This window comes from Pseudomonas sp. TE3899, assembly GCF_056279105.1.
The window spans coordinates 6,127,672-6,185,342 of record NZ_JBWBQR010000001.1 but is presented as its reverse complement, the minus strand read 5'-3'; the positions used below and the strand labels follow the sequence as shown (position 1 = coordinate 6,185,342).

Annotated in this window: 51 protein-coding genes, 3 pseudogenes and 1 riboswitch (2 of these 55 only partly in view); of the genes and pseudogenes, 24 read left to right on the top strand and 30 right to left on the bottom strand. The window is 59.9% G+C overall.

All coding sequences use genetic code 11. From position 1 onward, the window contains the following. Positions 1-6, top strand: partial view of a BON domain-containing protein gene (locus ACZ89E_RS28195; protein ID WP_123410152.1) — the final stretch only. 573 nt of this gene lie to the left of the window's left edge; only the last 6 of its 579 coding nucleotides appear in the window; its start codon lies off the left edge, out of view; its stop codon occupies positions 4-6. 151 nt (positions 7-157) lie between these two features. Here the strand turns inward: ACZ89E_RS28195 and ACZ89E_RS28190 are convergent, their stop codons facing one another. The 7 genes from ACZ89E_RS28190 to rplM form a co-directional block, all read right to left on the bottom strand. After that, on the bottom strand, positions 158-571 hold the full coding sequence (locus tag ACZ89E_RS28190; RefSeq protein ID WP_054045578.1) for a ClpXP protease specificity-enhancing factor: 414 nt from the start codon (positions 569-571) through the stop codon (positions 158-160). A 16-nt stretch (positions 572-587) separates the two neighbouring features. Further along, a complete protein-coding gene (locus tag ACZ89E_RS28185) occupies positions 588-1,205 on the bottom strand; it encodes a glutathione S-transferase N-terminal domain-containing protein (protein ID WP_047303097.1) in 618 nt (205 codons plus the stop codon). 150 nt (positions 1,206-1,355) lie between these two features. Then, positions 1,356-2,135 carry a cytochrome c1 gene (locus ACZ89E_RS28180; protein ID WP_149661099.1) on the bottom strand — a complete coding sequence of 260 codons (780 nt, stop codon included), beginning with the start codon at positions 2,133-2,135 and terminating at the stop codon, positions 1,356-1,358. Further along, positions 2,135-3,346 (bottom strand): cytochrome b, encoded by a 1,212-nt coding sequence (locus tag ACZ89E_RS28175; protein ID WP_149661100.1) that lies wholly within the window; start codon positions 3,344-3,346, stop codon positions 2,135-2,137. Before ACZ89E_RS28175 ends, ACZ89E_RS28180 begins: the two co-directional genes overlap by 1 nt. After that, the gene (gene petA, locus ACZ89E_RS28170; RefSeq protein WP_054045584.1) at positions 3,346-3,939 is read right to left on the bottom strand and encodes a ubiquinol-cytochrome c reductase iron-sulfur subunit; all 594 of its coding nucleotides are present in this window, start codon (positions 3,937-3,939) and stop codon (positions 3,346-3,348) included. The genes ACZ89E_RS28175 and petA overlap by 1 nt, the downstream gene beginning before the upstream one ends. A 267-nt stretch (positions 3,940-4,206) precedes the next feature. Further along, entirely contained in the window at positions 4,207-4,599 is a 393-nt protein-coding gene (gene rpsI / locus ACZ89E_RS28165) for a 30S ribosomal protein S9 (RefSeq protein ID WP_003216038.1), read from the bottom strand. Between the two features lie 14 nt (positions 4,600-4,613). Continuing rightward, positions 4,614-5,042, bottom strand: coding sequence for a 50S ribosomal protein L13 (gene rplM, locus ACZ89E_RS28160; protein ID WP_092278175.1), 429 nt, complete (start codon positions 5,040-5,042; stop codon positions 4,614-4,616). Positions 5,043-5,290: 248 nt separating this feature from the next. On the opposite strand from rplM, the gene ACZ89E_RS28155 reads away from it, so the two are divergent. Continuing rightward, positions 5,291-6,331, top strand: a complete 1,041-nt coding sequence (locus ACZ89E_RS28155) for an NADP(H)-dependent aldo-keto reductase (protein ID WP_476256815.1) — start codon at positions 5,291-5,293, stop codon at positions 6,329-6,331. 129 nt (positions 6,332-6,460) lie between these two features. Here the strand turns inward: ACZ89E_RS28155 and ACZ89E_RS28150 are convergent, their stop codons facing one another. After that, positions 6,461-7,597: an acyl-CoA dehydrogenase family protein gene (locus ACZ89E_RS28150; protein ID WP_054613556.1), complete on the bottom strand. Its 1,137-nt coding sequence runs from the start codon at positions 7,595-7,597 to the stop codon at positions 6,461-6,463. Positions 7,598-7,841: 244 nt separating this feature from the next. Here ACZ89E_RS28150 and ACZ89E_RS28145 point away from each other — a divergent pair, with 244 nt between their 5' ends. Continuing rightward, positions 7,842-8,738 (top strand): GlxA family transcriptional regulator, encoded by an 897-nt coding sequence (locus tag ACZ89E_RS28145; protein ID WP_177332697.1) that lies wholly within the window; start codon positions 7,842-7,844, stop codon positions 8,736-8,738. 185 nt (positions 8,739-8,923) lie between these two features. Here ACZ89E_RS28145 and zapE read toward each other — a convergent pair whose 3' ends face one another. From zapE to ACZ89E_RS28130, 3 genes and pseudogenes are all read right to left on the bottom strand, one after another. After that, complete coding sequence (gene zapE / locus ACZ89E_RS28140; RefSeq protein WP_123410144.1) at positions 8,924-10,018, bottom strand: cell division protein ZapE; 1,095 nt, start codon at positions 10,016-10,018, stop codon at positions 8,924-8,926. A gap of 91 nt (positions 10,019-10,109) precedes the next feature. After that, positions 10,110-11,465, bottom strand: a complete 1,356-nt coding sequence (locus ACZ89E_RS28135) for a tryptophan--tRNA ligase (RefSeq protein ID WP_476256814.1) — start codon at positions 11,463-11,465, stop codon at positions 10,110-10,112. A 24-nt stretch (positions 11,466-11,489) separates the two neighbouring features. Further along, positions 11,490-12,121: pseudogene (locus ACZ89E_RS28130) on the bottom strand (alpha/beta hydrolase). A gap of 144 nt (positions 12,122-12,265) precedes the next feature. Here ACZ89E_RS28130 and ACZ89E_RS28125 point away from each other — a divergent pair. Continuing rightward, positions 12,266-12,700 (top strand): Z-ring associated ZapG family protein, encoded by a 435-nt coding sequence (locus tag ACZ89E_RS28125; RefSeq protein ID WP_123410141.1) that lies wholly within the window; start codon positions 12,266-12,268, stop codon positions 12,698-12,700. Between the two features lie 84 nt (positions 12,701-12,784). On the opposite strand, the gene ACZ89E_RS28120 is transcribed toward ACZ89E_RS28125, so the two are convergent. Together ACZ89E_RS28120 and ACZ89E_RS28115 are read right to left on the bottom strand one after the other, a co-directional pair. Beyond that, complete coding sequence (locus tag ACZ89E_RS28120; protein WP_149661105.1) at positions 12,785-13,510, bottom strand: YiaD family glycine zipper/OmpA-like lipoprotein; 726 nt, start codon at positions 13,508-13,510, stop codon at positions 12,785-12,787. A gap of 101 nt (positions 13,511-13,611) precedes the next feature. Continuing rightward, complete coding sequence (locus tag ACZ89E_RS28115; protein WP_149661106.1) at positions 13,612-14,256, bottom strand: MBL fold metallo-hydrolase; 645 nt, start codon at positions 14,254-14,256, stop codon at positions 13,612-13,614. A 210-nt stretch (positions 14,257-14,466) separates the two neighbouring features. Between ACZ89E_RS28115 and ACZ89E_RS28110 the strand changes: the two genes are divergently transcribed. Beyond that, positions 14,467-21,696: a matrixin family metalloprotease gene (locus ACZ89E_RS28110; protein WP_476256813.1), complete on the top strand. Its 7,230-nt coding sequence runs from the start codon at positions 14,467-14,469 to the stop codon at positions 21,694-21,696. An 80-nt stretch (positions 21,697-21,776) separates the two neighbouring features. Here ACZ89E_RS28110 and ACZ89E_RS28105 read toward each other — a convergent pair. From ACZ89E_RS28105 to ACZ89E_RS28085, 5 genes and pseudogenes are all read right to left on the bottom strand, one after another. Beyond that, positions 21,777-24,516 (bottom strand): annotated as a pseudogene (locus ACZ89E_RS28105) (winged helix-turn-helix domain-containing protein). Positions 24,517-24,802: 286 nt separating this feature from the next. Next, complete coding sequence (locus ACZ89E_RS28100) at positions 24,803-26,167, bottom strand: DUF1329 domain-containing protein (RefSeq protein WP_149661109.1); 1,365 nt, start codon at positions 26,165-26,167, stop codon at positions 24,803-24,805. A 28-nt stretch (positions 26,168-26,195) separates the two neighbouring features. Next, positions 26,196-28,085 (bottom strand): DUF1302 domain-containing protein, encoded by a 1,890-nt coding sequence (locus ACZ89E_RS28095; protein WP_476256812.1) that lies wholly within the window; start codon positions 28,083-28,085, stop codon positions 26,196-26,198. Between the two features lie 346 nt (positions 28,086-28,431). Further along, on the bottom strand, positions 28,432-30,114 hold the full coding sequence (locus ACZ89E_RS28090; protein ID WP_463258448.1) for a fatty acid--CoA ligase: 1,683 nt from the start codon (positions 30,112-30,114) through the stop codon (positions 28,432-28,434). 147 nt (positions 30,115-30,261) lie between these two features. Beyond that, positions 30,262-30,891: a LysE family translocator gene (locus tag ACZ89E_RS28085; RefSeq protein WP_463258449.1), complete on the bottom strand. Its 630-nt coding sequence runs from the start codon at positions 30,889-30,891 to the stop codon at positions 30,262-30,264. A gap of 253 nt (positions 30,892-31,144) precedes the next feature. Here ACZ89E_RS28085 and ACZ89E_RS28080 point away from each other — a divergent pair, with 253 nt between their 5' ends. The 3 genes from ACZ89E_RS28080 (at position 31,145) to ACZ89E_RS28070 (ending at position 33,979) form a co-directional block, all read left to right on the top strand. Beyond that, positions 31,145-32,110 (top strand): 2-hydroxyacid dehydrogenase, encoded by a 966-nt coding sequence (locus ACZ89E_RS28080; protein ID WP_476256811.1) that lies wholly within the window; start codon positions 31,145-31,147, stop codon positions 32,108-32,110. A gap of 33 nt (positions 32,111-32,143) precedes the next feature. After that, complete coding sequence (locus ACZ89E_RS28075) at positions 32,144-33,142, top strand: methyltransferase (RefSeq protein ID WP_463258451.1); 999 nt, start codon at positions 32,144-32,146, stop codon at positions 33,140-33,142. A gap of 40 nt (positions 33,143-33,182) precedes the next feature. Further along, positions 33,183-33,306: riboswitch (yybP-ykoY riboswitch) on the top strand. An 88-nt stretch (positions 33,307-33,394) separates the two neighbouring features. Next, entirely contained in the window at positions 33,395-33,979 is a 585-nt protein-coding gene (locus tag ACZ89E_RS28070) for a TMEM165/GDT1 family protein (RefSeq protein WP_463258452.1), read from the top strand. Positions 33,980-34,203: 224 nt separating this feature from the next. Here ACZ89E_RS28070 and ACZ89E_RS28065 read toward each other — a convergent pair whose 3' ends face one another. Further along, positions 34,204-35,022, bottom strand: a complete 819-nt coding sequence (locus ACZ89E_RS28065) for a M48 family metallopeptidase (RefSeq protein WP_133840282.1) — start codon at positions 35,020-35,022, stop codon at positions 34,204-34,206. Positions 35,023-35,236: 214 nt separating this feature from the next. Here ACZ89E_RS28065 and ACZ89E_RS28060 point away from each other — a divergent pair. Next, a pseudogene (locus ACZ89E_RS28060) lies at positions 35,237-36,574 on the top strand (methyl-accepting chemotaxis protein); the annotation flags it as partial. Between the two features lie 12 nt (positions 36,575-36,586). Next, entirely contained in the window at positions 36,587-37,429 is an 843-nt protein-coding gene (locus ACZ89E_RS28055; protein ID WP_429531233.1) for a methyl-accepting chemotaxis protein, read from the top strand. A gap of 45 nt (positions 37,430-37,474) precedes the next feature. On the opposite strand, the gene ACZ89E_RS28050 is transcribed toward ACZ89E_RS28055, so the two are convergent. Genes ACZ89E_RS28050 through ACZ89E_RS28040 form a run of 3 tightly spaced genes read right to left on the bottom strand, consistent with a single transcriptional unit; the run spans position 37,475 to position 38,589 of the window. Further along, the gene (locus ACZ89E_RS28050; protein WP_133840280.1) at positions 37,475-38,098 is read right to left on the bottom strand and encodes an SOS response-associated peptidase; all 624 of its coding nucleotides are present in this window, start codon (positions 38,096-38,098) and stop codon (positions 37,475-37,477) included. 35 nt (positions 38,099-38,133) lie between these two features. Next, complete coding sequence (locus ACZ89E_RS28045; RefSeq protein WP_149661117.1) at positions 38,134-38,394, bottom strand: putative signal transducing protein; 261 nt, start codon at positions 38,392-38,394, stop codon at positions 38,134-38,136. 12 nt (positions 38,395-38,406) lie between these two features. Beyond that, the gene (locus ACZ89E_RS28040) at positions 38,407-38,589 is read right to left on the bottom strand and encodes a CPXCG motif-containing cysteine-rich protein (protein WP_008153387.1); all 183 of its coding nucleotides are present in this window, start codon (positions 38,587-38,589) and stop codon (positions 38,407-38,409) included. A gap of 142 nt (positions 38,590-38,731) precedes the next feature. On the opposite strand from ACZ89E_RS28040, the gene ACZ89E_RS28035 reads away from it, so the two are divergent. Further along, positions 38,732-39,895 (top strand): 1-acyl-sn-glycerol-3-phosphate acyltransferase, encoded by a 1,164-nt coding sequence (locus ACZ89E_RS28035; protein ID WP_178129239.1) that lies wholly within the window; start codon positions 38,732-38,734, stop codon positions 39,893-39,895. A gap of 209 nt (positions 39,896-40,104) precedes the next feature. Here the strand turns inward: ACZ89E_RS28035 and ACZ89E_RS28030 are convergent, their stop codons facing one another. After that, positions 40,105-40,389, bottom strand: a complete 285-nt coding sequence (locus ACZ89E_RS28030) for a hypothetical protein (protein WP_149661120.1) — start codon at positions 40,387-40,389, stop codon at positions 40,105-40,107. Between the two features lie 174 nt (positions 40,390-40,563). On the opposite strand from ACZ89E_RS28030, the gene ACZ89E_RS28025 reads away from it, so the two are divergent. After that, a complete protein-coding gene (locus tag ACZ89E_RS28025) occupies positions 40,564-40,770 on the top strand; it encodes a hypothetical protein (protein WP_476256810.1) in 207 nt (68 codons plus the stop codon). A gap of 210 nt (positions 40,771-40,980) precedes the next feature. Here the strand turns inward: ACZ89E_RS28025 and ACZ89E_RS28020 are convergent, their stop codons facing one another. Beyond that, positions 40,981-41,565 (bottom strand): YajG family lipoprotein, encoded by a 585-nt coding sequence (locus ACZ89E_RS28020; protein ID WP_123410123.1) that lies wholly within the window; start codon positions 41,563-41,565, stop codon positions 40,981-40,983. A gap of 205 nt (positions 41,566-41,770) precedes the next feature. Between ACZ89E_RS28020 and ACZ89E_RS28015 the strand changes: the two genes are divergently transcribed. Beyond that, positions 41,771-42,004: a hypothetical protein gene (locus ACZ89E_RS28015; protein WP_054045638.1), complete on the top strand. Its 234-nt coding sequence runs from the start codon at positions 41,771-41,773 to the stop codon at positions 42,002-42,004. Positions 42,005-42,740: 736 nt separating this feature from the next. Then, on the top strand, positions 42,741-44,249 hold the full coding sequence (gene mqo, locus ACZ89E_RS28010; protein WP_476256809.1) for a malate dehydrogenase (quinone): 1,509 nt from the start codon (positions 42,741-42,743) through the stop codon (positions 44,247-44,249). Positions 44,250-44,398: 149 nt separating this feature from the next. On the opposite strand, the gene ACZ89E_RS28005 is transcribed toward mqo, so the two are convergent. The 4 genes from ACZ89E_RS28005 to ACZ89E_RS27990 form a co-directional block, all read right to left on the bottom strand. Next, on the bottom strand, positions 44,399-44,686 hold the full coding sequence (locus tag ACZ89E_RS28005) for a PA4642 family protein (protein ID WP_092278109.1): 288 nt from the start codon (positions 44,684-44,686) through the stop codon (positions 44,399-44,401). A 63-nt stretch (positions 44,687-44,749) separates the two neighbouring features. After that, positions 44,750-45,235, bottom strand: coding sequence for a hypothetical protein (locus ACZ89E_RS28000; RefSeq protein ID WP_149661123.1), 486 nt, complete (start codon positions 45,233-45,235; stop codon positions 44,750-44,752). Between the two features lie 173 nt (positions 45,236-45,408). After that, complete coding sequence (locus ACZ89E_RS27995; protein WP_149661124.1) at positions 45,409-45,882, bottom strand: WbuC family cupin fold metalloprotein; 474 nt, start codon at positions 45,880-45,882, stop codon at positions 45,409-45,411. Positions 45,883-45,885: 3 nt separating this feature from the next. Continuing rightward, positions 45,886-46,443: a hypoxanthine-guanine phosphoribosyltransferase gene (locus ACZ89E_RS27990; RefSeq protein ID WP_123509212.1), complete on the bottom strand. Its 558-nt coding sequence runs from the start codon at positions 46,441-46,443 to the stop codon at positions 45,886-45,888. A 164-nt stretch (positions 46,444-46,607) separates the two neighbouring features. On the opposite strand from ACZ89E_RS27990, the gene upp reads away from it, so the two are divergent. Both upp and ACZ89E_RS27980 read left to right on the top strand, forming a co-directional pair. Beyond that, positions 46,608-47,246, top strand: a complete 639-nt coding sequence (gene upp / locus ACZ89E_RS27985) for a uracil phosphoribosyltransferase (RefSeq protein ID WP_123410117.1) — start codon at positions 46,608-46,610, stop codon at positions 47,244-47,246. Between the two features lie 2 nt (positions 47,247-47,248). Continuing rightward, positions 47,249-48,523, top strand: a complete 1,275-nt coding sequence (locus tag ACZ89E_RS27980; RefSeq protein ID WP_133840270.1) for a uracil-xanthine permease family protein — start codon at positions 47,249-47,251, stop codon at positions 48,521-48,523. Positions 48,524-48,701: 178 nt separating this feature from the next. On the opposite strand, the gene hemH is transcribed toward ACZ89E_RS27980, so the two are convergent. Further along, on the bottom strand, positions 48,702-49,727 hold the full coding sequence (hemH, locus tag ACZ89E_RS27975) for a ferrochelatase (RefSeq protein WP_476256808.1): 1,026 nt from the start codon (positions 49,725-49,727) through the stop codon (positions 48,702-48,704). Positions 49,728-49,740: 13 nt separating this feature from the next. Beyond that, positions 49,741-50,643 (bottom strand): TIGR01777 family oxidoreductase, encoded by a 903-nt coding sequence (locus tag ACZ89E_RS27970; protein ID WP_149661126.1) that lies wholly within the window; start codon positions 50,641-50,643, stop codon positions 49,741-49,743. Positions 50,644-50,839: 196 nt separating this feature from the next. Here ACZ89E_RS27970 and ACZ89E_RS27965 point away from each other — a divergent pair, with 196 nt between their 5' ends. The 8 genes from ACZ89E_RS27965 to ACZ89E_RS27930 all read left to right on the top strand — a co-directional run. After that, positions 50,840-51,826: an NAD(P)/FAD-dependent oxidoreductase gene (locus ACZ89E_RS27965; RefSeq protein WP_149661127.1), complete on the top strand. Its 987-nt coding sequence runs from the start codon at positions 50,840-50,842 to the stop codon at positions 51,824-51,826. After that, positions 51,823-52,038: a TIGR02450 family Trp-rich protein gene (locus ACZ89E_RS27960; protein ID WP_149661128.1), complete on the top strand. Its 216-nt coding sequence runs from the start codon at positions 51,823-51,825 to the stop codon at positions 52,036-52,038. The genes ACZ89E_RS27965 and ACZ89E_RS27960 overlap by 4 nt, the downstream gene beginning before the upstream one ends. A 214-nt stretch (positions 52,039-52,252) precedes the next feature. Then, complete coding sequence (locus ACZ89E_RS27955; protein WP_476256807.1) at positions 52,253-53,212, top strand: YbgA family protein; 960 nt, start codon at positions 52,253-52,255, stop codon at positions 53,210-53,212. After that, positions 53,213-54,154 (top strand): MerR family transcriptional regulator, encoded by a 942-nt coding sequence (locus ACZ89E_RS27950; RefSeq protein ID WP_149661130.1) that lies wholly within the window; start codon positions 53,213-53,215, stop codon positions 54,152-54,154. It begins immediately after the preceding gene. A 21-nt stretch (positions 54,155-54,175) separates the two neighbouring features. Next, positions 54,176-55,621, top strand: a complete 1,446-nt coding sequence (gene phrB / locus ACZ89E_RS27945) for a deoxyribodipyrimidine photo-lyase (RefSeq protein WP_476256806.1) — start codon at positions 54,176-54,178, stop codon at positions 55,619-55,621. Then, positions 55,614-56,036, top strand: coding sequence for a nuclear transport factor 2 family protein (locus ACZ89E_RS27940; RefSeq protein WP_149661132.1), 423 nt, complete (start codon positions 55,614-55,616; stop codon positions 56,034-56,036). Before phrB ends, ACZ89E_RS27940 begins: the two co-directional genes overlap by 8 nt. Then, a complete protein-coding gene (locus tag ACZ89E_RS27935; protein WP_463258459.1) occupies positions 56,033-56,815 on the top strand; it encodes an SDR family NAD(P)-dependent oxidoreductase in 783 nt (260 codons plus the stop codon). Before ACZ89E_RS27940 ends, ACZ89E_RS27935 begins: the two co-directional genes overlap by 4 nt. Then, on the top strand, positions 56,812-57,671 hold the 5' portion of the coding sequence (locus ACZ89E_RS27930; protein ID WP_149661134.1) for an NAD(P)/FAD-dependent oxidoreductase. Its footprint extends 388 nt past the window's final position; only the first 860 of its 1,248 coding nucleotides appear in the window; its start codon is at positions 56,812-56,814; its stop codon lies off the right edge, out of view. The genes ACZ89E_RS27935 and ACZ89E_RS27930 overlap by 4 nt, the downstream gene beginning before the upstream one ends.

Sequence of the window (57,671 nt, the reverse complement as noted above, 5' to 3'; positions counted from 1 at the left end):
GACTGATACCCACACCTGCCGACGATGGCGCTCGTGAGACCGCCATCGCCCGTAGGAGCAAAGCTTGCTCGCGATGGCGTACTTGAGATCGCCATCGCGAGCAAGCTCTGCTCCTACACGTAATAAAAAAGGCGATCCTTTCGGATCGCCTTTTTTATTACTTCACCACCTTCAAACTCGGTCGACCGCTGGGACGCGGCGGCTCGTTGTCGGGTGGCGGGACATCATCATCCGGCTCGATCTCTTCATCGTCTTCCATAGGCGATTCCAGATCGAACACCATGCCTTGGCCGTTTTCCCGGGCGTAAATGCCCAGGATCGAAGCGATAGGCACGAACAGGGTGTGTGGCACGCCACCGAAGCGCCCCTCGAAGCTGACCGCTTCGTTGTCCATGTGCAAATGACGCACGGCTGCCGGCGATACGTTCAGGACTATCTGACCGTCACTGGCGAAACCTTGAGGCACCTGCACCGACGGATATTCGGAATTGACCAGCATGTGCGGGGTGCAATCGTTATCAACAATCCACTCGTAGAGCGCGCGGACCAGATAAGGTCGACTGGAGTTCATAGCGGCTCCTTAAGCCTTAGCGCATATCGCGTTCGACACCAGACAGACTCGCCTGGAAAGCCTCACGCGCGAAAGAGCGCTCCATGTAATCAAGCAGCGGCTTGGCAGGCCGCGGCAGTTCAATACCCAAAATCGGCAATCGCCAGAGTATTGGCAATAGGCAGCAATCCACCAGACTTTGTTCCTCGCTGAGGAAAAACGGCTTGTCGGCGAACAACGGCGACACGCCAGTCAGGCTTTCGCGCAGCTCTTTACGAGCGACGACGCGGGCGGCTTCCTTGGACTTGGGATCCAGGATCAGATCCACCAGCCCACACCAGTCACGCTGAATACGATGAATCAGCAGACGGCTGTTTGCACGCGCCACAGGATAAACCGGCAGTAAAGGCGGGTGCGGGTAACGCTCATCCAGATATTCCATCACCACGGTCGACTCCCACAACGCCAGGTCACGATCGACCAGGGTGGGCAAGCTGCCGTAAGGGTTCACTTCGATCAGTTTAGGCGGCTGGCGACCAGCTTCCACATAAATGATCTCGGCGCTGACACCCTTCTCTGCAAGTACGATGCGTACTCGGTGGGAATAGTGGTCGGCGGGGTCGGAGTAACAGGCCAACCGATTGGTCACGCCCATGGCGGTCCTCCTCGCTTGTTGAAATTATCGGAAGCGGAAAAACGCGCGCGCCCAGAGGACGCCTCCCGTAACGCCTGGCTCGCCAGACTCGTTACACCTTCAGAGACGCCCCTGGGCGCGCGCGATCAACAGCAATTGCTTACAGCTTTATCAATGGACGTCTTTCCAGTATTCACGCTTGAGCAAGTAAGCGAATACGAAGAAGAACGCCAAGTAGAGCAATACATAGGTACCGATGCGCTGATGTTGCAGCTTTACCGGGTTAGCCGAGTAAGCGAGGAAGGTTACCAGATTCTTGACCTTCTCATCGAACTGCTCTTCATTCAGCGCACCGCTCTTCGGCACGATGGTCAACTGATCGCACGCTTCATGAGTCAGCGGCGTACCGGTCAGCGGATCATACTGCTTCTTGCCGTCCTCGACGATTTGAACCTGTTTGCAGCCGACCACCTGACGACCTTGCAGGCCGACCAGGACGTTAGGCATGCCGACGTTCGGGAACACCTTGTTGTTCACGCCCCAGGGACGCGCAGGGTCTTCATAGAACGAACGCAGGTAACCGTAGAGCCAGTCAGTGCCACGAACGCGAGCCACCAGGGTCAGGTCCGGCGGCGCAGCACCGAACCAGGTCTTGGCATCTGCCGGCTGCATGCCGATGCTCATGTGGTCGCCAATCTTGGCGCCGGTGAACACCAGGTTTTTCAGCATCAGATCGTGAGGAATCCCCAGGTCGTCGGCAACGCGCTCATAGCGCTGGAACTTGGCACTGTGGCAACCCATGCAATAGTTGGCAAACGTACGTGCGCCGTCCTGCATGGCCGCTTTATCGGAGACGTCGATATCGACCTTTTCCAGTTCAGGACCGTGTTCGGCCGCGAAGGAAAACACCGGCAAGGCCGCAAGAATCAATACAGCAAATAGCTTTTTCATCAGCCAGTCACCCTTTCCGGAACCGGTTTGGTCTTCTCGAGCCTGGTGTAGAACGGCATCAGAATGAAGTAGGCGAAGTACAGGAAGGTGCAAATCTGCGACACCAGTGTCCGCTCAGGGGTTGGGGCCAATACGCCCAGCACGCCGAGAATCACGAAGCAGATGCAGAACACCCAAAGCCAGATCTTGCTCAGCCAGCCCTTGTAGCGCATTGACTTGACCGGACTGCGGTCGAGCCAAGGCAGGACGAACAGCATGGCAATCGAAGCACCCATGGCGATAACACCCATGAGCTTGTCCGGAATGGCCCGCAAGATGGCGTAGAACGGCGTGAAGTACCAGACCGGAGCGATGTGCTCTGGGGTCTTGAAGGCGTTCGCCACTTCAAAGTTCGGTTTCTCGAGGAAGTAACCGCCCATTTCAGGGAAGAAGAACACGATCGAGCAGAAGATGAACAGGAACACCACCACGCCGACGATATCTTTCACGGTGTAGTACGGATGGAAGGCAATGCCGTCCAGCGGTACGCCGTTTTCGTCTTTGAATTTCTTGATGTCCACGCCGTCCGGGTTGTTCGACCCGACTTCGTGCAGCGCCAGGACGTGCAACACCACCAGGCCGAGAATCACGATCGGCAGCGCCACAACGTGCAAGGCGAAGAAGCGGTTCAGGGTGATACCGGAAATCAGGTAGTCACCACGGATCCACTGGGTCAGGTCGTTGCCGATGACCGGGATCGCACCGAACAGCGAGATGATCACCTGGGCACCCCAGTAGGACATCTGACCCCACGGCAGCAGGTAACCCATGAAGGCTTCCGCCATCAGCGCCAGGTAGATCAGCATGCCGAAGACCCACACCAGCTCACGAGGCTTCTGGTACGAACCGTAGAGCAAGCCACGGAACATGTGCAGATAGACCACGATGAAGAACGCCGAAGCGCCGGTGGAGTGCAGCAGACGCAGGATCGAGCCGTACTCGACGTCGCGCATGATGTATTCGACGGACGCAAACGCTTCTTCCGCCGACGGGGTGTAGCTCATGGTCAGCCAGACACCGGTGACGATCTGGTTGACCAGAACGAGCAGCGCGAGGGAACCAAAGAAATAGAAGAAGTTGAAGTTCTTCGGGGCGTAGTACTTGCTGAGATGGTCTTCCCACATTTTGGTCGCGGGAAAGCGCGCATCAACCCAATCCATGAACTTGCTCATCACGCTTTCTCCGTATCGACGCCGATGACAATGATCTCATCGGTCTCATAGGAATGCGGGGGAACTGGCAGGTTCAAAGGCGCAGGTTGCGACTTGTAGACGCGGCCAGCCAGATCGTAGTGGGAACCGTGGCAAGGGCAGAAATAACCACCTACCCAGTCCTTGCCCAGATCAGCAGGTGCCACTTCAGGACGGAAGGTCGGCGAGCAACCCAGGTGTGTGCAGATACCGATCAGCAGCAGGACCTCTGGCTTGATCGAACGCGTTTCTGGATCGACGTAGGTCGGTTGTGTCGAGTTCTTGGAGGTCGGGTCAGACAGCTGGCCCTCGATCTTTTTCAGATTCCCCAGGATTTCCGCGGTTCGGCGGACAATGAATACTGGCTGGCCGCGCCACTCAGCAATCATCTGCTGGCCTGGCTCGATTTTGCTGACATTCACTTTCACCGGTGCACCTGCGGCTTTCGCCTTGGCACTGGGAAACCATGACCCCACGAACGGGACCGCAGCCCCCACCGCTCCTGCAGCACCCACCACGGATGTGGCTGCTACCAAGAAGCGACGCCGGCCTGCATTCACGCCGTCATTGCTCATTCAGTCCTCTCCCATCAGCTTTGTGGCCTGTTAAATCAGGCATCTACTAAGTTAAATCTATGTACTTATAAAAATTTTGCCGAATGGTAATGAAAAGCCCCAATTCTGACAAGGTAATTACCCAAGGGCTCCACTGCCAAGCCTTGCAGTATAGGGGCTCTACGGCTGTGGCAAGTTGTCACAGCGCAATTCTTTGAGAAATCGCACGCACAAAAAAACGCCCAGCTCCGTGAGGAGATGGGCGTTCTTTTTGAACGTGGAAGCGAATTAACGCTTCGAGTACTGCGGACGCTTACGCGCTTTACGCAGACCAACTTTCTTACGTTCAACTTCGCGAGCATCGCGAGTAACGAAGCCAGCTTTGCGCAGAGCGCCACGCAGGGTTTCGTCGTACTGCATCAGTGCGCGAGTGATACCGTGGCGGATTGCGCCAGCTTGACCACTTACACCACCACCGATCACGGTGACGTAGATGTCGAATTTCTCGACAGTCTCAGTCAGTTCCAGCGGCTGACGAACTACCATGCGGGCAGTTTCGCGACCGAAGAAATTTTCCAGGGTGCGGTTGTTGATGGAGATGTTACCAGTACCCGGACGCAGGAAAACGCGTGCGGTTGCGGTCTTGCGACGGCCAGTGCCGTAATTTTGAGTCGCCGACATAATGAACTATTCCGTTAAAACTTCAGTTCTTGGGGCTGCTGAGCAGCATGAGGGTGAGCAGCGCCCGCATAGACTTTCAGCTTGCGATACATGTCGCGACCCAGTGGGCCCTTCGGCAGCATACCTTTAACCGCGATCTCGATCGGGGATTCAGGCTTCTTGGCGATCAGTTTTTCGAAACTGATCGACTTGATGCCACCCGGGAAACCGGAGTGGGAGTAGTAGATTTTGTCGGTGGTTTTAGCACCGGTTACACGAACCTGCTCGGCATTGATAACGACGATGTAATCGCCGGTGTCAACGTGAGGAGTGTACTCAGCTTTATGCTTGCCACGCAGACGGCTCGCGATTTCGGTAGCCAGACGACCCAGGGTCTGACCAGCGGCGTCGACGACAAACCAGTCGCGCACAACTGTTTCTGGTTTTGCAGTAAAAGTTGTCATTCTTTAATAGCCTCAGGGGCCGCCCTGTAAATTAGACGGCGGATCTTACTGAATAGTGCGTGCTTTGACAAGTCAAAGGCAGCCGGATACAGACGCTATCGGGGGCTCGGGTCGGCGCGTCCGTTCAACGGCAAGATCTCTTCCGCAGGCGGCGCATCACTTCCACTGCATAAAGAGGTGGGCAATTATGCAGATTGCGAAAAAATATTCAACCTGCTTTTATGATTGTTTTGCCCAAGGAGCACCCGATGGATTATCGACAGCTAGGCCGAACCGATCTGAACGTGAGTGCAATCTGCCTCGGAACCATGACCTGGGGCGAGCAAAACAGCGAGGCTGAAGCCTTCGCCCAGATTGAACGGGCCAAGAGCGCCGGGATCAATTTCATCGATACCGCCGAAATGTACCCGGTGCCTCCCAAGGCCGACACCTACGCCACCACCGAGCGCTACATCGGCAATTACTTCAAGAGTCGCGGCGATCGTGCCGACTGGATCCTGGCCAGCAAGATCGCCGGCCCGGGCAACACCATCGACTACATCCGCGACAAAAACCTGCGCCACAACCGCCAGCACATCACCGAAGCCGTGGACGCCAGCCTCAAGCGCCTGCAGACCGACTACATCGATCTCTACCAACTGCACTGGCCGGAGCGCAGCACCAATTTCTTCGGTCAGTTGGGCTACAAGCACAAGATCGAAGCCAACCTGACGCCGCTGGAAGACACCCTCGAAGCACTCGACGAACAGGTCAAGGCCGGCAAGATCCGCCACATCGGCCTGTCCAATGAAACCCCGTGGGGCACCATGCGTTTCCTGGCCTTGGCCGAAGCCCGTGGCTGGCCGCGCGCCGTGTCGATCCAGAACCCGTACAACCTGCTGAACCGCAGCTTCGAAGTCGGCCTGGCGGAAATCGCCATTCGCGAACAGTGCGGCCTGCTGGCCTATTCGCCGCTGGCGTTCGGGTTCCTGTCAGGCAAGTACGAAGGTGGCGCCCGTCCGCCAAAAGGCCGCCTGAGCCTCTACAGCCGCTTCAGCCGCTATTTCAACCCACAGTCGGAAGCAGCGTGCAGCCGTTACGTGGCCCTGGCCCGTGAACACGGCCTGGACCCGGCGCAAATGGCATTGGCTTTCGTAAACCAGCAGCCGTTCGTGACCAGCAACATCATCGGGGCGACGTCGCTTGAGCAGTTGGACAGCAACATCGCCAGTTTCGAGCTGAAGCTTTCCGACGAAGTGCTGGCGGGGATCGAGGCGATTCACAAGGATCACCCGAATCCTGCGCCGTAACCAACAGTGATCGTTCCCACGCTCCTGCGTGGGAATGCATCTCGTGACGCTCTGCGTCACATTCAACAGCTGAACGCGGAGCGTCCCCGGCGGCATTCCCACGCAGAGCGTGGGAACGATCACGCGGCATTACAGCGACCGCGCAATAATCTCCTTCATGATCTCGTTGGTGCCGGCATAGATCCGCTGCACCCGCGCATCCGCCCACGCCCGGGCCACCGGGTATTCCCACATGAACCCGTAGCCGCCATGCAACTGCACGCACTCGTCGAGCACCTTGCATTGCAGGTCGGTGCCCCAGTATTTCGCCATCGCTGCCGTCGGCACGTCCAGCTTGCCTTGCAGGTGCAGTTCCAGGCATTTGTCGACGAACACCCGGCCAATCTGAATCTCGGTGGCCATCTCCGCCAGTTTGAAGCGAGTGTTCTGAAAATCGGCAATCGCCTTGCCGAACGCCTTGCGTTCGCGGGTGTAGTCCAGTGTCCATTGCAGCGCTGCCTCGGCCGAAGCGAGTCCGCCGACAGCCACGGTGAGACGCTCTTGCGGCAATTCCTGCATCAAGTAAGCGAAGCCCATCCCGGCCTGTCCCAAGAGGTTTTCCTTCGGCACGCGTACATCCTGGAAGAACAATTCCGACGTGTCCTGAGCCTTCATTCCGACTTTTTCCAGGCGCTTGCCCTTGGCGAAGCCCGGCGTATTGGCTTCCACCAGAAACAGACTGGTGCCCTTCGCGCCCGCTTTCGGATCGGTCTTGGCGACGACAATCACCAGGTCCGCCAGAAAGCCGTTGGTGATGAAGGTTTTCGAGCCGTTGATCACGTATTCGTCACCGTCCAGCACGGCGGTGGTTTTCACCCCTTGCAGGTCGGAGCCGGCACCCGGCTCGGTCATGGCGATGGCCGTGACCATTTCGCCCGACACCAGTTTTGGCAGGTATTTGTGCTTCAGTGCTTCGCTGCCGTAATGCAGGATGTACGGCGCGACGATGTCTGAATGCAGCGAGAAACCGATCCCTGTGAGGCCGAGGCGGCCGACCTCTTCGATCACCACCGCGCTGTAGAGAAAGTCCGCACCCAACCCGCCATATTCTTCCGGCAGGTGCGAACAGAGCATCCCCGCCTCCCCCGCCTTGTTCCACAGCTGGCGGTCGATGTAGCCCTGTTTTTCCCATTGCCCATGGAACGGCACGGCCTCTTTTTCGAGGAACGTTCGCACGCTGTCGCGAAAAAGTTCGTGCTCGGAACTGAACAAGGTTCTGGGGATCATGGGGCACCTGTCGTTATTGTTGGAAGAAGTTGACCTTCAGAGCCTAAGCCGCGCTTGCGATACAGGACACTGGACACATCAGACAAAAAATAAGACGATCCAGCCGTCTGGTGACCACTTTCCCCTATAAGAATAAAGTTGAATTATGTCTAACCAAGTCTCCACGCCACTGCGGCGCGTCAGCATCCTGGCTATCGACCGGGTTTTCGCTTCCACCCTTATGCAAGCCAAGGATTTCTTCCACCTGGCCAGCCTGCGCTACGGCAAACAACTGGGCCACGGCCTGACACCGGCGTTCGAAACGCGCCTGGTCAGCCCCGACGGCAAACCGGTGAACAGCTTCAGCGATGTGATCATGCCGGTGGACGGCGGCCTGGAAAACGCTGACATCATCATCCTCCCGGCCTTCTGGGACGATTTCGAAACACTGTGCAAACGTTATCCTCAGGTACTGCCGTGGCTGCGCGAACAACACGCCCGTGGCGCCGTGCTGTGCGGCGAAGCCACCGGGGTGTTCTGGCTGGCGGAAGCCGGGCTGCTCAATGGCAAGGAAGCGACCACCTACTGGCGTTTTTTCAACGCGTTTGCCGAGCGCTATCCGCAGGTTCAACTCAATCAGGACAAGCACCTGACCGACGCGGACAACCTGTATTGCGCCGGCGGTACGACCTCGGCGTGCGATCTCTACATTTACCTGATCGAACGCTTCTGCGGCGCCAACGTGGCCCAGGCCGTGGCCCGGGACATTCTCTACGAAGTGCAGCGCAGTTATGCGCCGGGGCGCATCGGTTTTGGCGGGCAGAAGTTGCATCAGGACGTGATCATCCTGCAGATCCAGCACTGGCTCGAAGAACACTTCGCCGACAAATTCCGCTTCGAAGACGTTGCCCGCGAACACGGCATGAGCATCCGCAACTTCATGCGCCGCTTCCAGACCGCCACCGGCGACAAGCCGCTGCATTACCTGCAACGCCTGCGCATCGAAACCGCCAAGGGCCTGCTGTCCGGCAGCCGCAAGAGCATCAAGACCATCAGTTATGAGGTCGGCTACGACGATGCGAGCTTCTTTGCGCGGCTGTTCCGCCAGCACACCGAATTGTCGCCGAACCAGTATCGGCAGCAATTTCAGCAAGCCGCATAAGCGTCCCGACCGATCGTTCCCACGCTCTGCGTGGGAATGCCGCCATGGACGCTCTGCGTGCGCTTCGGAATGTGACGCGGAGCGTCACGGGATGCATTCCCCCCGCAGAGCGTGGGAACGATCAGCATCGGCCCGCATAAAAAAGGGCCTGCAATGCAGGCCCTTTTTTTATTTTCCGAAACGTCCTACGGCTTATGCGCCCGGGACAGGAATTCGTGGGACTGCATCTCCAACAGACGACTCAGCGTGCGCTGGAACTCAAAGTTCAAGCGACCGCCGGTGTACAGGTCTTTAAGTTCGACTTCTGCAGAAATGATCAGCTTCACGTTACGGTCGTAGAACTCGTCGACCATGTTGATAAAGCGTCGGGCGATGTCGTCGGTGGTGACGCTCATCTGCTCGACACCGCTGAGCAGCACGGCGTGGAAGATCTTGCCCAGTTCGATGTAATCGTTCTGGCTGCGCGGGCCGTCGCACAGTTCGCGGAAGTCGAACCAGGCCACGTCATCGCAGGTGCGCAAGGCACGGATTTCGCGGTTTTCGATCATCAGCACATCGTTTTCGGTGGCCGCGGTGCATTCCGGCGTCAAGGCTCGAAAGCTCTTGCGCAAGCTTTCCTGGGACGCTTCGTCCAGCGGGAAGTGGAACAATTCCGCTTGTTCGAGGTGGCGCAGACGGTAATCGACGCCGCTGTCGACGTTGACGATGTCGGTGTTCTGCTTGATCAGTGCAATCGCCGGCAGGAAGCGCGCACGTTGCAGGCCGTCCTTGTACAGGCCGTCCGGCACGATGTTCGACGTCGCGACCAGAGTCACGCCGTTCTTGAACAGCTCTTCCATCAGCGTGCCGAGGATCATCGCGTCGGTGATGTCCGAGACGAAGAATTCATCGAAACAGATCACCCGGGCTTCGTCGGAGAAACGCTTGGCGATGATGGTCAGCGGGTTTTTCTCGCCACCGAGGGTCTTCATCTCTTCGTGCACGCGCTTCATGAAGCGGTGGAAGTGAGTGCGGACCTTTTCCTTGAACGGCAGGGCTTCGAAGAAGGTGTCGACCAGGTAGGTCTTGCCACGACCCACGCCGCCCCAGAAGTACAGGCCCTTGACCGGTGCCTGGTCTTTCTTGCCAAACAGTTTGCCGAACAGGCCCGGCTTGCTCTGCGAGGCCGCGACCAGGTCGTCGTACAGGCGCTGCAAATGACGCACCGCAGTTTCCTGGGCGGCGTCATGGAAGAATTCCGGGCGTTTCAGATCAGCTTGGTATCGTTCTAGGGGCGTCATAATTCGTTAGCAAGGCAACAAAAACGGGCCGCCACTGTAGCGACGGCCCGTCAGAATGGCAATCAGCCCTTGGTCGGGCCGAGCCGCTGATTTATTCCTGAACCGGCGTCAACGCCACGCGCAGGGCGTCGATGGCAACGTCGCGAGCGGCGCTGTCGGCGAAGGCCGGGCTGTCGCCGACGCACTCGCCTTCCAGCCAGACGCTGAAGCTCAGGTCTTCGCTGCGCACGTCCAGCGGTTGGCCGGCTTGCAGCTGCTTGGTCACCTGACCAGCGGTTTTACCGTCGGCGAAGTTGCGTGACAGCAGCAATTGCTCGCCATCGGCCGCGAGCAGACGGAAGCGGAAGCTGCCGTCGTCTTCACGAAAACTGACGAAACGCGCGGCTTTCGCGGCTTTTTTCTTGGTGGTCGCTGCAACTTGAGTCTGGGCGACAAAAGAACGCAGGCCGACCGCTTCGCGCAGTTCGTGGAGGAACGGCGTCGCCACCGAACGGGCCTTCTTGGCGCCGATCTGCAGCATGTCTTCGAGGTCTGCCGGACGTTCGATCAACTGGTGATAGCGCTCGCGGGACTCGCCCAGTTCGCTGTCCAGCAGTTGGAACAGACGATTCTTCGCCTCGCCCCAGCCCAGGCCCTGCAACAACTCGCGGCGGAACTCGTCGGACTGCGCCGGGGTGGCGAAGGCCTGGAACAAGGTGAACAGGTGCGAGTTGTCTGGATCTTTCGCTTCGCCCGGCGCGCGGGAGTCGGTGACGATCCGCGAAATCGCGTCCTTCATTTCCTTGGCGCTGCTGAACAACGGAATGGTGTTGTCGTAGCTCTTCGACATCTTGCGACCGTCGAGGCCTGGCAGCGTGGCGACGCTTTCTTCGATCAGCGCCTCGGGCATGGTGAAGAACTCTTTGCCCTGACCGAACAAATGGTTGAAGCGCTGGCCGATGTCACGGGCCATTTCCACGTGCTGGATCTGGTCACGACCGACCGGCACCTTGTGGGCGTTGAACATCAGAATGTCGGCAGCCATCAGCACCGGGTAGCTGTACAAGCCCATGGTGATGCCGGCGTCCGGGTCTTCGCCGGTCTCGACGTTCTTGTCCACCGAGGCCTTGTAGGCGTGGGCGCGATTGAGCAGGCCCTTGGCGGCGACGCAGGTCAGCAGCCAGGTCAGCTCGGGGATTTCCGGGATGTCGGACTGGCGATAGAAGGTCACGCGGTCCACATCCAGGCCACCGGCCAGCCAGGTCGCAGCGATTTCCAGACGCGAGCGCTGAATGCGCAGCGGGTCATCGCATTTGATCAGGGCGTGATAGTCGGCCAGGAAATAGAACGAATCGGCATTGCTGTCACGGCTGGCCAGGATCGCCGGGCGGATGGCGCCGGCGTAATTGCCCAGGTGCGGCGTGCCGGTGGTGGTGATGCCAGTGAGGATACGGGTACGAGTCGTCATGGGTAATCGCTTGTCAGACTGCAATCAATTCGAAAGACGCGGCAGGATCAGATCCTTGAGATCGGTCAGCTTGCCATGAAAAAAGTGTCCGCATTCTGCCACTTTCAGCAGCTCATGGGGGCGATCGAGTTTGTCGGACCATTCGTAAACAAGCTGCGGATCGATGACTTCATCGGTTTCCGGCTGGATCAGGGTCAGCTCGCCTTGCTGCGGCAGTTGATCCTGATCGCCCAGACGCATCACCGCCGGCGCGACCATGAACAGGTGCTTGAGCTGCTCACCCTTGGCTTCCAGACGTCCGCCGAGACTTGCTGCAACAAAACCGCCGAAGGAGAATCCGAACAGCGTCAGCGGCAACTCGGGGTGTTTGACTCGCAGCCATTCGGCCACTGCCTGGGCGTCGTCGACTTCGCCGCGGTGCCCATATCGTGGGTACCGGCGCTGGCGCCGACGCCACGGTAGTTGAAACGTAAAGTAATCAAACCGGCGTCACGCGCAGTGCGCTGCAAGGTCGAGACGACTTTGTTGAGCATGGTGCCGCCCTGCACCGGGTTCGGATGACAGATCAGCGCCAGGCCGCGGGGCTGCTCGCTCTCCAGGTAAAGGGCTTCCAGTTGGCCGACCGGGCCATCAATCACTACAGGGGTTTCGCGCATAAGCAAGGAAGGAACTCCGTGACCTCGAATCGGGTCGACTCGTCTAGCAAATTGTCTGTGCCAATCTATTGCGAGTGAATCGCGGTATACAGCGCAGGTTCGAGCCGTTAACGTAAAGCAAAGCCGTTTATAGAGGAAGGACTCGTGGAACACTCGCTCTTAGTTTGGTTGTTGCCGACTCTTGCCCTGGTTGTGGGTGTCGCCGTTGGTTTCCTGATCGCTCGCCTGGTGCCGAATGCCGCTCCCAGCAGCACGCAACGTCAGCTGGATGACATTCAGGAACGTTTCGACAGTTATCAGAACGAGGTGGTTACTCACTTCAACAGCACGGCCTCGCTGGTCAAGAAACTGACTGCCAGCTATCAGGACGTGCAGGATCATCTCGCCGAGGGTGCCAACCGCCTGGCCCTGGACGAGCAGACTCGCCAACGCCTGCTGGCCGCCCTGCACGCTGACGCAGCCGTGGCACCACGGGAACGCCTGACGCCGCCGCGCAATCAGGAGCCGCCTCGCGACTACGCGCCCAAAGCCCCGAACGCGCCGGGCATGCTCGATGAGCATTACGGCCTGAAGAAGTAATCAGGTTTCGCGCACTACAAAAAAGCCCGCCCGATCTGTTGAGGATCGGGCGGGCTTTTTTACGCCTGGGGTTCAGTCAGGCTATTACTGGTACTGCTGAACAGGCTGCCCCTGCTGCTGATACTGCTGGCCCGGAATTGCCTTCAGGTTGACCTCGACCCGACGGTTCTGCGCCCGGCCATTGACGTCACCGTTGCTGGCAATCGGGTTATCCGGCCCGGCACCGCGTGCCGACAGGTTGGCCCCGCTCACACCTTGGGAGGTCAGGTAAGTCGCCACGCTCTGGGCGCGACGCTGGGACAGGTCCATGTTGTGCTGGCGAGCACCCGTGCTGTCGGTGTAGCCGACGATCTCGATCTGGTTCTGGCTGAATTCCTTGAGCGAGCCCGCCAGGTTGTTCAACGGCTGGTAGAAGCTTGAAGCGATGTTCGCCGAATCAGTGGCGAAGGTGATGTTACCCGGCATGATCAGCTTGATCTGATCGCCCTGGCGCTGCACCTCAACCCCGGTATTGGCCATGCTGGCCCGCAGCTTTTTCTCCTGCTGGTCGGCGTAGTAACCGTAACCGGCGGCGGAAGCCCCCACGACCGCAGCGCCAATCAACGCGCCTTTACCACGGTTATCGTGACCGATGGCGGCACCGGCCAACGCACCAGCCAAGGCGCCGAGGCCACCGTACTTGGCGGTTTTGCTCATGCCCTGGGAGCCGCTGTCGGCCTGCCCCTGGTTGTCATAAGGATTAGGTGAAGCGCAGCCGGACAACAGGGCCACAGCCGTTGCGACAATAATCAAACGCTGCTTGGTGAACATGAAGAGCTCCTACTTTTGCATTCTGTGGTGCAACGGGCCCAGGCATCGGCCTATGCGGGCGTTGGATCATTGGCGCGAGTAAAAATTCCACTGGTTACAATTCAGGCACGCACAAAAGGGTTCTCGCGCATCTCATCGCCCAGGCGCGTGTCCGGACCATGCCCGGTGACAACGATAGCTTCCTCGTCGAGGGTATACAGCCGTTGCTTGATCGAACGCACGATGGTCGCCTGATCGCCACCCCACAAATCCGTGCGCCCTACCCCGCGCTTGAACAACGTGTCACCGGCAATCAGCAGCTTAGCTTCTGAAAACCAAAAGCTCATGGAACCTGGCGTATGCCCCGGCGTATGAAGCGCCACACCGCAACCGCAGGCCAGTTCTTCGTCATCGGCCAGCCAGCGATCCGGCGCTGGTACTGGCGTGTAAGGCACGCCGAACATCTGGCATTGCATTTCCAGGTTGTCCCAGAGGAATTGATCTTCTTTGTGCAGGTGCAGGGTGGCGCCGGTTTTCTCTTTCAACTGACCGGAGGCCAGGAAGTGATCGAGGTGCGCGTGGGTGTGGATGATGCTGACCACCTTCAGGCCCAGTGCGTCGAGTCGGGCCAGGATCAACTCGTGATTGCCGCCGGGATCGACGACGATGGCTTTTTTAGTGATCGGGTCGCCGATGATGGTGCAGTTGCACTGGAGAGGGCCGACGGGGAACGTTTCGCGGATCAACATGGAACGAGGAACAGTCATGGAAATGAATGGCCTTTAGTGGACGGAAGGCGGTGCAGCGTGCTTCAGGATTCTACGCCACTCGCCGATACAGTTCGCCAGGCCAGTTATTTGACGCCAGCCATCAAAAAATAGTGGCCTATTGATGTCAAATGTACCCGCTCTGGTGCAAAATCATACTTTTGTAGCGGTCGCATCCAGGAAGGACCGCAGCGCGCTCAGGAATTCCGCATGCCTACTCCAACTGGTTCTACCCCAAGTTCGTATTCTTCGCTGACCGGCGTTAAAACCCTGGACAGCCTGCTGGCCGGGACTTATTGGCTCGGTTCCAACGGGACGACGAATCTGACCTATAGCTTCATGGCGGCCAGCACGTCGTATTTCGCTTTCAACTACAGCCCTGAAAATGAATACAAGGCGATGTACGACCTGTCGCTGGACCAAAAGGGCGGGATCATCAGAGCGCTGAGCACCTGGAGTGCTGTCGCCAACATCAATTTTACACAGACCACCGACAACATTTCGAACGTCGGTGACTTGCGTTTCGGTGGCTACGCGGACATGAAGGATCAGGCGGCTGCCTGGGCCTATACGCCATCGAGCGGGCCCAACGGCGGCGATGTCTGGATCGGCGATCCAGCCGGTGAGTTCTCGATCAACGGTTCGTACGATTTCATGACCTATATCCATGAGATCGGGCATGCCATCGGCCTCAAGCACCCGTTCTCGGCCAGCACGTTGAACACGACGATTCTTGACCCTGCGCTGGACGATGTCCGCTACACGGTCATGAGCTACAACAACAACTACTCGTATGAACCTACGACCCCCATGTTGCTGGATATCCTCGCGATACAGAAATTGTATGGCGCCAACACGCAATGGCACGCCGGCGACAATGTGTATAGCTGGCAGTCCTACGACAAAATTTTCGAAACCATCTGGGACTCAGGTGGTACCGACACAATCGACGCCAGTAACCAACTGATTTCGGTTAACCTCGACTTGAACGAGGGCGCGTTCAGTTCAATCGGCGTCTCTTTCGAGCAGTACACGAGCGGCACCACGCACGCGTTCAACAGCGGCCTAGCGATTGCCTATGGCACCAAGATCGAAAACGCCATCGGCTCGACATTCAACGACGTCTTGAAAGGCAATGCCCTGAATAACGTCCTGGATGGTCGTGAAGGCGTGGATACCATGTACGGCGGCGCAGGTAACGACACCTACTACGTCGACAATCGTGATGACGTCGTCGTCGAAACCGGCACGTCCGCCACGGAACTCGACTCGGTTTTTTCCACCGTCACCTACAACCTCGTCAGCAGCGCCAACGTCGAAAATCTCACGCTGCTCACCAATGCCAACATCAATGCATATGGCAACGCCTCGAACAACGTCATCACCGGTAATGCCGGCAACAACATTCTCGACGGCGATACGGGCGCCGACACCCTGATTGGCGGCGCGGGCAATGACACTTACGTCGTCGACAACCTGGGCGATGTCATCAGCGAAACCAGCAGCCTGACCACCGAGATCGACACGGTCAGAGCGTCGCTGAGCTGGACCCTCGTCGCCAACCTGGAAAACCTCGAGCTGACCGGCACCGGCACTATCAACGCGACCGGTAACAGCCAGGACAACGTCCTGACCGGTAATAACGCCGACAACATTCTCAACGGCATGGGCGGCCTGGACACCCTGATCGGTGGCGCAGGTGACGACTCCTACATCATCGACCAGGCGGGTGAACTGGATCTGGTGAAGGAAATTTCCAGTCAGGGCTTCGATACACTCGTCCTCACCTATGACGTGGCCAGCAACACCCTCATTGATTTGAACGGCAGCACGCTGGGCAACTTCGAAAACGTCACCCTCAACGGTGCAGGCGCCTTCGATGTGCAGGGCAACAATCAGGACAACATCCTGATCGGCAATGTCTTCGCCAACAACCTTAGGGGTGGCGCTGGCAATGATGTGCTGGACGGCGGTGCGGGTGCCGACACTCTGAGCGGAGGCACCGGTAACGATATCTATTTCATCAGCGGCCTCGACGACACCGTCGTCGAACTGGCGAACGAAGGTCGCGACGAGGTTCGCACAGCCGTCAGCTACAACCTCGGTGCCAATATCGAAGACGGCTCGCTGCTGGGCACTGCCAGTCTCGCTCTCAACGGCAATGAGCTTAACAACGTCCTGACCGGCAATGCGGGCAACAACACCCTCGATGGCGGCATCGGCGCCGACACCCTGGATGGCGGCGCCGGCAACGACAACTACTACGTCGACAACGTCGGTGATGTGGTCATCGAACGGGGCACTTCGGCCTCGGAAATCGACGCCGTCGCCTCAACGATTGACTACACCCTGGGCGCCAACCTCGAATACCTGACCCTGCTGGGTTCCGCCAACCTCAGCGGCACCGGCAACGCCTCGAACAACGTCATCATTGGTAATGCCGGCAACAACATCCTTGATGGCGGCATTGGCGGCGACTACCTGGCGGGCGGCACGGGCAACGATACCTACATCATCGACAACGTTGGCGATGTCATCAGCGAAACCAGCACCCTGGCCAGCGAAATCGACACCGTGCGCGCCTCGATCAACTACACCCTCGGCGCCAACCTGGAAAACCTCACTCTTACCGGTGCGGGCAACCTCTACGCCACCGGCAACGCCCTGGACAACGTGCTGACCGGCAACAGTGGCAACAACGTTCTCGACGGCGGCACGGGTGCCGACACCCTGGACGGCGGCGCCGGCAACGACAGTTATTACGTCGACAACGTCGGGGACGTGGTCATCGAAACCGGCACTTCGGCCTCGGAAATCGATGCCGTCGCCACCACGGTTGATTACACCCTGGGTGCCAACCTCGAGTACCTGACCCTGCTCGGCTCGGCCAACCTCAACGGCAGTGGCAACACCTCGAACAATGTGATCATCGGTAATGCCGGCAACAACATCCTCGATGGCGGCATTGGCGGCGACTACCTGGCGGGCGGCACGGGCAACGACACCTACATCATCGATAACGTCGGCGACGTGATCAGCGAAACCAGTACCCTGGCCAGCGAAATCGACACCGTGCGCGCCTCGGTCAACTACACGCTTGGCGCCAACCTGGAAAACATCACGCTGACGGGCACCGACGACATCTATGCCATCGGTAACGCCCAGAACAACGTGATGATCGGCAACGACGGCGACAATGAGCTCAACGGTCGCTCCGGCCTGGACACCATGATTGGCGGCAAAGGCAACGATATCTATAACATCGACCAGTCAGGGGAGCTGACGCTTGTCCAGGAAAACGCCAATGAGGGGATCGACACGCTCAATATCGTCTACGACAAGTACTTTCGCATCGACTCCATTGACCTGCGCGGCAATCTGCAGAACGTCGAAAATATTCGGCTGCTAGGCAGCGGTTCGTTCGACCTGACAGGCAACAGCCTGAACAACGTCCTGACGGGTAATGCCGATAACAACGTAATTGACGGCGGTGCGGGTGCCGACACCATGGAAGGCGGCGGCGGGAACGACACCTATGTCGTCGACAACGTCGGTGACGTCATCATCGAACGAGGCATTTCGGCCTCGGAAATCGATACTGTCAACAGCACGGTCAGCTACACCCTGAGCGCCAATATCGAGAACTTGAACCTCGGAAACTTCGGCAACCTCAACGGAACAGGCAACGCCCAGGACAACCGCATTATTGGCAACTCCTTCGACAATATTCTGGACGGCGGCGCTGGCGCCGACTACTTGGAGGGCGGCTGGGGCAATGACACCTACATCGTCGATAACGTCAGCGATGTCATCAACGAAATGCAAGGGGGATTCGATGTCGACAGCGTACTCGCCTCGGTCAACTACGCCCTGGGTGCCAACCTGGATAACCTCACGCTGACGGGCACCGCCAACCTCTACGCCATCGGCAATACCCAGAACAATGTGCTGACCGGCAACGACGGCGACAACGAGCTCAACGGTCGCGCCGGCCTGGACACCATGATCGGCGGCAAGGGCAACGACATCTATGACGTCGACCAGAAAGGTGAATTGGCCCTGATCCGAGAGAACGCCAACGAAGGCACGGACACCGTGTACGTGGTCTACGACGCCACGGCGCAGGACAACGCCATCAATCTGGGCCTGGGCAACCTGCAGAATGTCGAGAACGTTCAATTGCTGGGCACCGGGGCGTTTAGCGTCACCGGCAACAGTCTGAACAACACCTTGATCGGCAATGCCGACAGCAACACCCTTGATGGCGGCCTCGGCGCCGACACCCTGGACGGCGGTGCCGGCAACGACAACTACTACGTCGACAACGTCGGGGACGTGGTCATCGAACGGGGCACCTCGACCTCGGAAATCGATGCCGTCGCCAGCACGATCGACTTCACCCTGGGCGCTAACCTCGAGTACCTGACCCTGCTGGGTTCGGCCAACCTCAACGGCACCGGCAACGCCTCGAACAACATCATCATCGGCAATGCCGGCAACAACATTCTTGATGGTGGTATTGGCGGCGACTACCTGGCGGGCGGTGCAGGCAACGATACCTACATCATCGACAACGTTGGCGACGTGATCAGCGAAACCAGCACCCTGGCCAGCGAAATCGACACCGTGCGCGCCTCGGTCAACTACGCACTCGGGGCCAACCTGGAAAACATCACGCTGACGGGCAACGACAACATTTATGCAATCGGCAACGCCCAGAACAATGTGATGATCGGCAACGACGGCGACAACGAGCTCAACGGTCGCGCCGGCCTGGACACCATGATCGGCGGCAAGGGCAACGACATCTACGACGTCGACCAACCCGGTGAAATGGCCCTGATCCAGGAAAACGCCAACGAAGGCAAGGACACTCTCTACGTTGTCTACTACGCCACGACGCAGGACCATGCCATCAATCTGGGGCAGAGCAATCTGCAGAATGTCGAGGACGTTCGATTACTGGGCACCGGCGAATTTTCCGTTACCGGCAATAGCCTGAACAACACCTTGATCGGCAATGGCGACAGCAACACGCTGGATGGCGGCATCGGCGCCGACACCATGGACGGCGGCGCCGGCAACGACAACTACTTCGTCGACAACGTCGGTGACGTGATCATCGAACGTGGCACCTCGGCATCGGAAATCGACGCTGTCAGCACGACTGTCGACTACACCCTGAGCGCCAATATTGAATACCTGACCCTGCTGGGCTCGGCCAACCTCAACGGCACCGGCAACGCCTCAAACAACATCATCATCGGCAATGCCGGCAACAACATCCTCGATGGCGGTGCTGGCGGCGATTACCTGGCGGGCGAAGCGGGCAACGATACCTATATCGTCGATAACGTCGGCGATTTCGTTAATGAAACCAGCACCCTGGTCAACGAAATCGACACCGTGCGCGCCTCGGTCAGCTATACCCTCGGCGCCAACCTGGAAAACCTCACTCTCACCGGCAGCGATAACCTCTACGCCACCGGCAACGCCCTGAACAACGTGCTGATCGGCAACGATGGCAACAACATTCTCGACGGCTTCATCGGCGCCGATACGATGGACGGCGGCGCTGGCAACGACAGTTACTACGTCGACAACGCCGATGACGTGATCATCGAAAACGGCACTTCGGCCTCGGAAATCGATGCCGTCGCCACCACGGTTGATTACACCCTGGGCGCCAACCTCGAATACCTGACCCTGCTGGGTTCGGCCAACCTCAACGGCACCGGCAACGCCTCGAACAACGTGATCATCGGCAATGCCGGCAACAACGTCCTCGATGGCGGCATAGGTGGCGATTACCTGGCGGGCGGTACCGGCAACGACACCTACATCGTCGACAACGTCGGCGACGTGATCAGCGAAACCAGCACCCTGGCCAGCGAAATCGACACCGTGCGCGCCTCGGTCAACTACGCACTCGGGGCCAACCTGGAAAACATCACGCTGACGGGCAACGACAACATTTATGCCATCGGCAACGCCCAGAACAATGTGATGATCGGCAACGACGGCGACAACGAGCTCAACGGTCGCGTCGGCCTGGACACCATGATCGGCGGCAAGGGCAACGACATCTATGACGTCGACCAGAAAGGTGAATTGGCCCTGATCCGAGAGAACGCCAACGAAGGCACGGACACCGTGTACGTGGTCTACAACGCCACGGCGCAGGACAATGCCATCAATCTGGGCCTGAGCAATCTGCAGAATGTCGAGAACGTTCAATTGCTCGGCACCGGGGCGTTTAGCGTCACCGGCAACAGTCTGAACAACACCTTGATCGGCAATGCCGACAGCAACACGCTGGATGGCGGCCTCGGTGCGGATACCCTGGACGGCGGCGCCGGCAACGACAACTACTACGTCGACAACGTCGGTGACGTGATCATCGAAAATGGCACCTCGACTTCGGAAATCGATGCCGTCGCCAGCACGATCGACTTCACCCTGGGCACCAACCTCGAATACCTCACTCTGCTGGGCTCGGCCAACCTCAACGGCACCGGCAACGCCTCGAGCAACATCATCATCGGCAATGCTGGCAACAACATCCTCGATGGCGGGATTGGCGGTGACTACCTCGCGGGCGGTGCAGGCAACGATACCTACATCATCGACAACGTTGGCGACGTGATCAGCGAAACCAGTACCCTGGCCAGCGAAATCGACACCGTGCGCGCCTCGGTCAACTACGCACTCGGGGCCAACCTGGAAAACATCACGCTGACGGGCAACGACAACATTTATGCCATCGGCAATGCCCAGAACAACGTGATGATCGGCAACGAAGGCGACAACGAGCTCAACGGTCGCGCCGGCCTGGACACCATGATCGGCGGCAAGGGCAACGACATCTATGACGTCGATCAGCTCGGTGAAATGGCCCTGATCCAGGAAAACGCCAACGAAGGCAAGGACACCGTGTACGTGGTCTACAGCGCCACGGCGCAGGACCATGTCATCGATCTTGGCCTGGGCAATCTGCAGAATGTCGAGGACGTTCTGTTGCTGGGCAGCGGCGCGTTTAGCGTCACCGGCAACAGCCTGAGCAACACCCTGACCGGCAATGCGGACAGCAACACTCTGAACGGCGGCGCCGGTACGGATTCGCTGACAGGTGGAGCTGGTGCGGACACGTTCGTGTTCAGCACTGTCGCTGACATGGGTAACGGCAGCAATCGTGATGTCATCACTGACTTCAACACCCTGCAAGGCGACAAGATCGACCTGACGCAGTTCGATGCCAATCTGCAGCTCAACGGCTTCAATGGCTTCACCTTCATTGGCGGCGGTGACTTCAGTGGTGCCGGACAGCTACGTTTCGTCGACCATATCCTTTCCGGTAATGTCAGCGGCAACGCGGGTGCCGACTTCGAAATCCAGCTGGTCGGTGTAAACACCTTCAGCGCCAACGATTTGGTGGCGTGACGGATTCATCCGCCTGAACAAACAAAAACGCCCCGACTGGTTCGGGGCATTTTTGTTTTGTTAGCAAGGCACTTGCGCCGCTAAACCAGTAATCCCAATTCCTTCGCCCGAGCGACCGCTTGCGTTCGCCGCTCCACCCCGAGCTTGCTGTTGATATGGCTGGCGTGGGTCTTCACGGTATGCAGCGAGATAAACAGCTGATCACTGATTTCCTGGTTCGAACAACCTAGGGCAATCAGCCGCAGCACTGCCAACTCACGGGTGCTGAGGTTTTCCGCACCTGGGGATAACTCCAATGCCGGACGGGAGGAGACGGGGGGCATTTTTTCCATAAGGTTTTGCGATGCAGCGCTCGGGGCACCGAGTTGAAGCTGTCCACGCAACCAATCCGGATGCTCGGCCAACAACCCGTCGAACGGTTGCAGCACACCACCGGCTGCGGCTTCCAGTGCCTGGGCCAACGCCTTGCGGGCTTCGGGCTCGCGCCCGCCCGCCAGCAGCAACGTAATTTTCTGCGTCAGCGCCATCACGCTGAGCATCTGTCGACCCGATTGTTGCCCATGCTCCAGCAGCGCATTCAATCGCCCTTCCGCCAGCATCGGCTGGCCTTTGATCACGTCCAGCAAGGCTTGCTGCAATTCGATGTGCAGGGGCAGTTGCGGATGGAATTCCGGGGGGGCAGCGGGCGCGTTCGCCGTTGTAGGTCTGGCCCAGGCGGGCGAGCCAGGCTTCGGCCAGGTCAGTGCGGCCCTGGGCCAGCCAGAGTTCGCATTTGACCAGGGTGATCATCGCCAGGTAGTAGATCGGCGGGACGTCCCAGATGTGCATCAGCCGTTCGGCTTCGGCCAGTTCGGCGAAGGCCTTGGCGAACTCGCCGCTGTTGCCCTCGAGCCGGGCGATCACACAGTGGCCGATCAACACGCTGATGTCGCGGCAGGCCCGGGCTTCGCCCAGACCGGCCTGCAAACGCAGTCGGGCGGCCTGAGGTTGCGAGCGCAGGGCCAGCAGAAAGCCTTCGTACAAGATCAGACGGGCGCGTACCGCATAGAGCCGTTGCGGCGACAAACCGTGCAGCCGTTGCAGACCCTGGCGGACCTCATCCAGCGAGCGCAGGATCTCCCCGCGCGCCTGCAACACCCGGGCGCGGTCGTAATGGGCCAAGGCCTCGAACAATGGATTGCCGACCCGTTGCGCCAACTCCAGGGACTCGCGATTCAAACCCCGGGCGCGCCACAGGTCGCCATCGGCAATGGCCAGGTTGGACAAGGTCGAGAGGCACATCAGGCGCTGGCCATAGCGCTTGGCCGGCAGGCTCTCCAGCGCTTCGGTGCAATAGAGCAGCGTCAGTTCACGATTGCCGCGCCCCCGGGCGATGATCCCGCTCAGGGCCAGCCATTGCGCCAGCATGGACTTCTGGGCTGTGGCCGACGGGGCTGGCAGGAAGCGACTCAGGTGATTGGCCAGTTCCTCGGCGGCATCCAGTTGGCACGCCAGCCCCAGCGCCCAACTGTAGAGCACGATCAACCGAGGCGTGCTGATCAGCAGGCTGTCGGGCAAGTCCATTTTCCAGCGCAACAGCATGCCGACGTTTTGCTCGGCCAGCAGTTGTTCTTCCGACAGGTTTTGCACCAGGTTCGCCGCGACATCCAGATGCCCGGCACGCAAGGCCTGCTCCACCGCTTCATCGAGCAAGCCCTGGGCGTTGAACCAGCGGCAGGCGCGCAAATGCAGGCTCGCGGCCGGCACCAAAGCCTGGGTCTTGGGCCGCGTGCGCAGCAAGTCGGAAAACAGGTGGTGATAGCGATACCAGTGACCATGCTCATCCAGCGGCACCAGAAACACTTGATGGGCCAACAGGAAACCCAGGATTTCAGCGCTGTCATGGGCCTCGCGCACCGCGTCGCACAGCTCGCTGCAAAAACGCTCCTGGGGCGCTGTGTCATAGAGGAAGGCCTGCACCTCGGCCGGCAAACAGTCGATGACTTCTTCCAGCAGGTAATCGCGGATCAGCCCTTCCCCGCCATGCAGCGACTGCGGTAACGCGCCATCGCTGCCCGCTTCGGAGGCCGCCAGCAACCAGAAACGCAGGCCCGCCACCCAGCCTTCACTGCGCTGGATCAGGTTTTCCAGGGCTTCGCCGCGCAACGAACTGCTGTGGCGATCGAGCAGGGTCAGGGCTTCGTCGTGGGTCAGGCGCAGGTCTTGCTCATGCAGTTCGAGCAATTGCCGCGACAGGCGCAGCCGCGCCAGGTGCCAGTCCGGGCGCTGGCGGCTGGTGACCATGACCAGCAGGCCATCGGGCAGGTGATTGAGGAAGAATTGCAGACAGCGATCGAGTACCGGGCCCTGGGCCAGGTGATAGTCATCCAGCACCAGCAACAGGGGCGTGATCGGCGACAGGTGCACGGCCAGCTCATCGAGCAAACCGTCCAGCCACTCCTCGAACGCAAAGGGTTGATGGCGCTGGCGCATTTTCAGCAGCCCGAGCGCCTTGCTGCCCAACTGCGGAAAGTAATCCTGGAGGCCTTCGAGCAGGCGCTCGAGGAAACGTCCAGGATCGTTGTCCCGCGGGCTCAGCCCCAGCCACAGGCTTTGCCAGTGCGCCGGCAAGCCCTGACAGAACTCCACCGCCAACGAACTCTTGCCAAACCCGGCCGGGGCACTGACCAACAACAATCGACCACCGAGCCCGGCACTCAGGCGCTCGCACAAGCGCGGCCGCAGCACATGGCCATCCGGCAGCGGCGGTCGGAAGAAACGCCCGTCCAGTGCCGCGACGGCAACGCTTGCAGGACCCGGAAGTGGGGACAGATCAGTCATGGCCGGCTCTTGTTTGAAATGCTGTTGGCGGCGTTACAGATGTCCGCAGACTAGCGGTAAACGAAGAGGTATTGAAGGTAGCTGCTACAAATGGCTACAAAAAGACCGTAGGAACGAGGCTTGCCCGCGAATGGATTGACGCGGTTGTATCGGGAATCATGCGGTGTTGGTACGAACGCCATCGCGAGCAAGCTTTGCTCCTACGGGGGCGTGGTGGGTCAGGCAAAAAAAACGCCCCGAACCAGTCGGGGCGTTTTTCGAGGATGCGGCCTCTGTCTACAGCGTGTTAGCGAACACCATCCTGACGCAGTGCAGCCGGGGTGAAATCGCTGGTGGTGGCGGTGAAGCCGAAGTCATACGCCGACTTCTCTTCGTTCTTCATGCCCAGGGCCAGGTAGCGACCCGATTGCAGGTCATACAGGGTTTCCAGGGCGTACCACGGCACTTGCTTGTCGTAGTAGTTCTCGGCGTGGGCTTCTGCCACGCGCCACAGCTGATTGCGACCGTCGTAATGGTCGATCACCGCAGCCTGCCAGGTGTCTTCGTCGATGTAGAAGTCACGTTTGGCATAGATGTGGCGCTGACCTTCTTTCAGGGTCGCCACCACATGCCAGACCCGGCGCAGCTCGTAACGAGCCAGGTCCTGGTTGATGTGGCCGGCCTTGATGATGTCGGTGTATTTCAGCTTCGGATCGTCGAGCTTGTAGCTGTCGGAGGCGATGTACATCTCTTTCTTGCCTTCGAGTTTCCAGTCGTAGCGATCCGGCGCACCGTTGTACATGTCCAGGTTGTCGGAGGTACGCAGGCCATCGGCGGCGGTACCCGGCCCGTCATAGGACACTTGCGGGGCGCGCCGCACACGACGCTGACCGGCGTTGTAGACCCACGCCGAACGCGGTTCCTTCACCTGGTCGAGGGTTTCGTGCACCAGCAGCACACCACCGGCCAGACGTGCCGGCGCAGTCACTTTCTGCTTGAAGTAGAACAGGATGTTGCCTGGGTTTTTCGGGTCGTAGTCCTTCATCTTGTCGCGGAACACGAACTGGTCCTGGAAGTACACCAGGCTGAACGAGCCGTTCGGTTGCGGCGTGGCCTGGGTCACCAGACGGGTCACGCTGCCGCCGCGATAGCGGGTGATGTGGTTCCAGATGACTTCGACGCCGCTTTTTGGAATCGGGAACGGCACGGCGGTTTCGAAGTTTTCCAGGCCATTGCCGCCGGACACCAGGTTGGTGTTGGTGGCGTTTTTCTTGATGGCGGCGAACACGTCATCCGGCACGGTAGCGCCGCGATGGGACGGGTAGACCGGCATCTTGAAGGTTTCCGGGTAGCGCTTGAACATCGCGTACTGGCCCGGGGCAAGCTTCTCTTTGTATTGGTCGACGTTCTGCGCAGTGATGGTGAACAGCGGTTTTTCACTGGCGTACGGGTCGGACAGGAAGCCCTTGCTGTCAACGCTGCCGGCATTCTTTGCCAGGGGTTTCCAGGCTGGAATGGAACCGTCGGCATTACCCGCCATTTCGGCGCCCATCGGCGTCAGGCTCTTGCCCAGTTTGTCCGCTTCCGCGGCAGGCACCGCGGCCATGACACTTGTCGCCAGCAGCGAAAGCCCCAGAACACCGGCGTGGAACAGACTCTTTGTTATTTTCATAGGTGTGTTCGTCCTGAAAAAGCAGTGCTTAGAAGTTCACGCCGAAGCTGAGCGCGACGAAGTCACGGTCATCCACGGTGGTGTACTTGCCATCAAAGAAATTGGTGTAGGCCAGGCTTGCGGTGTAGGTGTTCTGGTATTCGGCATCGACGCCCAGGCTGACCGCTTTGCGACCTTCCTCGAAGTTGCCGCCAGGGCCAGGCGAGTAACCGCTGACGTCATGGGACCAGGCCACGTTCGGCTTGAGGTTCACCCCGGCAAACACGTCGTTGTATTCCCAGATGGCACGACCGCGGTAGCCCCATGAGGTGGCCGTGGTGAAGCCTCCGTTGGTGCAATTGCGGCTGCGGTTGTTCTGTGGCGAACCCGGGCCGGCGCCGTTGATGGTGCTGGCGTTGAGGATGTTGGCGCAGGTATCGGTGCCGCCGGTGGCGGGCAACTCACCCGGACCGTAGACCGGATCACGGCCGTAGCGGACATCGGACGTGCTTTCCAGGCCGCCGACGTGGGTCACGCCCACTTCGCCCACCAGGGTCAGACGGCTGGCGCCCATGACCTGGTCAAAGAAGTGCGTCAGGGTGGTCTGGAACTGGGTGATTTCCTTGCGGCGATAACCGTGCAGGTCCTGACCCGGTACGCCGGTCAGCAGGGACGCGTTGGACAACGCGCCACCGATAGGACGGACGCCGGCGAACAGGATGTCGGTGGAGTTCAGTTGCACCGGTGCGTTCGGACGGTAGCTCAGTTCACCGCTCCACGCCGTACCGGTAGGCAGGGTGGTGGAGAAGCTCAAACCATACAGGCGGATGTCTTCCGGGTATTCGACGAAGTATTCCGAATTGCCTGCCACCAGCAGCGGTGCGAGTGCGGCGAACGGCCCTGGCAGCGCCCGTGCAGTGTTGTAGACCGACTGCGGGGCACCGGTGGCGCTGAAGATCGGCGCACGGCTGTGGTAGTTCATGAAGTAGGCGCCGAACTCGGTGTCCAGCGGGTCGAACATGTACTTCAGGGACGCGCCCCACTGGCCGCTGTCACGGGCGTCACGATCGCCACCGCGCTTGACCAGCACACCTTCTTCGTTGACGTCCACGCCATTGGCGGCCAATGGGCCCAACGCGACGGCTGGGATCTGCGAACGCTTGTTCAGCACGCGCAGGTTGCTGTCGCAACCGTCGGCGATGATGTCGGGCTGGGAGAAGAACGTGCCGCAGTTATCGACGACGGTCTGGTCCCACTCGAGCTGGTAGAACGCTTCGGCCGACAGGCTTTCGGTCAGGCTCTGGGACACGTAGAACATGTTGACCGGAATCAGGCCTTCCTTGATCTCGGCGCCCGGACGACGGAACGCGGACACGTCGATCGGGTTGATCGAGTTGATGCCGCCGCCGATGAAGGTACTTTCACCCCAGCTCACGACCTGCTTGCCCAGACGCACGGAGCCCGGCTGATCGGCAATGGAGTAGTTGTGGTAGACGAAGGCGTCGAGGATCTGCCCACCGGCGGACTTGGCGCCTTCCTTGCGGTTGTTGTCGCTGATGTCCTTGAACTCGCGACTTTCGTCTTTCAGTTCAAAGTCGTACCAGTACTTGCCGCGGACGAAGACCCCGGTGTCGCCGTATTTCAATTCGAGGTCGTGGATGCCCTTGAAGATTTTCGAGAAGGTTTCCCCGCTCTTGAAGTTTGCGTGACCGTCATCGGACGTCTGGGACAGGCCATGGCCGCCGTTGTTGACGCCGATAAGGTTCTTGTTGGGACTCTGAGTAGACCAACTGGCACCGATCGACAGTGATGAGTCGAACTGACCTTCGATTTCACCGACATTGAAACTGACGCCGAATGCAGGCCCGGCGAGCGAAGAGGCGATACTGACCGCCAGGGGCAGTTTCGCCCGGCGCCAGAACTGGTTTACTGATGTCATCGACGCTACTCCATGTGCATTATTGTTATGGCAGTGAGTACTTTTAAAAACGTTGTGGATGACCGAGAGCCAAGGCGTCCCGAATTCAATCCCAATGTGCATCGCCCCGTTTGTGCGTGTGCTCCGTTCTTAAAAATCCTTGAGCGGACTATAGCCAGCAGGTAGTACTGCTTGATCCCTCTAAAGTGTGATTTGCAGCTGCCGGCCACTCTGGAACAGTCCTTTCGCCAGTCCGACACATGTCGGCACGGCAAGGATGGCTGAAAATTCGGATTTCACAAGCCAAGCGCTTGCTTGGTGGGGCTGGCGTGCCCTTTCGGGCACGCCAGGGGAGGTCAGAACACGCTCAAAGCGTCGAGAGGAAGGTGCTGTTGTTGGCCTGCCATTCGGTGATGTCGAGGCGGATGCGCTTCTTGTCGAGCTTGCCGACGCTGGTCTTGGGAATTTCAGTAACAAGGGCAATCTGGCTCGGGATGGCCCACTTGCTCAGATGCCCCAGCTCGACGAACGGCTTGAGGTGCTCCTTGAGTTCACGAGCCCCGATCTCATGCCCTTCGCGGATCACCAGCAGCGCAAACGGCCGCTCGCCCCACTGCGGATCGGCAATCCCCACCACTGCTACTTCACGTACCGCTACGTGACGGCTGATCAGGTCTTCGAGGTCCAGGGACGAGATCCACTCGCCGCCGGTCTTGATCACATCCTTGATCCGGTCGCGAATGTCGATCACGCCCATGCTGTCCAGGGTCGCCACGTCGCCGGTGTGCAGCCAGCCGCCAGCCCAGAGCTCGGCGCCCTTCTGTGGTTCGTTGAAATAACCTTCGGTGAGCCACGGCGCGCGCAGCACCAGTTCGCCCTGGGTCTCGCCATCGGCGGGCAGGAAATTGCCGTCGGTGTCGACGATCGCCGCTTCCACCAATGGTCCCGGCACGCCGGCCTTGATTCGATAGGTCGTGCGTTCGTCTTCGGTGCCGGCCATCAATTCGTCATTGAGGTGAGCGCAGGACACCAGCGGCCCGGTTTCCGACATGCCATAAGCAGCGGTCAATTGAATGCCCTTGGCCTTGGCGGCTTCGTACAGCGTACGGTTGAGCGCGCTGCCGCCGATGACGATTTTCCAGCCACCGAAATCAGTGTCTTGGGCGCCTTTGGCGTTGAGGACCATTTGCAGGATGGTCGGCACGCAGTGAGAGAAGGTGACTTTCTCTTTGCGCCACAACTCCACCAGGTATTCCGGATCGTAGCGACCGGGATAAACCTGCTTCAGCCCGAGCATCGTCGCCACATACGGCAAGCCCCAGGCGTGCACATGGAACATCGGCGTGATCGGCATATAGACGTCGTTGGTGCCCAGCAGCCGCACGCTGTCGATAGCGCCCATGATGGTCGACACGCCCATGGTGTGCAGCACCAGTTGCCGATGGGTGAAGTACACACCTTTGGGATTGCCGGTGGTGCCGGTGGTGTAGAAGGTGGTCGCGACCGAGTTTTCGTCGAAATCCTGGAAGTCGTACTGGGTGCTCGCAGCGGCCAGCAGTTGCTCGTATTCGCCGACAAGGTTCGGCAAATCGGCGGTTTTTTCTGGCAAGTCGGTCAGCAGCAGGGTTTTCTCAACCGTGGTCAGGTGCCCGGCGATGGCCTGGTACAGCCCCACAAACTCACTGTTGACCAGCACGAAGCGGTCCTCGGCGTGGTTCATGGTGTAGAGGATCTGTTCCGGCGACAGGCGCACGTTGATGGTGTGAATCACGGCGCCAATCATCGGGATGGCGAACATGCATTCCAGGTACCGATGACTGTCCCAGTCCATCACCGCCACGGTGTCCCCGGCCTTGACCCCGGCCGCCGTCAACACATTGGCCAGCCGTGCGACCCGTTCGATCAGGGTCGGATAGCTGTAGCGCAGCTGGTCGCGGTAAATGATCTCGCGGGTTTTCTCGTAACGAGCGCCGGACATCAGCAGTCGTTTGATCAGCAACGGATACTGGTAGGCGCCTTCGGCGGGCGGGATAACGCGAGTCTGCAACATAAGAATCCCTTTTCTGACTACACGGTCTTGGCTTGGAAGATAAGCACTCTAGAGCCCTTATACGCCAACCAAATCAGCCAAAGGTATGATTTGCAGAACCGTACAAATGCTAGCTTTGCGCCAGCATTTGGTAGGATCCGCGTTTGATCAATGCATCTCGGTGAACGCGAGTTTTACGCCGATGGCGATCAGCACCGCGCCCATGGTCCGGTCGAACCAGTGGCCCATGCGGGCGAAACCGGCGCGTACCCGTTGTTGGCTGAATAACCTGGCCACCAGGCAGAACCACAACGCCGTGGCGAACGCGAGGTAGATCCCGTAGCTGGCCTGCACGACCAGTGGCGTGTGCGGGTTGATCACCACGGTGAACAGCGACAGGAAGAACAGCGTGGCCTTGGGGTTCAGGCCATTGGTGACGAAGCCCGAAGTAAACGCGCCACGGGCGGTACGCTCGCCGACTTCCTTGTGCAGGTCGTCCGACACCGGTTTGGCCGGTTGTGCTCGCAGCGCCTTGAAGCCGATGTACAACAAGTAGGCAGCCGCCGCCCATTTCAAGGCGTTGAACAGCACAATCGACTGGGACACGATCAGGCCGATGCCGAGCAGCGAGTAACCGACGTGCAGGAAAATCGCCGTGCCCACACCCAGCGCGGTCCAGGTCCCGGCGCGGCGACCGTGGGTCACGCTCTCACGCACCACCACGGCAAAGTCCGGGCCGGGACTGGCGACGGCCAGCAGGTGAATCAGGGCGACGGTCAAGAATTCTGTCCAGTACATGGGGGGCTCCTCTGGGGCAGATCGGTGAATAACTTAGCTCAGACACACTTCATATCTGTGGCGAGGGGGCTTGCCCCCGTTCGGCTGCGAAGCAGTCGCAAAACCTGTCCACTCGGTACACCTGACGAAACAAGGTTGCTAATGAAAGGGGCCGCTTCGCGCCCCAACGGGGGCAAGCCCCCTCGCCACATATGTTTCATCTGGTAGGCTCGGCAGATTACGCCTTCAGTTCATTGCACAAAAGGTACAGTTGATGACGAACACTCGCCGCGCCGTTTTCCTCGACCACCCGTCCCTGGACCTGGGCGACCTCGACCTGACGCCTTTGCGCGATTGCTTCAGCGACTTGCAGTTGTTCGCCCAGACCACGCCGGATCAGGTGATCGAGCGCCTCAAGGGCGCCACCGTGGCCATCAGCAACAAGATCCTGATCGACGCCGCCGCCATCGCCGCCAGCCCCGAACTCAAGCTGATCCTGATCACCGCCACCGGCACCAATAACGTCGACCTGGCGGCGGCCCGCGCCCACGGGATTACCGTGTGCAACTGCCAGGGTTACGGCACGCCGTCGGTGGCCCAGCACACGATCATGCTGTTGTTGAACCTGGCAACACGCCTGGCCGATTACCAGAAAGCCGTCGGCGAAGGGCGCTGGCAGCAGGCCAAACAGTTCTGCCTGCTGGATTACCCGATCGTCGAATTGGAAGGCAAAACCCTCGGCCTGCTCGGTCACGGCGAACTGGGCGGTGCCGTCGCGCGATTGGCCGAAGCCTTCGGCATGCGCGTGTTGCTGGGGCAGATTCCCGGCCGCCCTGCCCGCCCGGATCGCTTGCCGCTGGATGAACTGCTGCCGCAAATCGACGCCCTGACCCTGCACTGCCCGCTCAACGAACACACCCGGCACTTTATCGGCGCCCGTGAACTGGCTTCGATGAAACCGGGTGCCTTCGTGGTCAACACTGCCCGCGGTGGCTTGATCGACGAACAGGCCCTGGCCGACGCTTTACGTAACGGTCATCTGGGCGGCGCGGCCACGGACGTGCTGAGTGTCGAACCGCCGGTCAACGGCAACCCGTTGCTGGCCGCTGACATTCCCCGACTGATCGTCACCCCGCACAACGCCTGGGGCAGTCGCGAGGCGCGGCAGCGCATCGTGGGCCAGTTGACCGAAAACACCCAGGCGTTCTTCAGCGGTAAGGCACTGCGGATCGTCAGTTGATAAACTGCCGCACTTTTTTTCAAGGAGCAGAGTATGGATCCGCGCAGTGAAGTACTGCTTCGTCAGGCCGAGTTATTCCAGGGTTCGGTGTTGCTGGCCGGTTTGCCCGCCGACGACTTGCTGGGCCGCCTGCCCGACGCCCATGGCTGGTGCTGGCATGCCGGCGATCAAGCAGCGCTGGACGCACGCTTCGCCGAGCGCAGCCACTTTGGTGTGAACGCACCGGAGCGTGAATTCGACACGGCGGTGGTGTTTCTGCCCAAGTCCAAGGACCTGACCGACTACATCCTCAACGCCCTCGCCTCCCGTTTGGCCGGGCGCGAGTTGTACCTGGTCGGTGAAAAACGCAGCGGCATCGAAGGCGCGGCCAAGCAACTGAACCCGTTCGGCAAGCCGCGCAAGCTCGACAGCGCGCGGCATTGCCAGTTGTGGCTGGTCACCGTGGCCAACGCGCCAGAAGCCAAATCCCTGGAAAGCCTGGCCCAGGAATACGAACTGCCCTTGGCCGAAGGGCCGCTGAAAGTCATCAGCCTGCCGGGTGTGTTCAGCCACGGTCGGCTGGATCGCGGCAGCGCGCTGTTGCTGGAGCATCTGGACAAGTTGCCCAGCGGCCATTTGCTCGATTTCGGTTGTGGCGCCGGGGTGCTGGGCGCGGCGGTCAAGCGTCGTTATCCGCACAACCAAGTCACTTTGTTGGACGTGGATGCGTTCGCCGCTGCCAGCAGTCGCCTGACATTGGCCGCCAACGGTCTGGAAGCCGAGGTGATTACCGGTGACGGGATCGATGCCGCGCCGATGGGGTTGAGCGCGATTTTGAGCAATCCGCCGTTCCATGTCGGGGTGCACACCGATTATTTTGCAACCGAGAACTTGCTGCGAAAAGCAGCCAAACATCTGAAAAACGGCGGGGAACTACGCCTGGTTGCCAACAGTTTCCTGAAGTATCAACCGCTGATCGAAGAGCACCTGGGCGTGTGTGCGATCAAGGCAGAAGGACAGGGTTTCCGAATCTACCGGGCCAAACGCGGCTGATAAATAAGTGCTTGCCTAACGGATTTTGCCTAGGCAGAATCCGCTCCGTCCTAGGGGAGTAGTCTCCCACGAGCGCCATGCTCGTCCGGCATACGTCAACATACTTGGTCAACAGGCCATGGCGTATGCGACCCAAGCGTCCACACAGATGGTCGCCAGGGTTTGACAAGACCTATGACACGAACACCTTACCCGGGGCGGGAAGGCTGTACGTGTCATAGCCGTGTCGACCCGCCCCTTAGGAAAACCCTGATGCTGGATTCTCTTCTCGTTCCCACCGCAATCGTTGCCTTGGCCGAAATCGGCGACAAGACGCAACTGCTCGCGCTCATTCTCGCCGCTCGCTTTCGCAAACCCTGGCCGATCATCGCCGGCATCGTTGCCGCGACCCTGGCCAACCACGCGGCAGCCGGTGCGGTAGGCGCCTGGTTCGGCAGCTTCTTCTCGAATGCAACGCTGCACTGGATCCTCGCCGCCAGCTTCACCGCGACGGCGTTGTGGACCCTGGTGCCGGACAAGATGGACGACGACGAAGCCAGCACGGCGCGCAAGTTCGGCCCGTTCCTGACCACATTGATCGCGTTTTTCCTGGCAGAGATGGGCGACAAGACCCAGGTCGCTACGGTGATGCTCGCCGCGCAATACCCGGAACTGTGGCTGGTGATCATCGGCACCACCGCCGGGATGTTGATTGCCAACGTGCCGGTGGTACTGGCCGGTAACTTTGCGGCGGACAAACTGCCGTTGACATTGATCCGTCGACTGGCGGCTTCGGCGTTCTTCGTCCTGGCAATTGTCGCGGTGTACAAAGCGATGCAGAGCAGTGGGTGGGTATAAAAACAGCGGCAAGCTACAAGTTATAAGCCCAAAGATTGAAGCAGAGCAGACCCGCCTGACTGATCTTCCCATGCTCTGCGTGGGAATGCCGCCCTGGACGCTCCGCGTCCGTTTTTGGGGTGTGACGCAGAGCGTCACAGGATGCATTCCCACGCAGAGCGTGGGAACGATCAACGTTGTCTGTAGGAGCGAGGCTTGCCCGCGAAGGCGTCAGCCGCCTCGACTCAGGACTTCGAGGCTTTCTCGTACAACGGCATAACCTTCGGAATCGCTGCCTGCAACGAAGCAATCCGACTGGTCGACGCCGGGTGAGTGCTCATGAATTCCGGTGGTGAACCTTCCGACGCCTTGCTCATCTTGTTCCACAAGGTGATCGCTGCGTTCGGGTTGTAGCCAGCGCGGGCCGCCAGTTCCAGGCCGATCAGGTCGGCTTCGTTTTCATTGGCGCGGCTGTTCGGCAAGGTCATGCCGTAGTTGGCCACGGTGTCGGCCAGGGCCAGGCTGTCCTGCCCCAGACCGAACAAGGCACCGGCGCCCTGCTTGGCCATTTCCATGCCATAGGCCTTGGACATCGCTTCACGACCGTGCTCGCGCAGGGCGTGGGCGATTTCATGGCCCATGACCGCGGCGATTTCATCGTCGGTGAGTTTCAGGCTGTCGATCAGCCCGGTGTAGAAAATGATCTTGCCGCCAGGACCGCAGTTGGCGTTGAGCTCGTCGCTCTTGATCAGGTTGACTTCCCACTTCCACTGGGCCGAATCCGGACGGAAGTTCGGCGCCTGGGCAATCAGCCGGTTGGCAATGGCCTGGATGCGCTTGGCATCGGTACTGGTCTTGTCCAATACCCCTTTGCTCGTCGCCTCGCCTACTGTCTTCTGATAGGACTGGGCATACATCTGGTCGACTTCCTGGCTCGACAGCATGCTGAACATGTACTGCTTGCGCTCAACCCCGACGGCTCCGCCGCTGGTGGTGTTGACCGACTGACAACCGGCGAGCAACAGACCCGCGCTCAATGCACTTGCAACCAATGTCTTGTTCATCAATAGAGCTCCCTGAAAACATGCCGCGTATCGTAGGCGGTGAATTGTATCGGCGCCAGATACAACAGACGTGTAGCACAGACTTTTCCGACAATATTTTCTGCGCTGCCGAAAAAAATTCACAAACTCGCGCAGGCCACGCCCGCCACGCTTCATTTACGACCTCCAGCACGTCAAAACAGTCATTTCGCCACGCCCCCGCTCATGGACCCCGATGCCCCGGCCGATACAACAGCGCAGACGTCCTCTTGCGTGCGGAGCACCCATGAAATTCAAGTCAATCCAGTTTTCCGTAGCCGCCCTCGCCGGCGCCATCGTCCTCAGTGTCGTCGCGGCCCTGGTGCTGTACGCGCTGTTTTCCGGCGCCCGGACGCAAGACATGGTCCAGGAACGGACCCAGGCGCAGTTCGAGCAAGTCATCGAGCAGCGCCTCACTTCCCTGGCGCAAACCCAGGTCAGCCAGATCCAGCGCGAGCTCGAAGCACCGCTGCTGATTGCCGGCGGCCTGGTGCGGGTCAACGAGCTGATCGGCACCCCGGGCGCCGATGGCCAACCCCAGGTGAACATCAGCCGTGAGCAGTTGATCAGCCTGATCAAGCAAAACGTCGCCAGGAATCCGAAGATCCTCGGCACCTACATCGGCTGGGAAAAAAACGCCCTGGACCATAACGATGTGGCCTACGTCGATACCAAGGTGGTCGGTATCGACGCCGCCAACGGACGTTTCCTGCCGTGGTGGTTCCGCAACGAGGACGGCAGCCTGGGCCTGGACAAACTGGTGGACGTCGACGACCAGAAAACCCTGTCCACCGGCGTGCGCGCCAGCGAGTACTACCTGTGCTCGAAAGAAACCAAGAAATCCTGCGTGATCGATCCGGCGCCCTACAAGGTCGGCGACAAAATCGTCATGCTCGCCTCCTTTATTGAACCGATCATGCTCAACGGCGCCTTCCAGGGCATCGTCGGCGCCGACCTGTCGGTGAACTTCATCCAGGAAATGCTCCTGGGCGCCAACCAGAAACTGTACGGCGGCTCGGGCGTGATGGCGCTGATCGGCGGCAATGGCCGGATCGTCGCCTACACCAAGGACCCGAGCAAATTCGGCGAGAAGGTCAGCGACATCCTCGACAGCCAGCAGATTGCCAACATGGCGAATCTCAAGCGCGGCGAAGTGACCTACACCGTCGACAAGGCCAATGGCCGGATCGAATTGTACCTGCCGTTCGGCATCGGCCAGACCGACGCCCGCTGGACCCTGATGCTGCAATTGCCGCTGAACGCGGTGATGGCCGACCTGCAAAAACTCCAGGGCGACCTGGATAAACAGCGCAAGTCCGACACCTTCGGCATGGCGATGGTCGGCTTGCTGATTGCGGGTATCGGCTTGCTGGTGATCTGGCTGGTGGGCCACGGCATCGCCCGTCCGCTCAAGCAAATGGTGGCCATGCTCGACGACATCGCCCAGGGCGAAGGCGATCTCACGCGCCGCCTGAGCAGCGACCGCGCCGACGAACTGGGCTCGATTGCCAAGGGCTTCAACACCTTCCTGGCCAAGTTGCAGGCGATGATCACCCAGGTGGTGACGTCGGTGCAGAGCGTCAGCGATTCATCGGAACACACCGCCGACATCGCCATCCGCACCAACATTGGCGTGCACAAGCAGATGGCCGAGATCGATCAGGTAGCCACGGCAGTACACGAAATGACCGCCACCGCCCAGGACGTGGCACGCAACGCCACATCGGCAGCGCAGGCGGCCAGCCATGCGGACAAAGCGGCAGCGCAAGGCATGCAGATCGTGCGCGACACCTCGAATTCGATTGGCGTGCTGGCGGTGGAAATCGGTAAAGCGGTGGCCGTGGTGCAGACCCTGGCCAAGGACAGCGAGAACATCAACGCGATCCTTACCGCGATTCGCGGGATTGCCGAGCAGACCAACCTGCTGGCCTTGAACGCAGCGATCGAAGCTGCGCGCGCCGGGGAACAGGGCCGTGGTTTTGCCGTGGTGGCCGATGAAGTGCGCAACCTGGCACAGAAGACCCAGAAGGCCACCGAAGAAATCCAGACCATGATCCAGCAACTGCAACAAGGCACCCGCGATGTGGTGCGGGTCATGGAAGACAGCCAGAACCGTACAGATGAAAGCGTGCAGCATGCGGCGAAAGCGGCTGAAGCGCTGGAGACGATTACTCAGGCGGTGTCGGTGATCAATGACATGAACACCCAGATCGCCAGCGCGGCCGAGGAACAGAGTGCGGTAGCGGATGACATCAACCGCAACGTGATCAACATCGGGCAAGTGGCCAACGAAGTGGCCGGCGGGGCGGATGAGTCGAGTGCGGCCAGTGCGGACCTGACCAAGTTGGCGGAACAGCAGCGGCGGTTGATCAATCAGTTCAAGGTCTGAGGTGATCGTTCATGATCGTTCCCACGCTCCGCGTGGGAGCGATCACTATCCCGGCGTCAAACACTCCGGCCCGTTGAGCTTCGGATCATTCACCAGATTCGCCAACACCCGCTCGCGCAACGCCGCCGGCTCACTGGCCAGCAATCCCTGCAACACATGCAAAGGCGTCTCGGGATCAAGCCACGCGGCCTGCCCCGCCTCATCGAGAATCAACGGCCGGCGCTGACTCGCCGCCGGCTGGGTGATCACCGCCGTGCTCAGCCATATCTGCTCCTGCACTGGATACGCCTCCCAGATCGCCGCGAAAAACAGCGCCGAGCCCTCCCCCGGTGTCAGCCAATAGGGGCGCTTGCGTTGGGTGCCGCGCCATTCGTAGAAACCATTGGCCGGCAACAGGCAACGGCGCTCGCGCAGGGCCTGGCGAAACATCGGCTGTTCGGCCACGGTTTCGGCCCGGGCATGGGCCGGGGTGCGGGACAAGTCGGTCAGCCACGGCGGCGTCAGGCCCCAGCGGGCGCGAGCCAACTCACGCTGACCGTCGGCACCGGCACGCAGCATCAACACCGAATCGTTGGGGGAAATATTCCACTGGGCCTGCTGATCGGCGGGGAAGCCAGGCAGGGCCGCGAAGGCGGGGTTCCAGCGAAACAGGGCATAACGTCCACACATGGGGCAACACAACTCTTGATAAAACGACCGTCAGCCTAACAGACCAGCGTGCCGGGAAAACTTTCCGGTTCATCACCGGGCATCGGCAACGCGGCATTGTAGGCGGTGATCAGTTCCCGGGCGTACTCGGCCTGATCGTTATCCACGGACAAACCCAACAAACCGTAAATCGGCAATTCACCGCTGCCACCGAGCAAATCCCGCCCCACCAGATGCGCTTCGATGCCCTCGCTGGCGAGCATGCCTTGCAGCAACTCGCCTTCCATCAGGTTTTCCGGTTCGTAGATTCGCTGCATCGGGCGCCCCTTTCATTCGTTCTCGCTATGAACTTCGAGCAACCATTCCTGACCGTCGGTTTGCAGGACAAACGTGATCGGCCTGCAACACACCGGACAATCCTCGATATAGGTCTGATCGCCGCCGGACAAATCCAGCACGGCCTCGGCCTCTTCACCACAATACGGACATTCGTAGCGCTCGGTTTCCAGCATCGCGGTCTCCCAGGTGACTTGTGCGTATAATCGCCGGTCTATTTGCAGGGCTATTTTTGTCTGGCTACCTTTTCAGACCGTGCCCCGTTGGTTTTCGATCAAAACCTTTACTTACCCTAGCCGTTTCTAACAAGAGAGCATGATGGGCGAATTCGATGCCATCCGACCTTACGACGACAGCGAAGTCCCAGCGGTGCTGGCGCGGCTGCTCGGCGACAAGGCGCTTCTAGATATCCTCATTCACTTTCGCTTCCCGCGTTATGCCGGTGCTTTCGGCTGGATGCTCAAACCTCTTATAGCTCATCGGCTGCGCCGTGAGTTCGCCGGCGTCAACTCGGTGGCCACTTTGCAGGACAAGGTCGAGGTGTACGTCGACCACACCATCGAGCGCGCCACCGACGGTGTCACCTACACCGGCGTCGAGCAGTTCAAGTCCGGCAGCGCCTACCTGTTTATCGCCAATCACCGCGATATCGTGATGGACCCGGCCTTCGTCAACTATGCCGTGTACCACGCCGGCCTGCCGACCCCGCGCATCGCCATCGGTGACAACCTGCTGCAAAAGCCATTTGTCAGCGATCTGATGCGTCTGAACAAGAGCTTCATCGTGCACCGCTCGATCACCGGTCGCCGCGAGAAGATGGCGGCTTACCAGTTGCTGTCGGCCTACATCAACCACTCGATCCGCAACGACTGCGCCTCGATCTGGATCGCCCAGGCCGAAGGCCGGGCCAAGGATGGCGACGACCGTACCGAGTCGGCGATCCTCAAGATGTTTCACATGAGCCGCAAGGACGAGCCGTTCGGCGAGGTCATCCAGTCGCTGAACGTGACCCCGGTGTCGATCAGCTACGAATACGACCCGTGCGACCAGGCCAAGGCCCGCGAACTGTTCATCCGCGCCACCACTGGCAGCTACAGCAAAGTGCCGGGCGAGGACGATGTGAGCATCGCCAAGGGCATCACCGGCTACAAGGGCCGGGTCCACGTGAATTTCGCCGCGCCGATCACCGAGCTGTTCGACGACACCAAGCAATTGGCGATCGAGATGGACAAGCAGATCCTCGGCGGTTACCGGTTGTTCCCGGTGCACTACCTGGCTTATGCGCAGTGGAAGGATGCGGATCCGCAGCTTCAGGTGCCCAAAGCCGCCGAGGTGTTTGCGGCGGATGAACTGGCCAAGGCTCAGGAAGAATGGCAGCGCCGGCTGGAGGCTTGCCCTGAGGAACATCGTCCGTTCCTGGTGTTGCAATATGCGACACCGGTGCGCAATCAGTATCGGGTGAAGGCTGGGTTGCCGCTTTAAGCAGCTTGACCGGACACGACAACGGCGCCTTCGGGGCGCCGTTTTTTTGGCCTTATACCAACTGTGGCGAGGGGGCTTGCCCCCGTTCGGCTGCGCAGCAGTCGCAAAATCGGTGCTTGCGGTGTGCCAGACTGAACGCGATGACCTTTGGGGCTGCTTCGCAGCCCAACGGGGGCAAGCCCCCTCGCCACAGGTCTTGTGTCAGAGATTCAGAAGCGGGTACTGATCCACGACACGACCAACGCCACACCCAGGCAGGCAAACCCGAAGCGATAGAAAAACCGGTTCATGCGCTGGGTGGCGCCATCGAGCATCAACATCGCGTCATCGACACGACGGCTCTGGGCATGCGCCTCCAGCACCGCCAGCGCACGCTGTTCGCGGCGACGGGTAGCATGCAGCAGCCAGCAGCCGGGGAAGGCAATCAGCAAGGCCAGCAGGTTGATCAACTTGGCGGGATGGTTGGTGAACAACGAAATCAAATGCAACGACATCACGGACCTCGGGCAAAACTAACGTGGCAGACGTCGGACCGACGACCGCGGCGCGGATTCTACCGAAAGCGTGCGACAAATAACGAACCATTGGGCCGATTGCTGTCTTGTGTCACGGCGTCGTCATCTGAATACGCCAGTCTGTCGCCCCTCGAAACCGACACAGAGCACAGCATGCTGCACGCCGAAAACCAGGACCGCCTCTACCTTATCGCGCAATGCGACGAACAGCAGAATCTCGTCGGCAGCCTCGCCTTCAACGTCCAGGACCGCCACTGGCTGGTGTATTGCGCCCTCGGCGGGCATCAACATGCGGATTTGCCCGAGACGGACTTGCTCACGGGCGTGAGCGTGCTGGATTTCTATTCCCAAGCCGCCTGACACAACAGAACCTTTGTAGGAGCGAGGCTTGCCCGCGAAGGCGGCGGCACATTCAACATCAATGTTGACTGACACACCGCCTTCGCGGGCAAGTCGAATCGTCGCACCGCTCGCTCCTACAGGGGTTTTGTATTCGTCCACAGAAATCGGCGGACATGAAAAAGCCCGGGACCATCACTGGCACCGGGCTTTTTTGTCTCTCGCGAAAGGTTATTCGCCGAGAATCTGACCCACGGTCGGGTCCTTGAACAGACGCGTCAGGGCATCGCTCAACACATCGCTGACCAGCTTGGTGTTGGTTTCCTGATTCGGCGCCATGCCGAAACGCTGGTCCAGGGAAGCGCCGTAACGACCGCTGTAACGACGGTTGGCGTTCTGCACGTCGGAGCGGAAGGTCGCGCCGATGGTGGCTTCGGTCACGTACATGCCTTCTTTAGGCGACTGATATTTCAGCTCCGCCAGGGTCACGGTCAGTTGCGGCGCATTCATGCCATTGGACACCGGGGTGAAGCCCAGCAAGCGCACGGCCGCCTCGGCCTGGGCCTGCAACTTCGGCAGAATCTGCGCGCCCTGCACGGTGATCGCGCTGGTCTCGGGGTACAGACCGCCACGGGTGCCCAGGGTTGGCGATGGACGGCCGTCCACCACTCGCACCACAACCTGCTGGCCATGGCCAACCGGCGCCAACTGAGTGGTCAGCTTTGGCTCCGGGTTCAGTTGTTGCGGGCTGTGGGCGCAGCCAACCAGGGTCAAACTGGTCACAGTGATCAAACCGAACAACAGGCGTTGCAACATGCTCTTCTCTCCAGAATCAGGCACAAACAGGCCGGCAGTATAGCGGTGGGCCATCGTCGCGAACTAGGGTCTCGCAACGATTGTTGAAATCTCTGACAAACCCCGCACGAGCCGGTTCCTGTCACACACCTGTAACCGTCCATACACGTTGGCGTCACGGCCTGCTGGCAACCTTCACAGCAGTCACCCCACAAGGTACTCCGCCATGCGTTATCTGATCTCGTTGTTCGCGCCACGTCCGTTGCACCGCAGCTTCGCCCTGCTCGACCGCAATGGCCATTGCCAGGCGTTCAAGCAGTGCAGTCTCCAACCCATGGGTGATGGCTGGGTCGAAATCGAAGAAATCCGCCTCAACTGGTTGCACCATCCCCTGCCCCCGAGCGCCCGCGTGCGCCAGCATCAACCTCGTTCACGGGTACAGGCGCTGTTGTCCATCTGACCAGACGCCTAATAAAAGTCATTATTCACGACCATTTCCCTGCGTTTCTTAGATACAATCTCCCCCCGATTATAAGGACGTCTCCTGATCGGGCCTCGCAGCACCGTCAATGCCCCGGTATTGGCACCCCGCACCGCCCACAGAGAGCCGCCCACACAGATCGAGTGAAGCTGGCGCGCTTGCTGTTCCCTGAGCAAAACCCCCACTTTTCGCGAATCTGCAGAGCTGTCATTACGCTCGGTCACTGAGCTGTTTGCCCGTTTTGCCTGTCATGTATCCCATGGCGGCAATCCATCCGGGCACGGTGCCAGGCTGGGACAGCCCTTTTTTGAGGTTCACGTCTTCAAAAGAGCGTGAAAAAAACGGGTTTTCACAACTTCACAAGAGTGTGGCGAGCAAATGAATAGTTTTGCGTCTGAACATGCACCATTAGCGTCTGAAACAGCCCAACGACACAGGACCGGGTACGCCTCAAATACCGGAGCCTGAAGCCTGTCCGCTACGGATTTGGTTGCACAAACGGATGTCTCGACCATAAGTCGAATTGCCAGTCGTGTGCTGAAATGAGTTCATATCACTCATAGGCCCGGCCGGTAGCGTCCGTCGAAGTTGCGAAAAATTGCGAAGATTCGGACATGGCGACACTGCCATGGGTACCTGGGGCATCACTGACTCGCCCTGAACGCCTGGCAGCCATGCCGACAATTTGGTGCTGCAGATTTTGGAGACGCGTTAAATGGCGCATAACGAAGCAGTCGACGTAGTACTCGTAGGGGCCGGCATCATGAGTGCCACCCTCGCTGTACTGCTCAAAGAGCTCGACCCCGCGATCAAGCTGGAAGTCGTCGAGCTGATGGATTCGGGTGCCGCGGAGAGTTCCAACCCGTGGAACAACGCCGGGACCGGTCACGCCGGGCTGTGTGAGCTCAACTACACGCCGCAGGCCGCCGACGGCACCGTCGACATCAAGAAAGCCGTGCACATCAACACCCAGTTCGAAGTGTCGAAGCAGTTCTGGTCGTACCTGACCAAGAAAGGCACCTTCGGCTCGTGCAAGACCTTCATCAGCCCGGTGCCGCACCTGAGCTTCGTGCAAGGCGACAGCGGCGTGTCGTTCCTCAAGTCACGCTTCAACGTGCTGAGCAAGCACCACGCCTTTTCCGATATGGAATACACCGAAGACAAGGCCAAGATGGCCGAGTGGATGCCCCTGATGATGCCGGGCCGCTCGCCCGACGAAGTCCTGGCCGCCACCCGCGTGATGAACGGCACCGACGTCAACTTCGGCGCCCTGACCAATCAATTGCTCAAGCACCTGACCAGCGCACCGGATGCCCAGGTCAAGTACTGCAAGCGCGTCACCGGCCTGAAGCGTAACGCCAATGGCTGGACCGTCAGCATCAAGGACGTCAACAGCGGCAACACCCGTGAAGTCGACGCCAAATTCGTCTTCCTCGGCGCGGGCGGCGCGGCATTGCCGTTGCTGCAAGCGTCGGGCATCGAGGAAAGCAAAGGCTTCGGCGGCTTCCCGATCAGCGGCCAATGGCTGCGTTGCGACAACCCGGAAGTGGTCAAGCACCACCAGGCCAAGGTCTACAGCCAGGCCGCCGTGGGTTCGCCGCCGATGTCGGTGCCGCACCTGGACACCCGCGTGGTCGATGGCAACAAGTCCCTGTTGTTCGGGCCATACGCCGGTTTCACCACCAAGTTCCTCAAGCACGGCTCCTTCATGGACCTGCCGCTGTCGGTTCGTGCCGGCAACATCGGCCCGATGCTGGCCGTGGCGAAAAACAACATGGACCTGACCAAGTACCTGGTCAGCGAAGTGATGCAGTCGATGGAGCAGCGCCTGGAATCCCTGCGTCGCTTCTACCCTGAAGCGAAGGCCGAAGACTGGCGCCTGGAAGTGGCCGGCCAACGGGTGCAGATCATCAAGAAAGACCCGAAAAAGGGCGGCGTTCTGCAGTTCGGTACCGAACTGGTCGCGGCCAAGGACGGTTCCCTTGCTGCATTGCTCGGCGCTTCCCCTGGTGCTTCGGTGACGGTTTCGATCATGCTTGAGCTGATCGAGAAGTGTTTCCCGAACAAAGCCGCCGGTGAATGGGCGGCCAAACTGGCGGAAATCTTCCCGGCTCGGGAAAAAGTCCTGGAAACCGACGCGGCGCTGTATCGCAAGATCAACGCGCACAACAACGTCGCGCTGGAACTGGTTGAAGCCAGTAACGAGACCGAAAGCTACGCTTGATTCGGCCCCACAAAAAACGCCCCGTTCTCAGTGAGAGCGGGGCGTTTTTTTATGCGTCTATCTGTAGGAGCATGGCTTCCCCGCGATGGCGTCCTTCAGAGCGCTATCGCGAGCAAGCTTTACTCCTACGGGGCACAGGTGTCCGCGATTCAACCGCGAGCCTTGGCGATCAACTCGATGTACTCAGCCGCATTACGCTGATCCTTGATCACCGCAACAAAATCATTGCCATGCTCATCCTTGCCGTCCAGGTCAAACCCGGCCTCGACGAAAAACGTCAGGAAGCGCTCGAAGTCGTCGATGCGCAGGCCGCGATAGGCCTTGATCAGTTTGTGCAGGGACGGGGAAGTGGCGTCGACCGGTTCAAAATCGAGGAACAGTTTGATTTGTTCATCGCCGATCTCGTCACCAATCACTTGCTTCTTATCTTTACGCATTGCCGACTCCAGCTCGCAGACATTTCACGGGGCGGGCAGTTTACCCCTCGATTGAGGCCAGGCTCAACGCGAACGCACGCTGCCGGTGTGCAGATCGGCCCAGACATGGCCGTTGGCGTAACTGAGGAACTGGCAATACACCGTGTCGTTGCGCAGCAAATCGATCACCACCCGGTATTGAGCCAGCGGGTAGTAGAGCGTCAGGGTTTTGCTCTTCTCGTCGTAGATCGGCTTTTTCAGGCTTTTGCTTTCGCCATCGAAATTGACCATCACCTGGCTGATGGTCGCGCCCTTGTTCAGGGATTTGCCCTTGAGGCGGATCAGCAGCGGTGACGTCACCGGGATCGGTTGTTGGGTCGACTGGCGTTGGCTACCCACCACCACCGAATAATCGGTGACCTGCAGCAGTTGTTGCTGCTCCGGTTCGGCGTCGCGCAGGGTCAGGTCGTCCGGCGGCAGGAACTGCGCGTGCATCGGCGCCGGGGCGGCGACCAGGGGCAGGCTGAGGGTCAGCAACAGGGCGGCGCAGCTGCGGATCAAAAGGCTCATGACGGGCTCCGGAGGCGAGGCCGGGCACTTTATCACGGCTGACGGAGGTGAAGCTGTGCCGCCGCCTCTGCAGGAGGGAGGCTTGCCCGCGTGAAGGCGGTGTGTCAGTCGATAACTGGTTTGACTGACACACCTATATCGCGGGCAAGCCTCGCGCCTACACGGGGTGGAGATCAATCGAACTGCGCGCGCATCCAGGCTTGATACTCGGCCACACCCGTCTCGCCTTCACGCGGAGCCCAGTGGGCCAGATCACCTTCACCGACCGGACGGAAAGGGCCAGCCTTGCACTCGAACATCACGCTATCAGCTTCCAGCACCACCAGACCGTGATAAATGCCTGCCGGCAAGTCCACCCCCAGGCAATCGCCACCGGCCTGCAGGACGCACTTATCGGTAACCTGGCCAGACTCATCAAAAATCAGCAGGCCGAGACGACCTCGCAACACCACCAGGGTTTCAGCCTTGTCGGCGCTCTGGTGCCGGTGAGGCGGAATGTACGTGCTCGGCTGCAACCCTACCGCCATCCGGTGGCAGGGTTCCTCCATCTGATGAAAGTTGTGATGCTGCCGACCACGTGGGTTGCCCGCCGCTTTCTCAGCCAAATCCGCGAACAGTGCTTGATCCAGAAAGCTCGGCGTAGCCATTGTTTACATTCCTTTAACGGCAAAAATCCCATTGGCGTTGCGCCAGTAGCCTTTGTAGTCCATGCCATAACCGAAGATGTAACGGTCGATGCACGGCAGACCAACGAAATCGGCTTTCAGGTCCGGGCGAGCCTTGCGGTCGTGGTCCTTGTCGATCAGCACGGCGGTGTGCACTTTGCGCGCGCCGGCGTGTTTGCAGTAGTCGATGATCGCGCCCAGGGTGTGACCTTCATCGAGGATATCGTCGATGATCAGCACGTCGCGGTCGAGGAACGAGACTTCCGGCTTGGCTTTCCAGAACAGGTCGCCGCCGCTGGTTTCGTTGCGATAGCGGGTGGCGTGCAGGTAGGACGCTTCCAGCGGGAAGTGCAGATGGGTGAGCAGCTTGCCGGCGAAAATCAGGCCGCCGTTCATCACACAGAACACCACCGGGTTGGTCTCAGCCAGCTGTTCGTTGATGTGTGCACCGACGCGGGCGATGGCCGCCTCGACTTCAGCTTCGGTGTACAGGCAGTCAGCCTCTCGCATGATTTGACGGATATGCTCGAGATCAGCAGGCATGTCGCTCTCCAAGGGGTGGCGGATTCAGGAAAAGCGGGCAAAGGTACGCATCCCGCCCGGCCGAATCAAGCGTTTGTGGACTAACGTACCTTATGTCTATAGGACAACACCCTCGGATAGATTAATCTAGGCCGGTTTTTTTGCCCGCCGCCGGAGCTTTCCCCATGCCCATCCAAGAGATCCGCCATCCGCTGATCCGTCATAAACTTGGCCTTATGCGCCGCGCAGACATCAGCACCAAGAATTTCCGTGAGCTTGCTCAGGAAGTCGGTGCCCTGCTGACCTATGAAGCCACCAAAGACCTGCCGCTTGAAACCTACGATATCGAAGGTTGGGCCGGCACCGTGTCGGTCGAGAAAATCGCCGGCAAGAAAATTACCGTGGTGCCGATCCTGCGCGCCGGTATCGGCATGCTCGAAGGCGTGCTGAGCCTGATCCCGGGTGCCAAAGTCAGCGCCGTGGGCGTGGCCCGCAACGAAGAAACCCTGCAGGCCCACACCTACCTGGAAAAACTGGTTCCGGAAATCAACGAACGTCTGGCGATGATCATCGACCCGATGCTCGCCACCGGCAGTTCCATGGTCGCCACCATCGACCTGCTGAAAAAGGCCGGTTGCCGCGACATCCGCGCGATGGTGCTGGTTGCCGCCCCTGAAGGCATCGCTGCCGTAGAGAAGGCGCACCCGGACGTGATGATCTACACCGCCTCCATTGATGAACGCTTGAACGAGCATGGTTACATCATCCCGGGCCTGGGCGATGCCGGTGACAAGATCTTCGGCACCAAGCAGAAGGACGCTTGAGCATGCAGGAAGAGTTCAACGATCCGCTCTGGCGCACGGTGCTGTCGGGTGCACAGATGCTGTTCGTGGCGTTCGGCGCCCTGGTGTTGATGCCGCTGATTACCGGCCTTGATCCAAACGTGGCGCTGTTCACCGCCGGCCTGGGGACGATCCTGTTCCAGATCGTCACCGGGCGTCAGGTGCCGGTGTTCCTGGCGTCGAGTTTTGCCTTTATCACCCCGATCATTCTCGCCAAGGGCCAGTTCGGCCTCGCGGCGACCATGGGCGGCGTGATGGCGGCAGGTTTCGTCTACACCTTCCTGGGCCTGGCCGTGAAGATCAAAGGCACCGGGTTCATTGACCGTTTGCTGCCACCGGTGGTGATTGGTCCGGTGATCATCTCCATCGGCCTGGCCATGGCGCCGATTGCCGCCAACATGGCGATGGGCAAGGCGGGCGACGGCTCGGAGCTGATTCATTACCAGACCGCGATGCTGATCTCGATGCCGGCGCTGCTGACCACCCTGATCGTCGCGGTATTCGGTAAAGGCATTTTCCGCCTGGTGCCGATCATCTCTGGCGTGCTGGTGGGGTTTGGCATGGCGTTCTATTTCGGTGTCGTGGATACCGCAAAGATTGCCGCTGCCCCGTGGTTCGCGATTCCGCACTTCACCGCGCCGGAATTCAACTGGCAGGCGATTCTGTTTATCGTCCCGGTGGCGCTGGCCCCGGCCATCGAGCACATCGGCGGCGTGATTGCGGTCGGTAGCGTGACCGGTCGCGATTACCTGAAGAAACCCGGCCTGCACCGCACCCTGCTCGGCGATGGCATTGCCACCACCGCGGCCGGCCTGTTCGGCGGTCCGCCCAACACCACCTACGCCGAAGTGACGGGCGCGGTGATGCTGACCAAGAACTACAACCCGAAAATCATGACCTGGGCGGCGATCTTTGCCATCAGCCTGGCGTTTGTCGGCAAGTTCGGCGCATTGCTGCAAAGCATTCCGGTGCCGGTGATGGGCGGGATTCTGTGCCTGCTGTTCGGCTCGATCGCGGCGGTGGGCATGAACACGCTGATTCGCCACAAGATCGACCTGGGCGAGGCGCGTAACCTGGTGATTGTCTCGGTGACGTTGGTGTTCGGGATTGGCGGTGTGCTGGTCGGCACCGGCACAGGGCCAGACGACTTCGGCCTCAAAGGCATCGCGCTGTGCGCGGTGGTGGCGATTGCGCTGAACCTGTTGCTGCCGGGTAATGACAGCTGGAAGCACAAGAAGGCGGATGAGCCGTTGTTGTAACAGACGCCTCAATCCCTGTGGCGAGGGAGCTTGCCCCCGTTGGGTCGCGAAGCGGCCCTAAACCCTACAACCGCGAAACATTAGATGTACCGCGTTTGCTGAATTTACGACTGCTGCGCAGTCGAACGGGGGCAAGCCCCCTCGCCACAACAAGCCTGTCTCACATTCTGTGTGACGTTTACAGGGCCAACGGCGCCCGCTCACACAACGCATTCAACGCCTTCGCCCACTGCGGGTCATCGTTGAGGCACGGCACCAGCACCAACTCCTCCCCTCCCGCTTCGCGGAATTGCTCCAGCCCACGATCCCCGATCTCTTCCAGGGTCTCGATGCAATCGGCGACGAACGCCGGGCACATCACCAGAATCCTCTTCGCGCCACGTTTGCCCAACTCGTCGAGGCGTGCTTCGGTGTAGGGTTCGATCCACTTCGCTCGCCCCAGACGCGACTGGAACGATACCGACCACTTGCCATCCGGCAAGCCCATGCGCTTTGCAAATTCGTCCGCCGTGCGCAGGCACTGGGCGCGGTAGCACGTCGCCAATACCGCCGGTGAGGCATTCTTGCAGCAGTCTTCGTTCTTGAAGCAATGCTGGCCGGTCGGGTCGAGCTTGGTCAGATGCCGTTCCGGCAAACCGTGGAAACTCAGCAGCAGGTGATCGTAATCCTGCTCCAGATACGGCCTGGCACTGGCCACCAGCGCATCGAGGTATTCCGGCTGATCGTAGAACGGTTGCAGAATCGAGAGCTGCACATCGAGCTTTTTCTCGCGCACCACCCGTTTGGCTTCCTCGATCACCGTGGTCACGGTGCTGTCGGCGAACTGTGGATAAAGGGGCGCGAGGGTGATGCGCTTGTGGCCCTGAGCGGTCAGTTGCAGCAGCTTCGATTCGATCGACGGCTCGCCATAACGCATCGCCAGCTCGACGGGGCCATGGGTCCATTGGGCGGTCATGGCCTGTTGCAGACGTTTGCTGAGCACCACCAGTGGCGAGCCCTCCTCCCACCAGATCGACGCGTAGGCGTGGGCCGACTGCTCCGGACGTTTGAACAGGATCAGCGACACCAGCAAGCGTCGCACCGGCCATGGCAGGTCGATCACATACGGGTCCATCAGAAATTGATTGAGGTAGCTGCGCACATCCGCCACCGAAGTGGAGGCCGGTGAGCCCAGGTTGACCAGAAGCAACGCGTGATCGGTCATGCAACGTCCTATTTCAGAGGCGGCTGGACAGATCGTCCAGGGCCGCGCGTAAATCAGTGAACTGGAACTTGAAACCCGCTTCCAGCAAGCGCGCCGGCACAGCCTTCTGGCCGCCCAGCAACAGCAACGACATCTCGCCCAGGCCGACCTTCAATGCCAGCGCCGGCATGGGCATGAACGCCGGGCGGTGCAACACGCTGCCCAGCGTCTTGGCGAATTCGCGATTGCGCACCGGTTTCGGCGCGCAGGCATTATATGGACCGCTGGCATCAATGCGATGCAGAAGAAAATCAATCAGGGCGATTTGATCCTTGATATGAATCCACGGCATCCACTGCCGACCGTTGCCGATCGGCCCGCCCAGCCCCAGTTTGAACGGCAGCAACAGCCGCGACAAAAAGCCGCCCTCGGCCGACACCACCAACCCGGTGCGTACCAGGATCACCCGAATGCCCAAGGCCTCGGCACGCTGGGCGGTTTCCTCCCAGGCGATGCACAACTGGCTGGCGAAATCATCGATCACCGGCGGCGAGTCTTCAGTCAACTCCCGCTCGCCGCCATCGCCGTACCAACCCACCGCTGAGCCGGAGATCAGTATCTGAGGTTTTTGCTCGCGGGTTTCGAGCCAGGCCAGCAGGCTTTCGGTCAGGCTGATGCGGCTGCTCCACAACAGCGCCTTGCGCCGGGTCGTCCACCAACGATCACCTATCGGAGCGCCCGCCAGGTTGATGATGGCATCGAGCGGTTCCTCGCCGAGGTCTTCGAGACGGGCAATGCCGCGCGCTTGAGCACCGCAGATTTTCGCGACTTTTTCTGGAGAACGACTCCACACCGTCAGGCGATGCCCCTGACTCAACCAGTGACGGCAGAGCTGACGTCCTATCAAACCAGTACCGCCGGTCAGCAATATGTGCATGACTTCTTCCTCGCGTGGCGTTTTACCTTGATCACTAGTCTATTTTTATAAGCAGGGATCTTTGGTATCAGGCAGTGTCTGTGTTTAACAATAGGCCAAGCTGTCAGAACGAGAACGCTAAAAGTTATACCAAAAAACAATATTGTACAGGTTTAAACCACGGCGTAGTCTGTACAGAAAGGTAAACGAGGCCCCTATGACTGTACCTATCGCAATCATCGGCACCGGCATCGCCGGGCTCTCAGCCGCCCAGGCCCTGACGGAGGCCGGGCATGTCGTTCAACTTTTCGATAAAAGCCGTGGCAGCGGCGGACGCATGTCGAGCAAGCGCAGTGACGCCGGTGCTCTGGACATGGGTGCGCAGTATTTCACGGCCCGTGACCGGCGCTTCGTCACCGAAGTGCAGCGCTGGCAAGCCAACGGCTGGGTCGCTGAATGGACGCCGCAGCTCTACACGTTCCAGGGCGGCCAGCTCAACCTGTCGCCGGATGAACAGACGCGCTGGGTCGGCACGCCGCGCATGAGCGCGATTACCCGCGCCCTGCTCGGCGACCTGGAAGTGCATTTCGCCTGCCGCATCACCGAGGTCTATCGCGGTGAAGAGCATTGGCATCTGCAGGACGCCGAAGGCTTCACCCATGGTCCGTTCAGTCACGTAGTGATTGCGACGCCGGCGCCTCAGGCCACCGCGCTGCTGGCCTCCGCGCCGAAGCTCGCGGGGGCTGCGGCCGGGGTCAAAATGGACCCGACCTGGGCCATCGCCCTCGCCTTCGACACCCCGCTGGATACGCCCATGGAAGGTTGCTTCGTGCAGGACAGCCCGCTCGACTGGCTGGCCCGCAACCGCAGCAAACCGGGGCGCGACAACACTTTGGACACTTGGGTGCTACACGCCACCAGCACCTGGAGCCGACAACACATCGACCTGCCCAAGGAAGCCGTGATCGAGCAACTGCACGGGGCGTTCGCCGAGCTGCTGCACAGTGCGATGCCGGCGCCGACCTTCAGCCTTGCCCACCGCTGGCTCTATGCCCGCCCCGCCAGCAGCCATGAATGGGGCGTCTTGGCGGATGCCGACCTGGGCCTGTATGTGTGTGGCGACTGGTGCCTCTCCGGTCGCGTCGAAGGGGCCTGGCTCAGTGGCCAGGAAGCCGCCCGCCGCTTGCATGCGCACCTGCAGTGAACCGCCTCAATCCCGCTAAATTGCTGCTGTCGAAATGGACAGCAGCCCAACCGAAAAACCGCGAAAAACATTTTCTGGTGACGCAGCTGTTCCGCGATGAGGATGGCACGGTGCTGGAAGTTGAGTTGCAGGCGGTGTTGACCCAGCGCAGTGAGCGCATCGATTGGCAAACCTTGAAAGACAGCAACACTTGGCTGTTGGGCTGGAACTGATCGTTCCCGCGCTCCGCGTGGGAATGCCTCTGGGGACGCTCCGTGTCCAGTGACGCGGAGCGTCACGGGCTGCATTCCCACGCAGAGCGTGGGAACGATCTACTCCCCGAAAAAACCTATACAAATAATTTGACTTGTACAGCTTCGAATCTATGATGAAGATTATGTTGTACAGAGCCAACACTCTGTACAGGTTTAGATTCGAGGTGCTTCGATGTCCAACGCCACCGCCAAACCGAAAATAGCGATCAGCGCCTGCCTGATGGGCGCCGAAGTGCGCTTCAACGGCGGCCACAAGGAGTCGCGGCTGTGCAGTCGTACCCTCACTGACTATTTCGATTTCGTCCCGGTGTGCCCGGAAGTCGCGATTGGCCTCGGCATTCCCCGGGAGCCGCTCCGGCTCGTGGGCGATCCCGACCGTCCCGAAGCTATCGGCGCCGTCAATCCCGAGATCAACGTCACCCAACCCCTCGCCGCCTACGGCCAGCAAATGGCGGCCGAGCTGGGTGATATCTGCGGCTATATCTTCATGCAAAAATCGCCGTCCTGTGGGCTGCTGCGGGTCAAGGTCTACCACGCCAACGGCGCCCCGGTGGACGGCGGCGGTCGCGGTATCTACGCCCGGGCTTTTTGCGAACAGCATCCGGATTTGCCCGTGGAAGAAGACGGCCGGCTCAACGATCCGGTGCTGCGGGAAAATTTCCTCACCCGAGTCTTTGCCTACAGCGCCTGGCAGCAGTTGCTCCAGCAAGGTCTGACCCGCCGCGGCCTGATCGACTTTCACTCGCGCTACAAATACCTGCTGATGGCCCACAACCCGGTGCAGTACAAAACCCTCGGCAACCTGCTGGGCAACATGGGCCAGACCGATCCGAAAGCCCTCGGCCCGCGTTATTTCAGCGAGCTGATGGAGGCGCTGAAAAAATGCGCCACCCGCCGCACCCACACCAACGTTCTGCAACACATCAGCGGTTATCTCAAACAGGCCATCAGCGCTGAAGACAAGCAGGAAATGCAACACGTCATCGGCCAATACCGCCACGGCATCGTGCCGCTGGTGGTGCCGCTGACGTTGCTCAAGCACTTCTTTCGCCAACACCCGGATCCGTACATCGCGCAACAGGTTTACCTGCAACCGCACCCGGAAAACCTCAGCCTGCGAAATGCGATCTAAATGAAAAGCCCACTCGACACCAGTGCCAGCGAAGACCTCGGCGCCGACTTCAAGAAAGCCTTGGACGAAGGCTGGCTGCCGATTCGTGAAGTCGCGCGCCAGACCGGCGTCAACGCCATCACCCTGCGCGCCTGGGAACGGCGCTACGGCCTGATCGTGCCGCAACGTACACCCAAGGGCCATCGGTTGTTCTCGGCCGAGCATGTGCAACGGATCCTGACGATTCTGACCTGGCTCAATCGCGGCGTGGCCGTCAGCCAGGTCAAGCAACTGCTCGACACGCCACAGGCCTTTACCGAAACGGTGGAAAACGACTGGCAGTTGTTGCGCAACACGCTGCTGCAAGCGGTCACGCAACTGGCCGAACGCCCCCTCGATGACACCGTCAACCAGGCCATGGCGCTGTACCCGCCCCGTACCCTGTGTGAGCAGTTGCTGCTGCCGTTATTGAGCGAGCTGGAGCAACGCTGGCAAGGCCAGTTTGGTGCGCAGATGGAGCGTGTGTTCTTTTATTCCTGGTTACGCAGCAAATTCGGCGCGCGCATCTACCATAACAATCGTCAGCTGCACGCCGCACCGCTGCTGTTGATCAATCACTCGGACCTGCCACTCGAACCTCACGTGTGGCTCACCGCGTGGCTGATCAGCAGCGCCGATTGCCCGGTGGAAGTGTTCGATTGGCCACTCCCGGCCGGCGAACTCGCACTGGCGGTCGAACACCTGCAAGCCCGAGGCGTACTGCTGTATTCCAGCAAAGCCATGAACCTGGCGCAGCTGCCGAAACTTTTGAATGGCGTCAGTTGCCCAAAAATGATTGCCGGACCAACGGTGTGCATCCACCACGCCGAGTTGTCCGTAAAAACTACTGAAATTGCTGATTTGTTCCTGGCCGAAGATCCCTTGTCGGCCCATCAGGTTCTCGTTCAGCGTGGGCTTATTTAGATGTTAAGCACGGACACCACCATGCAATTGATCTGGCTGCGCAGCGACTTGCGACTACACGACAACACCGCCCTCTCGGCCGCCGCAGCCCGCGGCCCGAGTGTGGCGGTGTACCTGCTGAGCCCGGAGCAGTGGCGCGCGCATGACGACGCACCGTGCAAAGTGGATTTCTGGCTGCGTAACCTGGCCGAACTGCGCGATGCCCTGGGCAAGCTCAATATTCCCCTGCTGATCCGCAGCGCGCCGCACTGGGACGACGCGCCCAAGGCGCTGCTCCAGTTGTGTCGGGAGTTAAAGGTTGACGCGGTGCACGTCAACGAGGAATACGGCATCAACGAAACCCGCCGTGATCAGGCTGTGGGCCAGGCTCTGAAGGCCGAGGGCATCGACTTTTTCAGTTACCTCGATCAACTGCTGTTCACGCCAGGCACGGTGCTGACCAAGACCGGCACGTATTTCCAGGTATTCAGCCAGTTCCGCAAAGTCTGCTACGACCGCTTGCGCCACTCATTCCCCAAACTTGTGAGCGCCCCCGGCATTCAGGCGCCGTTGAGCATCGACAGCGATCAGGTCCCTTCCTGCATCGAAGGGTTCCCAACACCCGCCGAGCGCTTGATCAAGCTCTGGCCCGCCGGTGAAGCCGAAGCCCGACGTCGCCTCGACACCTTCGCCGATGCACAAATCGACTACTACAAGAGCGAACGCGATTTCCCGGCCAAGCCCGGCACCAGTCAGCTCTCAGCCTATCTGGCGGCCGGGGTGATTTCCCCACGCCAGTGTTTGCACGCGGCACTGCAAAGCAACCAAGGCGAGTTCGAAAGCGGCAAGGTTGGCGCCGTCACCTGGATCAACGAACTGCTGTGGCGTGAGTTCTACAAACACATCCTGGTGGGCTACCCACGGGTGTCCCGCCACCGCGCCTTTCGCCCGGAAACCGAAGCCCTGGCCTGGCGCGATGCCCCGGATGAACTGGCCGCGTGGAAAGAAGCCCGCACCGGCCTGCCGATCATCGACGCGGCCATGCGCCAACTGCTGGAAACCGGCTGGATGCACAATCGCCTGCGCATGGTGGTGGCGATGTTCCTGACCAAGAACCTGCTGATCGACTGGCGTGAGGGCGAGCGCTTTTTCATGCAGCACCTGATCGACGGCGATCTGGCGGCGAACAACGGCGGCTGGCAGTGGAGCTCGTCCACTGGCACCGATTCGGCGCCCTACTTCCGCATCTTCAACCCCCTGAGCCAATCGGAAAAATTCGATGCCGAAGGCGTGTTCATCAAGCACTGGCTGCCGGAACTGGCCGGGCTGAATAAAAAAGAAGTGCACAACCCGGCCAACGTTGGCGGTTTGTTTGGCGTCGCCGATTATCCATCGCCCATCGTCAACCTGAGTACTTCACGCCAACGCGCACTGACGGCGTTCAAGAACCTGCCGTCGCGGCAGGCGGCTGGAGGTGGCTATGAGTGAATTCCTGCAACGCTTTGCCCGGCAATTTGCGGACCTGGACAAGGACAACCTGCAACGCCTCAATCAGCTCTACACCCACGACGTGCAATTCACCGATCCGCTGCACGAAGTGCAGGGCCTGGTGCAACTGCGCAGTTACTTTGAAGAGCTCTACGCCAATGTCAGCGAACTGCATTTCGACTTTCACGGCTTCGACCAGATCAGCGAAGGCGAAGGTTACTTGCGCTGGGTCATGAGCTACCGCCATCCGCGCCTGGCCGGTGGCCGAGTGATTCGGGTCGATGGCTGCTCGCATCTGCTGTGGCGCGACAAGGTTTATCGCCATCGGGATTATTTCGATGCCGGGGCACTGCTTTATGAACACCTACCGGTATTGGGCCGGGCGATTGCCTGGCTGAAAAGGAGAATGGGATGAGCCTTACACCTCCACGTCGATACTGGTTGACGGGCGCCAGCAGCGGTATTGGTGCCGCGCTGGCCGAGGAAATATTGAAAACCGGGGCGCACCTGGCGGTCAGTGCCCGCTCGCTGGTGCCACTGAAAATCCTGTCCCAGCGTTATCCAGGGCAAGTATTGGTGGTCGCCGGGGACCTGACCAACAGCCAGACCGTGCGTGAAATCGGCGAACGGATCGCCGAGGACTGGGGCTCGCTGGACACGGTGATCCTCAACGCCGGCACCTGCGAATACGTGGATGCCAAGCAATTCGATGCGTCGATTGTCGAGCATGTGGTGCGCACCAATCTGCTCGCCAGCAGCTATTGCATCGAAGCCGCCTTGCCGTTGCTGCGCAAGGGTACCGCGCCGCATCTGGTGGGCGTTGCCAGTTCGGTGACCTACCTGCCCTTGCCACGGGCCGAAGCCTATGGCGCCTCGAAGGCCGGGTTGCGTTATCTGTTCGAATCCTTGCGCATCGACCTGGCGCCAGAAGGTATTGAAGTCACCGTGGTCAGCCCAGGGTTTGTCGACACGCCGCTGACCGAGAAGAACGACTTTCCGATGCCGCTCAGCTGGCCTGTGGATAAAGCGGCGCGGCATATCTTCGCCAAGCTCAAGAATCGGCCACTGGAAATTGCCTTCCCGGCGTTGTTCATGGCGGCCCTGTGGCCCCTGTCGAAAATGCCGGCGCGGGTGAAACTGGCGATCGGCAAGCGCATGGTACGCAGCAACCCGCCGATCAAGGATCAGCCGTGAACATCGCCATTATCGGCAGCGGTATCTCGGGCCTGACCAGCGCCTACCTGCTCAATCGCAGCCACGAGATCACCCTGTTCGAAGCCGGCGACTGGATCGGTGGGCATACCCACACGATCGAGGTGACCGTCGACGGCCAGCGTTACGCCGTGGACACCGGGTTCATTGTGTTCAACGACTGGACCTACCCGAACTTCATCCGCCTGCTGGGGCAACTCGGCGTGGGGTTCAAACCCACCGAGATGAGTTTCTCGGTCACCGACCCGGATTCGGGTCTTGAGTACAACGGCAATAACTTCAACAGCCTGTTCGCTCAGCGGCGCAACCTGCTGTCGCCGGGGTTCTGGGGCATGTTGCGCGACATCCTGCGCTTCAACAAAGAGGCCCTGCGCGATCTCGACGAACACCGGATCGCCGCCGACACCACCCTCGATCAGTACTTGAAGGCCGGGGGCTACGGCGAGCGCTTTATCCTGCATTACATCGTGCCGATGGGCGCGGCGATCTGGTCGATGTCCATGGCCGACATGCTCGGTTTCCCGTTGCAGTTCTTTGTGCGGTTCTTCAAGCACCACGGTTTGTTGTCCGTCGGCAATCGTCCGCAATGGTGCGTGATCGAGGGGGGTTCCAGCGCCTACATCGCGCCGCTGACCGCCTCCTTTAAAGACAAAATTCGCCTCAACTGCCCAGTGACCCGCGTCGAACGCGAGGCCGACGGTGTGGTTATCCACAGCCCCGCCGGCAGCGAGCGCTTCGACAAAGTGGTGTTCGCCTGCCACAGCGATCAGGCGTTGCAACTGCTGGCCGAGCCGAGCGCTGCCGAACAGTCGATCCTCGGCGCCCTGCCCTACGCCGA

Coding starts and splice junctions, on each gene's coding strand:
- ACZ89E_RS28190 (WP_054045578.1), bottom strand. CDS start 571: ATGAACTCCAGTCGACCTTATCTGGTCCGCGCGCTCTACGAGTGGATT.
- ACZ89E_RS28185 (WP_047303097.1), bottom strand. CDS start 1,205: ATGGGCGTGACCAATCGGTTGGCCTGTTACTCCGACCCCGCCGACCAC.
- ACZ89E_RS28180 (WP_149661099.1), bottom strand. CDS start 2,135: ATGAAAAAGCTATTTGCTGTATTGATTCTTGCGGCCTTGCCGGTGTTT.
- ACZ89E_RS28175 (WP_149661100.1), bottom strand. CDS start 3,346: ATGAGCAAGTTCATGGATTGGGTTGATGCGCGCTTTCCCGCGACCAAA.
- petA (WP_054045584.1), bottom strand. CDS start 3,939: ATGAGCAATGACGGCGTGAATGCAGGCCGGCGTCGCTTCTTGGTAGCA.
- rpsI (WP_003216038.1), bottom strand. CDS start 4,599: ATGTCGGCGACTCAAAATTACGGCACTGGCCGTCGCAAGACCGCAACC.
- rplM (WP_092278175.1), bottom strand. CDS start 5,042: ATGACAACTTTTACTGCAAAACCAGAAACAGTTGTGCGCGACTGGTTT.
- ACZ89E_RS28155 (WP_476256815.1), top strand. CDS start 5,291: ATGGATTATCGACAGCTAGGCCGAACCGATCTGAACGTGAGTGCAATC.
- ACZ89E_RS28150 (WP_054613556.1), bottom strand. CDS start 7,597: ATGATCCCCAGAACCTTGTTCAGTTCCGAGCACGAACTTTTTCGCGAC.
- zapE (WP_123410144.1), bottom strand. CDS start 10,018: ATGACGCCCCTAGAACGATACCAAGCTGATCTGAAACGCCCGGAATTC.
- ACZ89E_RS28135 (WP_476256814.1), bottom strand. CDS start 11,465: ATGACGACTCGTACCCGTATCCTCACTGGCATCACCACCACCGGCACG.
- ACZ89E_RS28120 (WP_149661105.1), bottom strand. CDS start 13,510: ATGTTCACCAAGCAGCGTTTGATTATTGTCGCAACGGCTGTGGCCCTG.
- ACZ89E_RS28115 (WP_149661106.1), bottom strand. CDS start 14,256: ATGACTGTTCCTCGTTCCATGTTGATCCGCGAAACGTTCCCCGTCGGC.
- ACZ89E_RS28110 (WP_476256813.1), top strand. CDS start 14,467: ATGCCTACTCCAACTGGTTCTACCCCAAGTTCGTATTCTTCGCTGACC.
- ACZ89E_RS28100 (WP_149661109.1), bottom strand. CDS start 26,167: ATGAAAATAACAAAGAGTCTGTTCCACGCCGGTGTTCTGGGGCTTTCG.
- ACZ89E_RS28095 (WP_476256812.1), bottom strand. CDS start 28,085: ATGACATCAGTAAACCAGTTCTGGCGCCGGGCGAAACTGCCCCTGGCG.
- ACZ89E_RS28090 (WP_463258448.1), bottom strand. CDS start 30,114: ATGTTGCAGACTCGCGTTATCCCGCCCGCCGAAGGCGCCTACCAGTAT.
- ACZ89E_RS28085 (WP_463258449.1), bottom strand. CDS start 30,891: ATGTACTGGACAGAATTCTTGACCGTCGCCCTGATTCACCTGCTGGCC.
- ACZ89E_RS28080 (WP_476256811.1), top strand. CDS start 31,145: ATGACGAACACTCGCCGCGCCGTTTTCCTCGACCACCCGTCCCTGGAC.
- ACZ89E_RS28075 (WP_463258451.1), top strand. CDS start 32,144: ATGGATCCGCGCAGTGAAGTACTGCTTCGTCAGGCCGAGTTATTCCAG.
- ACZ89E_RS28070 (WP_463258452.1), top strand. CDS start 33,395: ATGCTGGATTCTCTTCTCGTTCCCACCGCAATCGTTGCCTTGGCCGAA.
- ACZ89E_RS28065 (WP_133840282.1), bottom strand. CDS start 35,022: ATGAACAAGACATTGGTTGCAAGTGCATTGAGCGCGGGTCTGTTGCTC.
- ACZ89E_RS28055 (WP_429531233.1), top strand. CDS start 36,587: ATGATCACCCAGGTGGTGACGTCGGTGCAGAGCGTCAGCGATTCATCG.
- ACZ89E_RS28050 (WP_133840280.1), bottom strand. CDS start 38,098: ATGTGTGGACGTTATGCCCTGTTTCGCTGGAACCCCGCCTTCGCGGCC.
- ACZ89E_RS28045 (WP_149661117.1), bottom strand. CDS start 38,394: ATGCAGCGAATCTACGAACCGGAAAACCTGATGGAAGGCGAGTTGCTG.
- ACZ89E_RS28040 (WP_008153387.1), bottom strand. CDS start 38,589: ATGCTGGAAACCGAGCGCTACGAATGTCCGTATTGTGGTGAAGAGGCC.
- ACZ89E_RS28035 (WP_178129239.1), top strand. CDS start 38,732: ATGGGCGAATTCGATGCCATCCGACCTTACGACGACAGCGAAGTCCCA.
- ACZ89E_RS28030 (WP_149661120.1), bottom strand. CDS start 40,389: ATGTCGTTGCATTTGATTTCGTTGTTCACCAACCATCCCGCCAAGTTG.
- ACZ89E_RS28025 (WP_476256810.1), top strand. CDS start 40,564: ATGCTGCACGCCGAAAACCAGGACCGCCTCTACCTTATCGCGCAATGC.
- ACZ89E_RS28020 (WP_123410123.1), bottom strand. CDS start 41,565: ATGTTGCAACGCCTGTTGTTCGGTTTGATCACTGTGACCAGTTTGACC.
- ACZ89E_RS28015 (WP_054045638.1), top strand. CDS start 41,771: ATGCGTTATCTGATCTCGTTGTTCGCGCCACGTCCGTTGCACCGCAGC.
- mqo (WP_476256809.1), top strand. CDS start 42,741: ATGGCGCATAACGAAGCAGTCGACGTAGTACTCGTAGGGGCCGGCATC.
- ACZ89E_RS28005 (WP_092278109.1), bottom strand. CDS start 44,686: ATGCGTAAAGATAAGAAGCAAGTGATTGGTGACGAGATCGGCGATGAA.
- ACZ89E_RS28000 (WP_149661123.1), bottom strand. CDS start 45,235: ATGAGCCTTTTGATCCGCAGCTGCGCCGCCCTGTTGCTGACCCTCAGC.
- ACZ89E_RS27995 (WP_149661124.1), bottom strand. CDS start 45,882: ATGGCTACGCCGAGCTTTCTGGATCAAGCACTGTTCGCGGATTTGGCT.
- ACZ89E_RS27990 (WP_123509212.1), bottom strand. CDS start 46,443: ATGCCTGCTGATCTCGAGCATATCCGTCAAATCATGCGAGAGGCTGAC.
- upp (WP_123410117.1), top strand. CDS start 46,608: ATGCCCATCCAAGAGATCCGCCATCCGCTGATCCGTCATAAACTTGGC.
- ACZ89E_RS27980 (WP_133840270.1), top strand. CDS start 47,249: ATGCAGGAAGAGTTCAACGATCCGCTCTGGCGCACGGTGCTGTCGGGT.
- hemH (WP_476256808.1), bottom strand. CDS start 49,727: ATGACCGATCACGCGTTGCTTCTGGTCAACCTGGGCTCACCGGCCTCC.
- ACZ89E_RS27970 (WP_149661126.1), bottom strand. CDS start 50,643: ATGCACATATTGCTGACCGGCGGTACTGGTTTGATAGGACGTCAGCTC.
- ACZ89E_RS27965 (WP_149661127.1), top strand. CDS start 50,840: ATGACTGTACCTATCGCAATCATCGGCACCGGCATCGCCGGGCTCTCA.
- ACZ89E_RS27955 (WP_476256807.1), top strand. CDS start 52,253: ATGTCCAACGCCACCGCCAAACCGAAAATAGCGATCAGCGCCTGCCTG.
- ACZ89E_RS27950 (WP_149661130.1), top strand. CDS start 53,213: ATGAAAAGCCCACTCGACACCAGTGCCAGCGAAGACCTCGGCGCCGAC.
- phrB (WP_476256806.1), top strand. CDS start 54,176: ATGCAATTGATCTGGCTGCGCAGCGACTTGCGACTACACGACAACACC.
- ACZ89E_RS27940 (WP_149661132.1), top strand. CDS start 55,614: ATGAGTGAATTCCTGCAACGCTTTGCCCGGCAATTTGCGGACCTGGAC.
- ACZ89E_RS27935 (WP_463258459.1), top strand. CDS start 56,033: ATGAGCCTTACACCTCCACGTCGATACTGGTTGACGGGCGCCAGCAGC.